General features: G+C 63.5%; 46 protein-coding genes and 2 pseudogenes (1 of these 48 only partly in view). 25 read left to right on the plus strand and 23 right to left on the minus strand.

Annotation, left to right across the window (positions count from 1 at the left end; genetic code table 11):
* From bamA to accA, 9 genes are all read left to right on the plus strand, one after another.
* Window positions 1-1826, plus strand: partial view of an outer membrane protein assembly factor BamA gene (gene bamA, locus PG887_RS01090; RefSeq protein WP_182935961.1) — the 3' portion only. It extends 598 nt beyond the left edge of the window; 1826 of the gene's 2424 nt are visible here — the last part of the coding sequence; the start codon falls outside the window, past its left edge; the stop codon is at window positions 1824-1826.
* Between the two features lie 147 nt (window positions 1827-1973).
* Window positions 1974-2486 carry an OmpH family outer membrane protein gene (locus PG887_RS01095; protein WP_029313943.1) on the plus strand — a complete coding sequence of 171 codons (513 nt, stop codon included), beginning with the start codon at window positions 1974-1976 and terminating at the stop codon, window positions 2484-2486.
* Between the two features lie 3 nt (window positions 2487-2489).
* Entirely contained in the window at window positions 2490-3509 is a 1020-nt protein-coding gene (gene lpxD, locus PG887_RS01100) for a UDP-3-O-(3-hydroxymyristoyl)glucosamine N-acyltransferase (RefSeq protein WP_039039449.1), read from the plus strand.
* Window positions 3510-3533: 24 nt separating this feature from the next.
* On the plus strand, window positions 3534-3995 hold the full coding sequence (gene fabZ, locus PG887_RS01105; RefSeq protein ID WP_010673414.1) for a 3-hydroxyacyl-ACP dehydratase FabZ: 462 nt from the start codon (window positions 3534-3536) through the stop codon (window positions 3993-3995).
* Window positions 3996-3997: 2 nt separating this feature from the next.
* Window positions 3998-4789 (plus strand): acyl-ACP--UDP-N-acetylglucosamine O-acyltransferase, encoded by a 792-nt coding sequence (lpxA, locus tag PG887_RS01110; RefSeq protein WP_010673415.1) that lies wholly within the window; start codon window positions 3998-4000, stop codon window positions 4787-4789.
* Window positions 4782-5921 carry a lipid-A-disaccharide synthase gene (lpxB, locus tag PG887_RS01115; RefSeq protein ID WP_039039432.1) on the plus strand — a complete coding sequence of 380 codons (1140 nt, stop codon included), beginning with the start codon at window positions 4782-4784 and terminating at the stop codon, window positions 5919-5921. The genes lpxA and lpxB overlap by 8 nt, the downstream gene beginning before the upstream one ends.
* Window positions 5922-5999: 78 nt before the next feature.
* Window positions 6000-6590, plus strand: coding sequence for a ribonuclease HII (gene rnhB / locus PG887_RS01120; protein WP_039039433.1), 591 nt, complete (start codon window positions 6000-6002; stop codon window positions 6588-6590).
* Window positions 6591-6643: 53 nt separating this feature from the next.
* The gene (dnaE, locus tag PG887_RS01125; RefSeq protein WP_039039451.1) at window positions 6644-10123 is read left to right on the plus strand and encodes a DNA polymerase III subunit alpha; all 3480 of its coding nucleotides are present in this window, start codon (window positions 6644-6646) and stop codon (window positions 10121-10123) included.
* A 16-nt stretch (window positions 10124-10139) separates the two neighbouring features.
* Window positions 10140-11090 carry an acetyl-CoA carboxylase carboxyl transferase subunit alpha gene (gene accA, locus PG887_RS01130; protein WP_010673419.1) on the plus strand — a complete coding sequence of 317 codons (951 nt, stop codon included), beginning with the start codon at window positions 10140-10142 and terminating at the stop codon, window positions 11088-11090.
* An 81-nt stretch (window positions 11091-11171) separates the two neighbouring features.
* On the opposite strand, the gene PG887_RS01135 is transcribed toward accA, so the two are convergent.
* Window positions 11172-12563, minus strand: a complete 1392-nt coding sequence (locus tag PG887_RS01135) for an MATE family efflux transporter (RefSeq protein ID WP_270821026.1) — start codon at window positions 12561-12563, stop codon at window positions 11172-11174.
* A 106-nt stretch (window positions 12564-12669) separates the two neighbouring features.
* Window positions 12670-13575 carry a LysR family transcriptional regulator gene (locus tag PG887_RS01140; protein ID WP_270821027.1) on the minus strand — a complete coding sequence of 302 codons (906 nt, stop codon included), beginning with the start codon at window positions 13573-13575 and terminating at the stop codon, window positions 12670-12672.
* Window positions 13576-14070: 495 nt separating this feature from the next.
* On the opposite strand from PG887_RS01140, the gene PG887_RS01145 reads away from it, so the two are divergent.
* The gene (locus PG887_RS01145; protein ID WP_039039437.1) at window positions 14071-15363 is read left to right on the plus strand and encodes an HAAAP family serine/threonine permease; all 1293 of its coding nucleotides are present in this window, start codon (window positions 14071-14073) and stop codon (window positions 15361-15363) included.
* 125 nt (window positions 15364-15488) lie between these two features.
* Window positions 15489-16769, plus strand: coding sequence for an L-methionine/branched-chain amino acid transporter (gene yjeH / locus PG887_RS01150; protein WP_042015548.1), 1281 nt, complete (start codon window positions 15489-15491; stop codon window positions 16767-16769).
* A 43-nt stretch (window positions 16770-16812) separates the two neighbouring features.
* Here the strand turns inward: yjeH and PG887_RS01155 are convergent, their stop codons facing one another.
* The 4 genes from PG887_RS01155 to PG887_RS01170 form a co-directional block, all read right to left on the minus strand.
* Window positions 16813-17349: a GNAT family N-acetyltransferase gene (locus PG887_RS01155; RefSeq protein WP_270821028.1), complete on the minus strand. Its 537-nt coding sequence runs from the start codon at window positions 17347-17349 to the stop codon at window positions 16813-16815.
* Window positions 17350-17421: 72 nt separating this feature from the next.
* On the minus strand, window positions 17422-19149 hold the full coding sequence (locus PG887_RS01160; protein WP_104454576.1) for an ABC-F family ATP-binding cassette domain-containing protein: 1728 nt from the start codon (window positions 19147-19149) through the stop codon (window positions 17422-17424).
* A 280-nt stretch (window positions 19150-19429) separates the two neighbouring features.
* Window positions 19430-19867, minus strand: a complete 438-nt coding sequence (locus PG887_RS01165) for a PliI family lysozyme inhibitor of I-type lysozyme (RefSeq protein ID WP_270821029.1) — start codon at window positions 19865-19867, stop codon at window positions 19430-19432.
* A gap of 79 nt (window positions 19868-19946) precedes the next feature.
* Window positions 19947-21977, minus strand: coding sequence for a M13 family metallopeptidase (locus PG887_RS01170; protein ID WP_270821030.1), 2031 nt, complete (start codon window positions 21975-21977; stop codon window positions 19947-19949).
* A 129-nt stretch (window positions 21978-22106) separates the two neighbouring features.
* Here PG887_RS01170 and tilS point away from each other — a divergent pair, with 129 nt between their 5' ends.
* Complete coding sequence (gene tilS, locus PG887_RS01175; RefSeq protein ID WP_270821031.1) at window positions 22107-23441, plus strand: tRNA lysidine(34) synthetase TilS; 1335 nt, start codon at window positions 22107-22109, stop codon at window positions 23439-23441.
* A 42-nt stretch (window positions 23442-23483) separates the two neighbouring features.
* Here the strand turns inward: tilS and PG887_RS01180 are convergent, their stop codons facing one another.
* A complete protein-coding gene (locus PG887_RS01180) occupies window positions 23484-24410 on the minus strand; it encodes a GGDEF domain-containing protein (protein WP_039039444.1) in 927 nt (308 codons plus the stop codon).
* 187 nt (window positions 24411-24597) lie between these two features.
* Here PG887_RS01180 and PG887_RS01185 point away from each other — a divergent pair.
* Window positions 24598-26550: pseudogene (locus PG887_RS01185) on the plus strand (cation:proton antiporter domain-containing protein).
* 27 nt (window positions 26551-26577) lie between these two features.
* On the opposite strand, the gene PG887_RS01190 reads toward PG887_RS01185, so the two are convergent.
* From PG887_RS01190 to PG887_RS01205, 4 genes are all read right to left on the minus strand, one after another.
* Window positions 26578-27738, minus strand: coding sequence for a patatin-like phospholipase family protein (locus PG887_RS01190; protein WP_010673432.1), 1161 nt, complete (start codon window positions 27736-27738; stop codon window positions 26578-26580).
* 117 nt (window positions 27739-27855) lie between these two features.
* Window positions 27856-28713, minus strand: coding sequence for an alpha/beta hydrolase (locus PG887_RS01195; protein WP_048208776.1), 858 nt, complete (start codon window positions 28711-28713; stop codon window positions 27856-27858).
* A gap of 72 nt (window positions 28714-28785) precedes the next feature.
* Window positions 28786-29367 (minus strand): TetR/AcrR family transcriptional regulator, encoded by a 582-nt coding sequence (locus tag PG887_RS01200; protein WP_104454572.1) that lies wholly within the window; start codon window positions 29365-29367, stop codon window positions 28786-28788.
* A 382-nt stretch (window positions 29368-29749) separates the two neighbouring features.
* Complete coding sequence (locus PG887_RS01205) at window positions 29750-30394, minus strand: response regulator transcription factor (protein WP_041214700.1); 645 nt, start codon at window positions 30392-30394, stop codon at window positions 29750-29752.
* A 158-nt stretch (window positions 30395-30552) separates the two neighbouring features.
* Here PG887_RS01205 and PG887_RS01210 point away from each other — a divergent pair, with 158 nt between their 5' ends.
* Window positions 30553-31179: a glutathione S-transferase gene (locus tag PG887_RS01210; protein ID WP_104454571.1), complete on the plus strand. Its 627-nt coding sequence runs from the start codon at window positions 30553-30555 to the stop codon at window positions 31177-31179.
* A gap of 64 nt (window positions 31180-31243) precedes the next feature.
* On the opposite strand, the gene PG887_RS01215 is transcribed toward PG887_RS01210, so the two are convergent.
* The 5 genes from PG887_RS01215 to PG887_RS01235 all read right to left on the minus strand — a co-directional run bounded on the left by PG887_RS01215 (window position 31244) and on the right by PG887_RS01235 (window position 36770).
* Window positions 31244-33367 (minus strand): alpha-amylase, encoded by a 2124-nt coding sequence (locus PG887_RS01215; protein ID WP_183149563.1) that lies wholly within the window; start codon window positions 33365-33367, stop codon window positions 31244-31246.
* A 207-nt stretch (window positions 33368-33574) separates the two neighbouring features.
* Complete coding sequence (locus tag PG887_RS01220; RefSeq protein WP_029313951.1) at window positions 33575-34741, minus strand: membrane protein; 1167 nt, start codon at window positions 34739-34741, stop codon at window positions 33575-33577.
* On the minus strand, window positions 34741-35112 hold the full coding sequence (locus tag PG887_RS01225; protein ID WP_010673439.1) for a GtrA family protein: 372 nt from the start codon (window positions 35110-35112) through the stop codon (window positions 34741-34743). Before PG887_RS01225 ends, PG887_RS01220 begins: the two co-directional genes overlap by 1 nt.
* Entirely contained in the window at window positions 35109-36167 is a 1059-nt protein-coding gene (locus tag PG887_RS01230; protein ID WP_041213382.1) for a glycosyltransferase family 2 protein, read from the minus strand. Before PG887_RS01230 ends, PG887_RS01225 begins: the two co-directional genes overlap by 4 nt.
* Before the next feature lie 57 nt (window positions 36168-36224).
* Entirely contained in the window at window positions 36225-36770 is a 546-nt protein-coding gene (locus PG887_RS01235; protein ID WP_104454569.1) for a hypothetical protein, read from the minus strand.
* Window positions 36771-37079: 309 nt separating this feature from the next.
* Here PG887_RS01235 and PG887_RS01240 point away from each other — a divergent pair, with 309 nt between their 5' ends.
* The 4 genes from PG887_RS01240 (at window position 37080) to PG887_RS01255 (ending at window position 40469) form a co-directional block, all read left to right on the plus strand.
* Window positions 37080-37847, plus strand: a complete 768-nt coding sequence (locus PG887_RS01240) for a substrate-binding periplasmic protein (RefSeq protein ID WP_052814336.1) — start codon at window positions 37080-37082, stop codon at window positions 37845-37847.
* A 91-nt stretch (window positions 37848-37938) separates the two neighbouring features.
* Complete coding sequence (locus tag PG887_RS01245; protein WP_052814335.1) at window positions 37939-39420, plus strand: L,D-transpeptidase family protein; 1482 nt, start codon at window positions 37939-37941, stop codon at window positions 39418-39420.
* A 148-nt stretch (window positions 39421-39568) separates the two neighbouring features.
* Window positions 39569-40114, plus strand: a complete 546-nt coding sequence (locus PG887_RS01250; protein WP_010673444.1) for a DUF882 domain-containing protein — start codon at window positions 39569-39571, stop codon at window positions 40112-40114.
* 103 nt (window positions 40115-40217) lie between these two features.
* The gene (locus tag PG887_RS01255) at window positions 40218-40469 is read left to right on the plus strand and encodes a hypothetical protein (RefSeq protein WP_010673445.1); all 252 of its coding nucleotides are present in this window, start codon (window positions 40218-40220) and stop codon (window positions 40467-40469) included.
* A gap of 94 nt (window positions 40470-40563) precedes the next feature.
* Here PG887_RS01255 and PG887_RS01260 read toward each other — a convergent pair whose 3' ends face one another.
* Window positions 40564-41178 (minus strand): trimeric intracellular cation channel family protein, encoded by a 615-nt coding sequence (locus PG887_RS01260; protein WP_139736839.1) that lies wholly within the window; start codon window positions 41176-41178, stop codon window positions 40564-40566.
* Window positions 41179-41312: 134 nt separating this feature from the next.
* A complete protein-coding gene (gene cysZ / locus PG887_RS01265) occupies window positions 41313-42077 on the minus strand; it encodes a sulfate transporter CysZ (RefSeq protein WP_010673447.1) in 765 nt (254 codons plus the stop codon).
* Between the two features lie 110 nt (window positions 42078-42187).
* Here cysZ and PG887_RS01270 point away from each other — a divergent pair, with 110 nt between their 5' ends.
* The 3 genes from PG887_RS01270 to ligA all read left to right on the plus strand — a co-directional run bounded on the left by PG887_RS01270 (window position 42188) and on the right by ligA (window position 48814).
* On the plus strand, window positions 42188-45562 hold the full coding sequence (locus tag PG887_RS01270; RefSeq protein WP_270821032.1) for an AAA family ATPase: 3375 nt from the start codon (window positions 42188-42190) through the stop codon (window positions 45560-45562).
* Window positions 45563-45577: 15 nt separating this feature from the next.
* Window positions 45578-46708 (plus strand): cell division protein ZipA, encoded by a 1131-nt coding sequence (zipA, locus tag PG887_RS01275; protein ID WP_039039273.1) that lies wholly within the window; start codon window positions 45578-45580, stop codon window positions 46706-46708.
* Between the two features lie 99 nt (window positions 46709-46807).
* The gene (gene ligA / locus PG887_RS01280; RefSeq protein ID WP_270821033.1) at window positions 46808-48814 is read left to right on the plus strand and encodes an NAD-dependent DNA ligase LigA; all 2007 of its coding nucleotides are present in this window, start codon (window positions 46808-46810) and stop codon (window positions 48812-48814) included.
* A 57-nt stretch (window positions 48815-48871) separates the two neighbouring features.
* On the opposite strand, the pseudogene PG887_RS01285 reads toward ligA, so the two are convergent.
* Window positions 48872-49839 (minus strand): annotated as a pseudogene (locus PG887_RS01285) (ABC transporter substrate-binding protein).
* A gap of 440 nt (window positions 49840-50279) precedes the next feature.
* Between PG887_RS01285 and nrdD the strand changes: the two are divergent.
* The 4 genes from nrdD to PG887_RS01305 all read left to right on the plus strand — a co-directional run bounded on the left by nrdD (window position 50280) and on the right by PG887_RS01305 (window position 53775).
* Entirely contained in the window at window positions 50280-52397 is a 2118-nt protein-coding gene (nrdD, locus tag PG887_RS01290; RefSeq protein ID WP_113069842.1) for an anaerobic ribonucleoside-triphosphate reductase, read from the plus strand.
* A 113-nt stretch (window positions 52398-52510) separates the two neighbouring features.
* Window positions 52511-53020, plus strand: a complete 510-nt coding sequence (gene nrdG, locus PG887_RS01295) for an anaerobic ribonucleoside-triphosphate reductase-activating protein (RefSeq protein WP_270821034.1) — start codon at window positions 52511-52513, stop codon at window positions 53018-53020.
* Between the two features lie 57 nt (window positions 53021-53077).
* Window positions 53078-53248, plus strand: coding sequence for a YqaE/Pmp3 family membrane protein (locus tag PG887_RS01300; protein WP_010673454.1), 171 nt, complete (start codon window positions 53078-53080; stop codon window positions 53246-53248).
* 146 nt (window positions 53249-53394) lie between these two features.
* On the plus strand, window positions 53395-53775 hold the full coding sequence (locus PG887_RS01305) for an energy transducer TonB (RefSeq protein ID WP_270821035.1): 381 nt from the start codon (window positions 53395-53397) through the stop codon (window positions 53773-53775).
* 58 nt (window positions 53776-53833) lie between these two features.
* Here PG887_RS01305 and PG887_RS01310 read toward each other — a convergent pair whose 3' ends face one another.
* The 4 genes from PG887_RS01310 to slyA all read right to left on the minus strand — a co-directional run bounded on the left by PG887_RS01310 (window position 53834) and on the right by slyA (window position 56946).
* Complete coding sequence (locus tag PG887_RS01310; protein WP_010673456.1) at window positions 53834-54193, minus strand: MliC family protein; 360 nt, start codon at window positions 54191-54193, stop codon at window positions 53834-53836.
* Window positions 54194-54376: 183 nt separating this feature from the next.
* Window positions 54377-55405: a DUF2955 domain-containing protein gene (locus PG887_RS01315; RefSeq protein WP_010673457.1), complete on the minus strand. Its 1029-nt coding sequence runs from the start codon at window positions 55403-55405 to the stop codon at window positions 54377-54379.
* A gap of 10 nt (window positions 55406-55415) precedes the next feature.
* On the minus strand, window positions 55416-56471 hold the full coding sequence (locus PG887_RS01320) for an HlyD family secretion protein (RefSeq protein WP_270821036.1): 1056 nt from the start codon (window positions 56469-56471) through the stop codon (window positions 55416-55418).
* A gap of 1 nt (window position 56472) precedes the next feature.
* Complete coding sequence (gene slyA / locus PG887_RS01325) at window positions 56473-56946, minus strand: transcriptional regulator SlyA (RefSeq protein ID WP_010673459.1); 474 nt, start codon at window positions 56944-56946, stop codon at window positions 56473-56475.
* Between the last annotated feature and the right edge of the window lie 108 nt (window positions 56947-57054).

Consider the following 57054-nt stretch of genomic DNA (forward strand, 5'->3'; position numbering starts at 1 on the left):
CCCTCAAGGACGACGTGCCCTGGTGGAACTTCACCGGCGATCAGCGCTACCAGAAGCAGAAGCTGGCCGGTGACATCGAAGTGCTGCGCTCCTATTACATGGACCGCGGCTACATCCGCTTCACCCAGGAGTCCACCCAGGTCTCCATGACCCCGGACAAGAAAGGGGTCTATGTCACCCTCAACGTCAAGGAAGGGGAGCAGTACAAGGTTTCCGGCATCCAGCTCAAGGGTGACCTCATCGACCGCGGCGGCGAGATGAAGGGCCTCATCCCCATCGAGGCGGGCAGCGTCTACTCCGCCAGCCAGGTAACCCATACCGAAGAGGTGCTCTCCAAGTTCCTCGGCCGTTACGGCTACGCCTATCCGAAAGTGGTCACCTTCCCCCAGATCAACGACCAGACCAAGGAAGTGGAGCTCATCGTCAACGTGGAGCCGGGTCCCCGGGTCTATGTGCGCAACATCAACTTCAGCGGCAACGTCACCACCAAGGACGAAGTGCTGCGTCGCGAGATGCGCCAGATGGAGGGCACCTGGCTCTCCTCCGACAACGTCGAGCAGTCCAAGACCCGTCTAAACCGCCTCGGCTTCTTCGAGACCGCGGAAGTGGACACCAAGCGGGTGCCGGGCAGCGATGACCAGGTCGATCTGGACTTCAAGGTCAAGGAGCAGCCGGCGGGGTCCATCAACGCCGGTATCGGCTACGGCACCGAGTCGGGTCTGAGCCTGCAGGCGGGTCTGCAGCAGGACAACTTCATGGGGACCGGCAAGAAGATCGGCATCAACGCCAGCACCAACGACTACTCCAAGAGCGTCGACCTGAGCTATAACGACCCCTACTTCACCGTGGACGGGGTGAGCCTGGGCGGCCGTCTCTACTACAACAAGTTCAGTGCGGCCGACGCCAACATCGTGGACTACGAGAACACCACCGTCGGTTTCCGTCTCTCCAGCGGCTTCCCGGTCAACGAGAACAACCGTCTCGACTTCAGCCTGGGCTACGAGAACAACAAGCTCTCCCAGCCCAACCCCTATGTACAGGTGGACGAGTTCTGGAAGGTCTACAGCGGCAATCTGGATGGCGACAACCGCATGGTGTTCAACACCGTGGACGTCACCGCCGGCTGGACCCGCTCCACCCTCAACAAGGGTCAGTTCCCGACCTCCGGTGATCGCCAGCGGGTGAACGCCAAGGTGACGGTGCCCGGCATGGATCTGCAGTACTTCAAGCTCAACGCCGAAGATGCTCACTACTTCCCGTTTGATGCCGACCACAAGTGGGTCATGCTGGCCAAGGCCCGCGCCTCCTACGGCGACGGCTACGGCAGCAATGGCGACTACGAGCACGTCCTGCCGTTCTTCGAGAACTACTACGCCGGCGGCTTCGACACCCTGCGTGGCTTCAAGAGCAACACCGTGGGTCCGAAGGCGCTCTACTACTATAACCTGGGCGGCAACGACGTCATCCAGGGCACCGACAGCTCGGTCGGGGGCAACGCCCTGGCGGTGGCCTCGCTGGAAATGATCGTGCCGACGCCCTTTGCCTCCGAGACCTATCAGCCCCAGCTGCGGACCAGCTTCTTCATCGATGCCGGTTCCGTGTGGGATACCCACTTCGACTACAGCCAGTATCAGAACCGTTGCTTCAGTGGTTGCAACTATCTGATGGACTACTCCGATCCGAGCAACATCCGGATGTCGACCGGCCTGTCGCTGCAGTGGCTCTCTCCCATGGGCCCGCTGGTGTTCGTGCTGGCAAGACCAATCAAGAAATACGAAGGGGACGACACCGAAGTCTTCTCCTTCAACATCGGCCGTACCTTCTAAGGGGAGCGGACGCCCCCCCGCCATGGCGGGGGGAAGCATGATGGGTCGCGCGTTTGCGTGCCTCACCAGGTAACAAGACGATCTCGTGGATCGCTTGCACAATCAGGTAAATCAGGTAGCCCTCGACCGAGGGACCAAGGAGTAAGTGTGAATAAAGCGTTGAAAGTAGCTGGTTTGAGCTTTGCACTGATGGCTGCCGGCATGGGTTCTGCCTTCGCTGAGACCAAGATTGCCGTGGTCGACATGGGCGAAGTCTTCCAAAAGCTGCCCCAGCGTGAAGCCGTTGCCAAGAAGCTGAAGGGCGAGTTCGAGCCGCGCATGCGTGAACTGCAGAAGCTGGAGTCTGACGGTCAGGCACTGGTCGAGAAGTTCAAGAAGGACGAAGCCTTCATGAGCGCCGAGCAGAAGAAGCAGAGCCAGGAGAAGCTGGCCAAGCTGCAGATGGAATTCAACCAGAAGCGTCAGGCGTTTGAACAGGACAACGGTCGCCGTCAGTCCGAAGAGCGCAACAAGATCCTGACCAAGGTGCAGGCTGCCATCGACGCCATCGCCAAGAGCAATGGCTACGATCTGGTGCTGGAGCGCAACGCCGCCCCTTATGCAGCCAGCAAGCTGGACATCTCCGGCCAGGTTATTTCTCAGGTTAGCAAGAGCAACTAATTGATGGCATTCACTCTCGCACAGCTGGCCCAGCAACTGGGGGCCGAGGTCCATGGGGATGGGACCCGGGAAATTCGCAAGGTCGCGACACTGGAAAAAGCCGGGGAGGGGGAGATAGCCTTCCTGTCCAACAAGAAATACCGGCATTTTCTGGAGCAGAGCAAGGCCACGGCCGTGCTCATCACCGAGGCAGACCTGCCGTTTTGCCCCACCAACGCCCTGGTGCTCAAGGACCCCTACGTGGGCTTTGCACGGGTTGCCCAACTGCTGGACACCACCCCGCAGCCGGCCATGGATATCCATCCGAGCGCCGTCATCGCGGCGGACGTGCAACTGGGCGAGAGAGTGGCCATCGGTGCCAATGCGGTGATCGAATCCGGCGTCGTGCTGGGTGACGATGTGCGCATCGGCCCGGGCTGTTTCGTTGGCAAGGATACCCGACTGGGAGCGCGCTCCCGGTTGTGGGCCAACGTCACCCTCTATCACAACGTGACCCTGGGCACGGACTGTCTGGTACAGGCCGGCACCGTGATCGGGGCAGACGGTTTCGGTTATGCCAACGAGCGCGGCGAGTGGATCAAGATCCCCCAGCTCGGTGGCGTGACCATTGGCAACCGGGTCGAGATCGGTGCCTGCACCACCATCGACCGCGGTGCGCTGGAAGATACCCGCATCGCTGACAACGTCATCATCGACAACCAGTGCCAGATCGCCCACAACGTCGAGATCGGCTACGGCACTGCCGTGGCGGGCTCCACCGTGATGGCCGGTAGTCTCAAGGTCGGCAAATACTGTATCATTGGTGGTGCCTCCGTCTTTAACGGGCACATGGAGATCTGCGACCAGGCCACCGTCACCGGCATGGCCATGGTGATGCGTCCCATCACCGAGCCCGGTATCTACTCTTCCGGCATCCCCCTGCAAACCAATAAAGAGTGGCGCAAGACCGCCGCCCGGGTGATGCGTATCGAAGAGATGCACAAGCGGTTGAGCAAGCTTGAGAAAAAGCTGGATCAAGAATAATCACGATTGGTATAGGGTACTGTTTTGACTACTGAAAAGAAGAGCCTGGGCATCCAGGAAATCATGGATCTGCTGCCCCACCGTTATCCGTTCCTGATGGTGGACAAGGTGGAAAACTACGAGATCAGCGATGAGCGCAAGACCCTGCGCGCCATCAAGAACGTCTCGTTCAACGAGCCGATCTTCCAGGGCCACTTCCCGGCCAAGCCGGTCTTCCCCGGCGTGCTGATCCTGGAAGCCATGGCCCAGGCCACCGGTATCCTGGCCTTCACCATGGTGGGCAAGCCGTCACCCAACGAGCTTTATTACTTTGCCTCCATCGACAATGCCCGCTTCAAGCGCCCGGTGGGACCCGGCGATCAGCTGGTGCTGGATGTGGAGTTCCTGAAGGAGCGTCGCGGCATCGCCAAGTTCACCGGTGTCGCCACCGTCGACGGTGAAGTGGTCTGTACTGCCGAACTGATGTGCGCCAAGCGCGAGGTATAACCGTGATCGATCAGACTGCCATCATCCACGACACCGCCATCGTCCATGAGTCTGCCGTCATCGGCAAAGGGGTTGAAATCGGCCCCTTCACCGTCATCGGTGCCGAGGTGGAAATCGGTGACAACACCTGGGTGAGCTCCCACGTGGTGATCAAGGGCCCGACCAAGATCGGTCGCGGCAACAAGATCTTCCAGCACACCTCCATCGGTGAGGATTGCCAGGACAAGAAGTACGCCGGTGAGCGCACCTTCCTCGAGATCGGCGACAACAACGTGTTTCGCGAGAACTGCACCGTGCACCGCGGCACCACCCAGGACCAGAGCCTGACCAAGGTGGGTAGCGGCAACCTGTTCATGGTCAACGTTCACGTGGCCCACGACTGCATCATCGGTGACAACTGCATCTTCGCCAACAACGCCACCCTGGCGGGCCATGTGCACATCGGTGACTTCGTGATCTTCGGCGGTCTGTCTGCCATTCACCAGTTCGGCCGCGTCGGCTCCCACGCCTTCGTCGGCGGCTGCGCTGCCCTGAACAAGGACGTGCCGCCCTACGTGATGGCCGCCGGCAACTACGCCAAGCCGTTCGGGGTCAACTCCGAAGGCCTGCGTCGTCGTGGCTTCAGCGCCGAGGCGATCTCTGCCGTCAAGCGCGCCTACAAGGAGATCTTCCGCTCCGGCAAGACCATTGAAGAGGTGTTGCCCGTGCTGAGCGAGATGGCCCAGAGCGAACCGGCCATCCAGCTCTATGTGGATTTCCTCAAGGACAACGAGCGCGGGATCATCCGTGCCTGATCCCATTCGCATCGGCATCGTCGCCGGAGAGACCTCCGGCGACATCCTGGCCGCAGGGCTGGTGCGCGAACTGCAAGCCCGCTACCCGGATGCGCAGTTCGAAGGGATCGCCGGGCCGCGGATGCAGGCTCTCGGCGTGAAGGCGCTGTTCGAGATGGAGGAGCTCTCCGTCATGGGCATCACCGAGGTGCTGGGCCGTCTGCCCCGCATCCTCCAGGTGCGCCGCGAACTGCTGCGCCACTTCATCGCCAATCCCCCCGACATCTTCGTCGGTGTGGATGCACCGGATTTCAATATCGGGGTGGAGCTGAAACTGCGCCGCGCCGGTATCAAGACGGTCCACTATGTCAGCCCCTCCGTCTGGGCCTGGCGTCAGGGCCGCATTCACAAGATCAAGGCGGCCACCGACATGGTGCTCGCCTTCCTGCCGTTCGAGAAAGCCTTCTACGACCGTTTCGATGCCCCCTGTCGCTTCGTCGGCCACACCATGGCGGACGACATTCCGCTGGTGCCGGATCAAGGGGCGGTGCGCGAGGCCCTCGGCATCGATCCCGCCCGTCGCTGGCTGGCGGTACTGCCGGGGAGTCGCACGGCGGAAGTGGGCTTCATGGCGCCGGTCTTCCTCGAGGCGTGCAAGCACCTGACGGTGCACAACCCGGATCTCGGTTTCATCGTGCCTCTGGTCAACCAGAAACGGCGCGAGCAGTTCCTCGCCATCAAGGCTGAGGTGGCCCCGGAGCTCGACATGGTGCTGCTGGACGGTCAGGGCCGCGAGGCCATGATTGCCGCCGACGTGGTGATGCTCGCCTCCGGCACCGCGGCCCTCGAGGCCATGCTGGTGAAAAAGCCCATGGTGGTGGGTTACAAGCTCAAACCCTTCAGCTACTTGCTGGCCCAGTGGCTGGTGAAGACGGATTATGTCTCCCTGCCGAACCTGCTGGCGGACAAGATGCTGGTGCCCGAGCTCATCCAGCACGAGTGCACCCCGGCCAACCTGGTGGAAGAGGTGAGCAAGCTGCTGGACCATGACAACAGCGAGCTCATCGCCACCTTCACCCGGTTGCACGAGAAGATCCGCTGCAATGCGGATGTGCAGGCAGCGGAAGCGGTTGCCGCGCTGCTGGAACGCTAGTGGGCTCTGCCTGTGTGTCAGGCGTGATGTTGTGCTGATACTGGCCCTGCGGGGCCGGTTTTGATTCAAGGCTATGAGATGACGATCGATATTCCCGAAGACAAGCTGATTGCCGGAGTGGACGAGGTGGGTCGCGGCCCCCTGGTGGGTGACGTGGTCACCGCCGCGGTGATCCTGGATCCTGCCAATCCCATCCTTGGCCTCGCCGACTCCAAGAAGCTCTCCGAGAAGAAGCGGCTCGCCCTGTTTGGCGAGATCAAAGAGAAGGCGCTGGCCTATGCCATCGGCCGCGCCAGCCCGGCGGAAATCGACGAGCTCAACATCCTGCACGCCACCATGCTGGCGATGCAGCGCGCCGTGGCGGGGCTCAAGGTGACGCCCGAGTTGGTCTTCATCGACGGCAACCGCTGCCCCAGATTGCCGATGGAGGCCCGCGCCGTGGTCAAGGGTGACAGCCTGGTGGCCGCCATCAGCGCCGCCTCCATCCTCGCCAAGGTGACCCGGGACGCCGAGATGACCGAGCTGGACAGCCGCCATCCCGAGTACGGTTTCGCCCGCCACAAGGGCTACCCGACGGCGGAGCACCTCGCCATTCTGGCCGAACGGGGCCCGCTGCCCGAATACCGGCAGAGCTTCAAGCCGGTGCGCCGCGCCCTGGGGATCGAATAACCGATGCCGATCTGTCTGAACGATTTCTGCTTGCGCAATGAGAGGGCGTGACCATGGCTGATCCCCGTTTCATCCACCTGAGGGTGCACTCCGACTTCTCCATGGTCGACGGCCTGCAGAAGATCGGTCCCATCGTCTCCGCTGCCGCCGCCAACAACATGCCGGCCCTGGCCCTGACCGACCAGATGAACATGTGCGGCCTGGTGCGCTTCTACGGCTCTGCCCACGGCAAGGGGATCAAGCCCCTGGTCGGGGCGGATTTCTGGGTGCAGAGCGACGAGCTTGGGGACGAGCAGTTTCGCCTCACCCTGCTCGCCATGGACAACGACGGCTACCAGAACATCACCCTGCTCATCTCCCGCGGCTATCAGCGCGGTCATGTGCAGGGGCGTCCGGTCATCGACAAGGCCTGGCTTGGCGAACATGCCAAGGGGGTGATCGTCCTCTCCGGCGGTCGCGAGGGGGATGTGGGCAAGTTCCTGCTCAAGGGCAACCGCCAGATGGTGGAGCATTGCCTCGCCTTCTACCAGACCCACTTCCCGGATGCCTACTACCTGGAGCTGCTGCGTACCGGCCGCCCGGACGAGGAGGTCTACCTGCACATGGCGGTGGCCATTGCCACCGAGTTCGAACTGCCGGTCGTGGCCACCAACGAGGTGGTGTTCCTCACCGCCGATGACTTCGATGCCCACGAGATCCGGGTCGCCATCCACGACGGCTACACCCTGATGGACAAGCGCCGACCGCGCCGCTACAGCCCCCAGCAGTACCTGCGCAGTCAGGAGGAGATGGCGGAGCTGTTTGCCGACATCCCGGAAGCCCTGGAAAACACGGTGGAGATCGCCAAGCGCTGCAACGTGACGGTGCGCCTCGGCGAGTATTTCCTGCCCAACTTCCCCACCGGTGACATGACCACCGAAGACTTCCTGGTCATGAAATCGAAGGAAGGGCTGGAGGAGCGGCTCGAATTCCTGTTCCCGGATCCGGCGGTGCGGGCCGAGCGCCGTCCCGAGTATGACGAGCGTCTCGACATCGAGCTCAAAGTGATCAACCAGATGGGCTTCCCGGGTTACTTCCTCATCGTGATGGAGTTTATCCAGTGGTCCAAGGACAACGGCATCCCCGTCGGTCCGGGCCGGGGCTCGGGGGCGGGGTCGCTGGTGGCCTATGCCCTCAAGATCACCGACCTGGATCCGCTGGAATTTGACCTGCTGTTCGAACGTTTCCTGAACCCCGAGCGGGTCTCCATGCCCGACTTCGACGTCGACTTCTGCATGGACAGGCGCGACGAGGTGATCGATCACGTCTCCGAGATGTATGGCCGGGAGGCGGTATCCCAGATCATCACCTTCGGCAGCATGGCGGCCAAGGCGGTGGTACGGGACGTGGGCCGGGTGCTGGGCCACGCCTACGGCTTTGTCGATCGCATATCCAAGCTGATCCCGCCCGACCCCGGCATGACCCTGGCCAAGGCGTTCGAAGCCGAGCCCAAGTTGCCGGAGCTCTACGAGCAAGACGAGGAGGTCAAGGACCTCATCGACATGGCCCGCCGCCTGGAAGGGGTGGTGCGCAACGCCGGCAAGCACGCCGGTGGCGTGGTGATCGCGCCCACCAAGATCACCGACTTCGCGCCGCTCTATTGCGACGACGAAGGGCATCACCCGGTCACCCAGTTCGACAAGAACGACGTGGAGTACGCGGGCCTGGTGAAGTTCGACTTCCTGGGGCTGCGCACCCTCACCATCATCGATTGGGCCCTTGGCATGATAAACCCCCGTCTTGCCAAAGAGGGCAAGCCGCCGGTGGACATCGCCGCCATCCCCATCGACGACAAGAAGTCGTTCGCCCTCTTGCAGCGCTTCGAGACCACGGCGGTGTTCCAGCTCGAATCCCGCGGCATGAAGGATCTCATCAAGCGGCTGCAGCCCGACTGCTTCGAAGACATGATCGCGCTGGTGGCCCTGTTCCGCCCGGGCCCGCTCCAGTCGGGCATGGTGGACAACTTCATCGAGCGCAAACACGGCAAGGAGGCCATCTCCTACCCGGACGAGAAGTGGCAGCACGAAAGCCTCAAACCCATACTCGAGCCCACCTACGGCATCATCCTCTACCAGGAGCAGGTGATGCAGATCGCCCAGACCCTGGCGGGGTATACCCTGGGTGGCGCGGACATGCTGCGCCGGGCCATGGGCAAGAAAAAACCCGAAGAGATGGCCAAGCAGCGGGCGGGCTTCGAGGAGGGGGCGGTCAAGAACGGCGTCGACGGCGAACTGGCGATGAAGATCTTCGATCTGGTGGAGAAGTTTGCGGGCTACGGCTTCAACAAGTCCCACTCCGCTGCCTATGCGCTGGTCTCTTACCAGACCCTCTGGCTCAAGACCCACTTCCCGGCGGAGTTCATGGCGGCGGTGATGACCGCGGACATGGACAACACCGACAAGATAGTGACCCTGGTGGACGAGTGTCAGCGCATGGGGCTGACCGTGATCCCGCCGGACGTCAACACCGGCCGCTACCGCTTCAGCGTCAACGAGGACGGCCACATCGTCTACGGCATCGGCGCGGTGAAGGGGGTAGGGGAAGGGCCGATCGAGGCGATCCTGGACGCGCGGGATCGGGACGGTCCATTCCGCGACCTGTTCGATTTCTGCAACCGGGTCGACATCAAGAAGCTCAACAAACGGGTGATGGAGAAGCTCATCCTCTCCGGCGCCATGGACAGGCTCGGCCCCCACCGCGCCGCCCTGATGGCGACCCTGGAGGAGGCGATGCGCGCCGCCGAGCAGCACGCCAAGGCCCAGGCGGTGGGGCAGGTCGACATGTTCGGCGTGCTCACGGAGGAGATCGACGACGTCAAGAAGGCGTTCGCCAACGTGCCGCACTGGCCCGACAAGGTGTGGCTGGAAGGGGAGCGCGAGACCCTCGGGCTCTACCTCACCGGTCACCCCATCAACCAGTACAGCAGCGAGCTGCGGCGCTACACCTCGGGCCGACTGTGCGATCTGCATCCCACCTCCCGGGATACGGTGACCACGGCGGCGGGGTTGGTGATTGCGGCGCGCAGCATGGTGACCAAGCGCGGCAACAAGATGGGGATCTTCACCCTGGACGACAGATCCGGCCGTCTGGATGTGACCCTTTTCAGTGAAGCGCTGGAAAAATACGAAGAATTGATGCAAAAAGACCGTATTTTAGTGGTTTCTGGACAGGTCAGCTTTGATGACTTCTCCGGTGGCCTTAAAATGTCGGCCCGCGAGTTGCTGGATATCAACGATGCGAGGGAGCGTTTTGCCAGGGCAATCCGCATCTCCCTCGATGAACAACGCATTGACGAGCGCTTTTTCCCGCGTTTGTGCGAGATTTTGGAGCCCGCCCGTGCCGGAGTCTGTCCGGTTCAGGTAAACTATCGTCGCCCCGGTTCCCGGGTGCGATTGACGCTCGGTACCGAGTGGCGGGTGACGCCCACCGATCAACTGATAGATGACTTGCGAGTCCTGCTTGGACGAGAGCGGGTTGAATTGGTTTTTGATTAGAGGATCTATTGTCCCTATGAGTCTTTTTCTGGATTTTGAACAGCCGATCGCCGAGTTGCAGGCACAGATCGATGAACTGCGCCATGTGAGCGAGCACAACAGTGCCGTGGATCTCAGCGAAGACATTCGCCGGCTGGAGAAGAAAAACGAAGAGCTGACCAAGAAGATCTTCGGCGATCTGGGTGCCTGGCAGGTATCCCAGATGGCACGTCATCCCCAGCGCCCCTACACCCTCGACTACATCGAGCAGATCTTCACCGATTTCGACGAGCTGGCCGGGGATCGCGCCTATGCCGATGACAAGGCCATCGTCGGCGGCATCGCCCGTCTCGACGGCGAGCCCGTGATGATCATCGGTCACCAGAAGGGGCGCGAGACCAAGGAGAAGATCAAGCGCAACTTCGGCATGCCGCGTCCGGAAGGGTACCGCAAGGCCCTGCGCCTGATGGAGATGGCCGAGCGCTTCAAGATGCCGATCATCACCTTCATCGACACCCCGGGTGCCTACCCCGGCGTGGGTGCCGAGGAACGTGGCCAGTCCGAAGCCATCGCCCGCAACCTGAAAGTCATGGCCGGCCTGACCGTGCCGGTGGTCTGCACCGTGATCGGTGAAGGCGGTTCCGGCGGCGCTCTCGCCATCGGCGTCGGCGATCGGGTCAACATGCTGCAGTACTCCACCTACTCCGTCATCTCCCCGGAAGGGTGCGCCTCCATCCTGTGGAAGAGCGCCGAGAAGGCCTCAGTGGCGGCGGATGCCATGGGCATCACCGCCCAGCGCCTGAAGGAGCTGAAGCTCATCGACAACATCGTCGAGGAGCCCCTCGGCGGTGCCCACCGCGACGTGGAGAAGATGGCCAAGCACCTGAAAGCGCGCATCAAGCAGGATCTGGATGCCCTGCGCCCCCTCGACAGCGAGCAGCTGCTGGAGCAGCGCTACCAGCGTCTGCTGGGTTACGGCTACTGCTGATCTGCCGTTTCCAATAAAAAGTCCCCGCATGCGGGGACTTTTTTTATGGGCGACGTTTGTGGGTGGGCGCCGGGGCGGGCCTCAGGGGGCGGTCAGCGCCCGTTGCATACGGACGGAAGTACGCCCTCCGGCAGGGCTCAGGGCCCGCCACTCCCGCCACAGCAGCCAGCACAGGGGGGGCGTCAGCAGCAGCACGGTGGCGGGCTGTGCCATCAAGACTCCGTCGCGCCCCCACCAGAGGGGCAGCAGGAAGATGAGGGGCAGCAGCAGCACCGTCTTGGCCACGGAGATGACGAGGGCCTGGCGGGTGCGGGCCATGGCCTGCAACAGCACGATGCCGAACATGACGATCCCCTCCAGGGGCAGGGCAGCGAGGTTGAGGGTCAGGCTGCTGATGGCGGCGGCGAGCAGCTCTGCGTCCTGATCACCGGTGTAGAGCATGGCGACCGGCTGCGGCAGCAGCTGGACAATCAGCCAGACCCCCAGGCCATAGACCAGGGTGATCTTGAGCCCCATCGCCATCAGGAACTGGAGGTCGCGATGGCGCCCGGCTCCCGCTGCCTGGCTCACCAGGGGCTGGATGCCAAACGCCAGTCCCTGCAGGATGACGATGAAGACCGCCTCCGTGTACCCCGCCACGGTGAAGCCCGCCAGATCCTTGACCGTGCCGTGCACCATCAGCTGGCTGTTGTGCAGCAGCAACAGCAGCCCCAGATTGAACTGGGCGATGAGGCTCGGCAGCCCGGTGAAGAGCAGGCCGGGCATGGCCGGGAAGCGTGGCACCAGCTGGCACCAGGTCAGCCGCAACCGGGCGTGGCGGGTGAAGAAGTACCCCAGGCCGAGCAGGCTGACCATGGCCTCCGAGAGGAGGGTGGCCTGGGCCGTGCCGGTGAGGCCGAGCCCCAGCCGGCCCACCATGATGTAGTTGAGCAGGATGTTGAGGAGGGCGCCGCCGCTCACCAGTACCATGGCGAGGCGAGGGCGGCCGTCGTTGCGAAGCAGGTAGGGCACCGCCAGGTTGCTGGCGAGCAGCAGGGTGCCACCGCCAATCCAGGTGAGGTAGTCGCTGGCCTGCTGCCAGGTGTCGGTGCCGGGGGCCATTCCCAGGGCCTGCAGGATATCGGTGTGCCAGTGGTGCAGCAGCAGCGGCGCTACCGTGCCCAGGATCAGCAGCAGCCAGAGGGCGCTGACCAGAGCCTGGCGGGCCAGAGCGAGGTTCCTGGCGCCCTGCTGGAAGGAGATGGCGGTGGCGGCCCCCATGGCGATCATGGCGGCGAGGCCGATGAGCACCATGATGACCGGATAGACCAGGTTGATGCCGGCAAGGCCGGCGGCCCCCACGTAGTGGCCGACGAAGATGCCGTCCACCAGGTAGTAGGCGCCGGAGACCAGCATGGCCATGACGGAGGGGAGGGCATAGCCCCAGAAACGGCGGGCCATGGCCCGTTGACGCAGGCGGAAGTAGGCGGACATATCTGTACTCGGGAAAAGGGCCGGAATCGAGCAGACAGTCTAGTTTCTTATGGTTTAATTGATAATCAGGCTATTATTTGATGTATTACTGAATACAACTCATCAATCAACGGATCCTGTGATACTCCTTCAGCATGTCGATCAGGGCTCGCAGCCCTTGCCCCAGCTGTTGCCGGCTCGGATAGAAGAGGTTGAACCCGGCAAAGCTAGGGCTCCAGTCATCCAGCACGCTCACCAGCCGCCCCGATGCCAGGGCGTCGAACACCTCCCCTTCATGGCAGTAGGCGAGCCCGAGCCCCGCCTCGGCCGCCCCCAGGTAGAGCGCGGGCGTGCTGGTGGTGAGCGGGCCCGTCACTTCGATCTCAAGCAGTTCCCCCTCGGCGGCAAAGGCCCAGCGATAGTGGTGATGGGGCGTGAGCCGGTAGCCGATGCAGTCGTGCTGGCGCAGATCCGAGGGGTGGCGAGGGGTGCCACGCCGTGCCAGATAGTCGGGGGAGCCCACCACCAGATAGCGCTGCTGCGGGCCCAGGGGAACCGAGATCATCTCCTGGGGCAGCAGGTCGCCGTAGAAGAGGGCGGCGTCGTAGCCATCCTCGATGAGGCGGGGCATCAGCTCCAGCTCCTCCACCTCCACCTGCATGCGCGGGTAGCGCACCAGATAGTCGATGAGCACCGGGGCCAGCACCTCCTGGATGGCGGCTCGGGGGGCACAGAGCCTGAGCCTGCCCACGGGCTCGCCCGCGTGGCGCGTCAGCTCCGCCAGCGCCGCCTCCAGTTGCCCCAGGGTCGGCAGTACCTGGGCCAGCAGCCGTTCGCCCGCCTCGGTCGGCACCACGGCCCGGGTGCTGCGATTGAGCAGCCTGACGGCCAGGCGACTCTCCAGCCCTTTGAGGGCATGACTCAGGGCCGAGGCGGAGACCCCGAGCTCGAGGGCGGCCTTGCTGAAACTGCGGTGACGGGCGACGGCGGCAAACACGGCCAGCTCGGCGAGATCGGTGCGGGAGAGGGTCATGGTCGGTACGCAGAAAAGGGGCGGACACAAAGGGTACGCCATGGGGCGACGGGAGACAATCGGGGGGCAATGAGGGGGTTGTGACAAAATTGTTGCGCGCCTCAAGGTGAGGTGGATCACACCAAAAAGTTTATATGTTAAAAAAAAATCGCAATATGGCGATTCAAGTGTGATCTGAAGCGACGGAAAGGCGATTACAATCAAACTTTGGTTGATTAATTCAAAAAAACGATGTGATTAATAGTGCCTTTTAACTAGAGTCATCTCATCGGATGAGGTGAGCGTTATCCCGTTGTTAACGAGCGAGCACGATCCCCTCTGTATTACGACTCCCCGCCCGTGTTTGTTGCAATCAGGTTGCCACAGGGAGTGGCGACCGGATGGCCGGGGCGGAGGAACAAACAGGACGAATAGCTGGAGTTCCAGGGAAAGGAACCGGGCCCAGGCCCACTGACAAGTTAAGATCCCACTTTCCTTGATGACAGGAACACCCCTATGTCTGACATGAACATTGCAGTTGAAGGCAGCTTGAGCAAAGCCTCCTCCCGTGGCATCAACAAGGCCGACGTGGTCTGGATGCTGGGTCTGTACGGTACCGCCATCGGCGCCGGTGTCCTCTTCCTGCCGATCAATGCCGGTGTCGGTGGCCTGTGGCCGCTGGTCGCCATGCTGATCCTGGCCCTGCCGCTGACCTTCTTCGCCCACCGTGGCCTGACCCGCTTCGTGCTGTCCGGCTCCACCCGTGACGGCGACATCACCGAGGTGGTGGAAGAGCACTTCGGCAAGACCGCAGGCAAGTTCATCACCCTGCTCTACTTCTTCGCCATCTACCCCATCCTGCTGATGTACTCCGTGGCCATCACCAACACCGTCGAGAGCCTGATGGTGCACCAGCTGGGCATGACGGCACCTCCCCGTGCCATCCTCTCCCTGGTGCTGATCCTGGGTCTGATGGCGATCGTTCGCCTGGGCGGCCAGGTCATCGTCAAGGCGATGAGCGTGCTGGTCTTCCCGTTCGTGGTCACCCTGATGGGCCTGGCGGTCTACCTGATCCCGCACTGGAACGGTGCCATCATCACCGAAGCCCCTGCGCTGGGTGAGGCCTTCAACGGCGACTTCATCAAGACCCTGTGGCTGGCCATCCCGGTGATGGTGTTCTCCTTCAACCACTCCCCGATCATCTCCTCCTTCGCGGTGGACAACAAAGGCCGCTACGGCGCCAACGCCGAGAAGAAGTGCAGCAACATCCTGCTGGGCGCCCACGTCATGATGGTGATGACGGTAATGTTCTTCGTGTTCAGCTGCGTGCTGAGCCTCTCCCCGGCTGACCTGGCGGCGGCCAAGGAGCAGAACATCTCCATCCTCTCCTACCTGGCCAACCACTTCGACAACCCGGTGATCGCCACCGTGGCACCGCTCATCGCCATGGTTGCCATCAGCAAGTCCTTCCTGGGTCACTACCTGGGTGCGCAAGAGGGCATGAACGGCCTGATGGCCAAGTCCCTGCGCGAGAAGGGCAAGAACGTCGACGTCAAGCAGCTGAACAAGGTGACCGCGGTCTTCATGATCCTGACCACCTGGGCCGTGGCCACCATCAACCCGAGCATCCTCGGCATGATCGAAGATCTGGGCGGCCCCATCATCGCCATGCTGCTCTTCCTGATGCCGATGTACGCCATCGCCAAGGTACCGGCCATGCGCAAATATGCCGGCAACCTCAGCAACGGCTTCGTCACCCTCATCGGCCTCATCGCCATGTCTGGCATCATCTACAAGCTGATTGCCTGATGACAGCGTTCATCCCTGTGAGAAAGCCGCCCCCCGGAGCGGTTTTTTTATGGGCACAAATGCTTAACAAAGCGGTGATGGCGGCCTAACATGGCGGGATGTTTTTCTAGACGGGACAACAGGATATGTCTGGGTTGAAAAAGGATCTCGGGCTCTGGCAGGGGATGGGGCTGCTCGCCACCTCCCTGCTCGGTACCGGGATCTTCGTGGTACCGGCCACCGCCGCCTCGCTGGCGGGAGGGGCGTCGCTGTGGGCCTGGTTGCTGCTGATTGCCCTGGTGCTGCCCATCGCCTTTACCTTCGCCCGCCTCGGGCGGCGTTATCCCCACGCGGGGGGCGCCCCCCATCTGATTGGCCTCGCCTTTGGCAACGGTGCCGAGCGCTTCTCCGCTTTCCTCTTTCTGGCGGTGCTGCCGGTGGGCCTGCCTGCCGCCCTCACCATCGCCGCCGGTTTCTGGCACGCCCTGTTCGACATGGGGGAGTGGACCCTCTGGGGCATCCAGCTGCTCACCCTGCTCGGGGTCTTTCTGCTGGGGCTGCGGGGAGCGCGCTCCTCCGGCAACCTGCAACTGCTGATCGCCCTGGCCATTCTCGGGCTCACCCTGCTTATCTGGGTCAAGGGGGATCTCAGCTGGCGCGATGCCGCCCAGCCTCTGCCAACGGCGAGCGAATGGCCCGCCATGGGCTCGGCGCTGGCGGTGATGTTCTGGTGTTTCGTGGGGCTCGAGGCCTTCGCCCATATGGGAGAGGAGTTCAAGCGGCCAGAGCGGGACTACCCCCTTGCACTGCTGGGGGGCGTGCTGCTGGCGGGGCTCATCTACTGGGTGCACTCGCTGGTGGTGCTCAAATATGACCTCTACGGGGACGAGGCGACCAATGCCACCGCCATTCCGGCCCTGCTCTCCCTGCTGTTCGGCCCCACCGCCAAGTGGCTGGTGGCGGTGCTGGGCTATCTCTCCTGCTTCGCCAGCATCAACATCTACCTGCAAGGTTTTGCGCGCCTTATCTGGAGCATGGCGCGGGAGGGCAAACTGCCGGTCTCCCTCTCTCGCCTCTCGGCCCGGGGCGCTCCCCTGCATGCCCTTGCCTGGGTGCTCGCCATCTGTTTCGTCTCCATCACCCTGATCCTCTGGCTGCGTCTGCCCCTCGATGCGCTGATCCGCTACGCCAACGGCAACTTCGTGCTGGTCTATCTGCTCTGCATGGCGGCGGGCTGGCGCTTGTTGTCGGGGACCGGCAAGGGGCTGGCGGGCCTCAGCGTGCTGCTCTGTGCCCTGGTGCTGCTGGCCCTCGCCACCCAGGTGCTCTATGCCGTCGTGCTGAGCCTGGGGTATGGCGGCTTCTCCCTGTGGCGGCGCAGACGCCGCCGCTCGGCGTCCGATGAGGGTGTCTGCGCCATCAAGTAACTCCCGAAAAAAAGCCCCGCAGTGCGGGGCTTTTTGTTGCTGGTCACAGGCTGGCGGGCAGGTCGCTGCGCAAGATGGCGTAGTGGCGCAGGGAGATGAAGCCATCCCCCTTGCGCTCGCACTCCCGCGCGGTGCCCTCGTAGTGAAAACCGGCCCGCTCCAGCAGGCAGGCGGAGGGGTGATTGGGCTCCTCCACCACTGCCATAAGGCGGTGCAGGTCGGTGGTGCGGTAAGTGAGCGGTAGCCACAGCCGCAGCGCCACGCTCATCACCCCCTTGCCCCAGTGTTCGGGATAGAGCCAGTAGCCCAGCTCGGCACACCGGTGAGTCGGGTCGGCATCGTTGTAGCCGATGGCCCCCAGCGGTTCGCCCGTGTGCCGGTCGCGAATGAGGTGCCAGGCGCCACGGCCGGTGCGGGTCAGCTCGGCATACCAATCCATCTGTGCCCGGCATGCCGCCAGGCTGTCGTAGCTGACGCCGTAGTAGGCGACGACCCGGGGATCGGAGAGGCCGCGATAGATGTGAGGCAGGTCGGTGTCGGTGACGGGATCCAGCCTGATGTGGGGTGGTGCTGATGTCATGATGACTCCTTGCGGCCAGCCGTGGCTGGCCGCGTGTGTTGCGTAACAAGAGATGGATGATCCGGGCTGGCGTCAGGCAAACCCGAGCCGCTCGGCCAGGCGCGTCAGCTCGTCACGCCACTGCTGCTGCAGGCGCGGGGTCTGGTGCCTGGGCTTGCGGGCCAGATCGGCGGCGAGCAGGGCATCGAGCTCATACCAGCGCGCCAGTAGCGCCTCTTCGTCATCCCCCGTGGCGGCCGCGGTCTGCGGGTCACCTGATCGAGCCGGGCTGCCCGCCTGCGGCAAGGGGGCATCGCCCAGCAGCTCGGCATAGGCCCGCTCGGCGCTGTGAGCCTCCTGGATGCGCCCGTCCTGTATCAGCCAGAAGCGGTTGCAACTGCGCTCGATCAGCTCCCGGTCGTGGGAGACCAGCAGCACGCCCCCGGGGAAGGCCGCAATGGCATCGGCCAGCTCCTCCTTACCCGCCAGATCCAGGTGATTGGTGGGTTCGTCGAGCCAGAGCATGTGGTGGCTGCCGAGGGACAGGGCGAGAAACAGCAGCCGTGCCCGCTCGCCCCCGCTCAGGGTGTGCACCTGCTGGCCGTGGCGGACATAGGGGAAGCCCGCCCGGATCAGCGCCTGTCGCCGCGTCACCTCAGGCAGAGGGGCCAGGGGGTACAGCGCGTCGCTCAGGGTGGTATCGTCAGCCAGCTGCTGCAGGGACTGATCGTAATAGGCGATGCTCGCGCCGGGGTGGCAGTACCAGCCCGCCTGCGGACTCTGCATGGTCAGTTCGCGCCAGCACTGGCGCAGCAGGGAGGACTTGCCGGTGCCGTTGGCACCGAGCAGGGCGACCCTGTCCCCCGCTCGCAGCCAGAGCCCCTCGGCACGCAGCAGCGGCGGCAGTGCCGGTGCCGGCGATACGTCGAGGGCCTCCAGTCGCAGCAGGGTGTCGGCGGGCAGGCTCACTCCGCGCAGCTCGAGCCGCCAGGGGGCCAGCGCCGCCACCTGGCTCTGCTCCTCCTGCAGGCGGGCGATGCGTTTTTCCATGGACTTGGCCTGGCGCACCAGCTTCTCATTGTCATGCTCCCGCCCCCAGATGGCGAGGCGTTTGCTGCTGGCGCTCAGGCGGTCTATCTCCTTTTGCTCGTCGGCCCGGCGCAGGCGGGCCTGCTCATCCTCGGCAGCCAGCGCCGCCCGCGCCTGGCTGCAGGGCAGGGCGAAGCGGTGCAACTGGCCGTCTCGCAGGATCAGGGTCTGATCCGTGACGCTGTCCAGCAGGCGACCGTCGTGGGAAACCAGCACGAAGGCGCCGCGCCAGCCCAGCAGAAACTGCTCGAGCCAGAGCAGGGCGGGCAAGTCCAGGTGGTTGCTGGGCTCATCGAGCAGTAGCAGGTTGGGTTGGCGCAGCAGGGCGCGGCCTATCTGCAGCCGGCTGTGCTGGCCACCGCTCAGTGCACTGACCGGCAACGTGGCCTGGGCCTCCAGCTGCAGTTCGGCCAGCAGCTTGTCCACCTGCCATTCGGCGGCGGGGTCGTTGCCCAGGGCATCCAGCAGCACGGCGCGGGTGCTGAGGGTGGAAAGCCCGGCGGGCAGTTGCTGGGCCACGAACTCGCAGCGGCAGGCGGCGGCCTGCACGACCCGGCCGGCCTGGGGCGTGCGCTCGCCCGCCAGCAGCGCGAGCAATGTGCTCTTGCCGCAGCCGTTGGCGCCAATCAGGCCGAGTCGGTCGCCTGCGCGAATGCCGAGTTCGAGGTGATCAAATAAGGGAAGGTGCCCCGCACTCATCTGCAGGGAATGGGTACTCTTCAGGGTTGTCATGCTCTTGCTCTCTTAAATCGCGGGATATGAAATCCCTGTCATCAGGAGCGCTGGCGACAACGGCAGAGTCGAGAAAGGTCTCGGTATGGAAGGGAGTCGGCTTTGCTCGAACCCGCTATCGCAGCGCGATGGTATGCAGGCAAGAGCACTTGAATGTGCCGAACAGGCGAGCCGAGAACATCGGACACGCTTGGATAACCATTTCGCCCTGTGGGGGGCCGTGAGCACCGCATCGGGAGGCGCGGGGTAAAAAACGCCCCGTGATACGGGGCGTGGGGGGTCAGTCGCGGGGAGTCTTGAGGGCCTCAATCACATCGTCACTGGGGGCCAGTCCCTCCACGTGGTTGAAGCTCTCCACCCCCTCCTGGGGATTGATGGTGAGGGCGTCAGCGCTCAGGTAGCTGCCGCTGCCGGCGCTCTCCACCACGACGATGACTTCAGGCTGCTTGTCGCCGTTGAGATCCAGCAGCTTGATTTCCTTGATGCTGCCATCGCGCGGCAGCACCTTGCCGTCGATGAACTGATCCAGCGGAAACTGGGGGTTGGTACCGGAGTAGAGGCGCACGTCGTAGCTGCCGGTGGAGGCGGGCTCGCCGCGCCCTTCGCTGACGGTCACCACCTGGCCGGAGGGGAGTGTCAGCTGTTTGAAGAAGCTGTCCGCCGCCTGGCTGGCGAGGGGCAGGGTGAGCAGGCCGAGAGTAAGGAATAAGGCTTTCATGAAGAGGACCCTTGTTGCTGCTTGTGTGTCTGTGACGGGCAGGGGGCCGCTGGTCGGCCGCCCCCTGCCCGGGTTGTCATCACCATATCTTGACCCGTTTGGCCGGGTCCAGATAGAGCTTGTCGTCGGGCTGGATCTTGAATGCCTCGTAGAAGGCGGGGATGTTCGGTACCACGCCGTTGACCCGGTATTCCGGCGGCGAGTGGGGATCCGAGGCGAGCAGCATCTGCATCAGCTCGGGGCGATACATGCCCTTCCACACCTGGGCCCAGCCGAGGAAGAAGCGCTGCTCGCCGGTAAAACCGTCCAGCACCGGGGCCTCCTTGCCATCCAGAGAGAGCAGGTAGGCCTTGTGGGCGATGGTGAGGCCGCCGAGATCGCCGATGTTCTCCCCCAGGGTAAACTGGCCGTTGACGTACTGCCCCTTGATGGGCTCGAAGCGGTTGTACTGGGCCACCAGCCGGCTGGTGCGAAAGCGAAACTCCTTGAGATCCGCCGGCGTCCACCAGTCGCGCATCACGCCGTCACCGTCGGATTTGGCCCCCTGATCATCAAAACCGTGGCCCATCTCGTGGCCGATCACCCCGCCGATGGCGCCGTAGTTGACCGCATCGTCCGCCGTCATGTCGAAGAAGGGGGGCTGCAAAATGGCGGCCGGGAAGACGATCTCGTTGTTGCTCGGGTTGTAGTAGGCGTTCACCGTCTGGGGCGACATGTGCCACTCGTCCCGATCGACCGGCTTGCCGAGGCGAGCCAGGTTGTCGGCGTATTCGAAGGCGCGGGCCCGCTGCAGGTTGCCCACCAGATCGTCGGGGCGAATGGTGATGGCGCTGTAGTCCTTCCACTTGTCCGGGTAGCCGATCTTGGGTCTGAACTTGGCGAGCTTCTCGAGGGCCTGGGTCTTGGTGGCCGGGGACATCCAGTCCAGCTCCTGGATGCTCTGGCCGTAGGCGGTGCGCAGGTTCTCCACCAGCTGCTCCATACGGGCCTTGGCCGCTGGCGGGAAGTAGCGCTCGACATAGAGCTTGCCCACCGCCTCCCCCAGGTTGTTGTCCAGCACCCCGAGGGCCCGCTCCCAGGGGGCGCGCTGCTTGGGCGTGCCGCTAAGAGCGGTGCCGAAGAAGGCAAAATTCTGGGCATCGGTCTGGCTGTCGAGGTAGGGGGCGTAATCGGTGATGAGCTGCCACTTGAGGTAGGCCTGCCAGTCAGCGACCGGGGTCTGCTGCATCACCTCGTTCAGGGCCGAGAGGTAGGTGGGCTGGCCGATGACCAGGCTCTGTTGCCCCGCAAGGCCGGCCTGGGCCAGGTAGGTGTCCCAGTCGATGGCGGGGGCGAGGCGCCCCAGCTCGCTCACCGGGCCCTTGTTGTAGTTCTTCTCTCTGTCTCGCAGGGCCACGTTGTCCCACTGGATCTGGGCGAGCCTGGTCTCGAGGGCCAGGATGCGTTTCGCCTTGCCCTGGGCATCCGTCTCACCGAAGCGGGTCAGCATGGCGGCGATGTGCTGCTCGTACTTGTGCAGCAGCGCCTGGCTGTTGGGGTCGCGCTTGAGGTAGTAGTCCCGATCCGGCAGGCCGAGGCCGGCCTGGTAGAGGTAGACGGCATAGCTGTCAGGGGCCTTGGCGTCGGCGTCAATCCAGAAACCGAAGGGGGAGCCGCCACCGGTGCGGGCGCTCTGGGCGAAGGCGCGGGCGAGATCCTGCGGCGTGCTGATCTGCTCTATCTCGCTCAGCATCGGCAGCAGGGGCGTGGTGCCCTTGGCGTTGCGGGCGGCCTGATCCAGATAGCTCTGGTAGAGGTCGTGGATCTGCTGGGCCGGGGTGCCGGTGGCGGCTTTGCCATCCAGCCCCTCCACCAGCACTCGCACGTCCGCCAGGGATTTGTCCCGCAGCAGGTAGAAGGCGCCGTCGGCGGGCCTGTCATCGGGGATCTTGGCCGTGGCGAGCCAGTGGCCGTTCACGTAGCGGAAGAAGTCGTCACCAGGCTTGACGCTGGTGTCCATGTTGGCCAGCGCAAGGCCGGAGTGTTTGTCCGGTTGGCTCGGTGCCTGACTGCAACCGGCCAGCAGGGCCAGCCCGACGAGGGTGGCCAGGATGTGTTTCTTGTTGTTCATTATGGTTTTATTCCAATTCGGGTTATATGGCTTCCTTGCCCACGCAGGGAGCGATTCACTCTAGCAGCCGGGTTAGCGCTTGATAAGCCCGACTCTGCTAAGATCGGCCTGGTCGTATTGGGGAAGCCTATGATTTCTCGTATTTATTCTCGTTTTTGTCAGACCCTGCCCGCGCCGGAAGGTTCCCGCGGTCTGCTGGTGGCTTTCAGCGGCGGGCTCGACTCCACCGTCTTGCTGGTGCTGGCGGCCCGTTTTGCCCGCGCCCACGGCCTCGCCCTGAACGCCCTGCACGTTCATCATGGCCTGAGCCCACATGCCGACGACTGGGTGGCTCACTGCGAAGGGGTGTGCCGGCAACTGGCGGTGCCCCTCATCGTGGAGCGGGTGCAGCTCTGTCGAGGCAACGGGGAGAGCCTGGAGGCCCAGGCGCGGGCGGCGCGTTATGAGCGACTCGCCGCCCACCTGGGGGAAGGGGAGTGGCTGCTCACTGCTCACCATCAGGATGATCAGCTGGAGACCCTGCTGCTGGCGCTCAAGCGGGGTGCCGGTCTGCGCGGACTGGCGGGCATGGTGGCGAGCCAGCCTTTTGCCGCAGGCCATCTGTTGCGCCCCTTGCTCGACATGAGCCGGGCCGAGCTGGCGCAAGCCGCGCAGTCACTTCCTTATGGCTGGGTTGAGGATGAGAGCAACGAAGACCCGAGCTATGACCGCAACTTCCTGCGCCAGCAGATCATCCCCCTGCTCAAGGACCGCTGGCCCGCCATGGCCCGGACGACGGCGCGCACCATGGCCCTGTGCGCCGAGCAGGAGGCGCTCATCGGCGAGCTGGCCGAGGCGGACTGGCAGGCGGTGGGTGAGGGAGAAGGGCTGCGCATTGACGGACTCCTCTCCCTCTCCCCCGTGCGGCGCAACAACCTGCTGCGCCACTGGATCCGCCGTCAGGGGGGAGAGATGCCCTCCCGCGAGCTGCTGGGCCTGCTGTGGCAGGAGGTGGCGCTGGCGCGCGATGACGCCAACCCCAGGCTGAGCCTGCAAGGGTTGGCGTGCCGCCGCTATCAGGGGCGCTTGTACCTGATAGCGCCGGATCTCGCCCCCCGCGAGGAGGTGCTGCCCATCCGGATGGAAGAGACGCTCACTCTGCCGGACGGGCTTGGGCAGTTCAGGCTCTGGAGAACGGATGGCGAAGGGTTGCGGACACCGAGGGGGGACGAGCCGCTCTCGGTGCGTTTTCAGGTCGCCCCGGGCGTCATGCTGAAACCGGTGGGGCGGGTGGGCAGCCGGCGGCTCAAGAAGCTGCTGCAAGAGTACGGGGTGCCCTCCTGGCAGCGGGGGCGCATTCCCATCCTCTACTACGGTGAACAGGTGGCACTGGTGGCCGGGCTCTTTGTCTGCGACGGATTTCTGGCGCCAGAAAAGGGGGTGGCGTGGGAGTGGCGGCCCCCCGTCACCCCGGATGCGGATTGACATCGCAGAGTGACAGGGGGCCGGGAGGGGAAGGGTGATGCCCTATTCGGGCAGGCCGGAGCCCCCGGCTTTCTTGCGGGCGTAAAGATGAGTATCGGCCGTCTCGTAGAGGCGCTGCACATCCATGCCCGACTGCCAGCTGGCGGCTCCCAGGCTGCACCCCACCGAGAAGGCGCTGAGCTCCTTGTGGCTGTGGAGCACATGTTGCAACCGCAGCCAGACCGGGCGCCAGGCCTCGGGGTCCGCGGGTTGCAGCAGCAGGGCAAACTCGTCCCCGCCGAGGCGAAACGCCTGATCCGTCCCGCGAATGCACCCCTGCAGCAACTGGGCGAAGCGGCTTAGCACCAGGTCGCCCACCGGGTGGCCCCAGGTGTCGTTCACCTGCTTGAATCTGTCGAGATCCAGCAGCACCAGCACCAGGCCGTGGGGTTCCCGGCTGTGTTGCTCCACCGCCCGGCCGATGGCCTCGTCGAAGTAGGCGCGATTGCCAAGCCCGGTCAGGTGGTCGAGCCGCACCTGCTGCTCCAGCCGATCCAGCCGCAGATAGAGGGGCAGGGGGAGGCTGAACAGCTGATGATATTGCTCAAGCAACCGCCTCTGGCCGTCGCTCAGGGGGTGCTCCAGCTCGTAGTGCAACTGGCCGAGCAACTGCTCGTGTCGTCCCCGCAGCTCGAAGCGATAGGCATGCAGGGTCAGCCTGGCCTGGGGCGGGTGCGAGATGAGGGGATGGGGCTGGCCACAGTCGAACTGGAGCGAGTGGATCCGGACAATGTTTGCCACCCGCTCGGCAAAGATTGCCAGCAGGGCGTCAAGATCCCGTTGCCCCAGCAACTGCTCTATCTGCTGATAGCGGTCCTGCCCGGTCAACGGCGCAAGCCGCTCCATCTGCTGTACCCACTGCTCTATGCCATGTCCGAAGCCGTTCAATGACGATGTGTTTTCCACGTTACAGCCCTTACACCTCTCCATTCATTGCGCAGGCTCTTGCAAGCCCTGTGCCTAAAATATGTCCGATGAAAAACAAGGGTGCTGGCTAGGCTTAACGGGATGAAACGGGAGGGGAAATCCCTGCCGCTGAGCGAGTGGCGTGCCATATGGGGAGCGGGCGCTGTGCTTGCAGGGAAGAGGGTGCCGGGCAGATGAAGGAGAGGGATGGGTGTACGCCGATGTGTTGATCCTGCTGATCTTCGCCGTTGTGCTGGTGGCCATTTTCCGGCGCCTCGGCCAGCCGGTGATCCTTGCCTATCTGTTTGCCGGCATGCTGCTCGGCCCCCATGGCGTGGCCATCGTCACGGGTCAGGCCATGATGCAGACCATAGGGGAGCTTGGCATCGTGTTCCTGATGTTCTCCCTCGGGCTCGAGTTCTCCCTGCCGCGTCTGCTCGCCATGCGCAAGCTGGTGCTGGGGGTCGGCAGCCTGCAGGTGCTGCTCACCTCACTGCTGTTTTTCGGGCTCGGCTGGTGGTGGGGGCTGAGTCTGGCCCAGGCGCTGGTGGTGTCAGGCACCCTGGCGCTCTCCTCCACCGCCGTGGTGATCAAGCAGCTCGGAGAGCTCAAGCAGCTCCATACCCGGCGAGCCCAGCTCGGGGTGAGCGTGCTGCTGTTCCAGGATCTTGCCGTGGTGCCCCTGCTGGTGATGATCCCCATCCTGGCCCAGCCCGAGGTGCAGGGCAGCGCCCTGCTGGCGGAGGTCGCCTGGGCCTCCCTCAAGGGGTTGTTTGCGCTCTTCGTGCTGCTGGCGGTGGGGAAGTGGCTGCTGCCCATGCTGTTTTTCGAGGTGGCGCGCGCACGTTCAGATGAACTCTTCGTACTGAGTGCCCTGCTGGTGGCATTGCTGGCGGCCTCCCTGACCCAGTGGATGGGGCTCTCCATGGCGCTCGGTGCCTTTCTGGCGGGCATGATGCTGGGGGAGTCCCACTATCGTCATCAGCTCGAGGTGGACATCAAGCCGTTTCGCGACGTGTTGATGGGGCTCTTCTTCATTACCATCGGCATGACCATGGACTGGGCGCTGGTGGCGGACGCCTGGTGGCAGGTGCTGGCCTGTGTGACGGGGCTCATCCTGTGCAAGTCGCTGCTCATATTGCTGGCGGGCCGCCTGATGGGGGAGCGCAAGCGCGACGCCATGGCCGCCGGCATCATGTTGAGCCAGGTCGGGGAGTTCGGTTTTGTGCTGCTGGCGCTGGCGAGTCATCACGGCTTGCTGGATCACCAGCTGGTCTCTCTGCTCATCGGCATCGGTGTCATCTCCATCGCCCTCACCCCCTGGCTGGTGTTGCGGGCGCTGGGGCTTGCCCACTCCCTCACCGACAGTGCCCTGCTCTCTCGCGCCGAGGTGGCTCAGTCGGGCCTGAGCAAACACTAGCACGTCATCATCGCCGGGTTCGGACGCACCGGCCAAACCTGTGCCCGCTTTCTCAAGTTCGAAGAGATCCCCTTCCTGGCCCTGGATCTCGATCCCGAGCGGGTGAGCGAGGCCAAGCTGGCGGGGGAACAGGTGGCGTTCGGCGATGCCAGTCGGCGCGACATCCTGCTGGCGGCCGGTCTGCTGCGGGCGCGGCTGGTGATCATCACCTTCGACGATCGCAAGCGGGTCGATGCCATGCTGATGCTGATCCGGGAGCTGGCGGGGGAGATCAAGGTGCTGGTGCGTACCCGGGATGACAGTTTCCTCGAACACTACAAGCAGGCCGGCGCCTTCGAGGTGATCCCCGAATCCCAGGAGGGAGCCCTGATGCTGGTCTCCCACCTGCTGCTCAACTGCGACATTCCCATCGGCCGGGTGATCCGGCGCATGGAGCACGAGCGCAGCAGCCAGTATCGCTTTCTGCACGGTTTCTACTGGGGCGGCAAGAGTGCGGGCAATCTGGAGACGGATCAACTGCTCGAGCGGCTGCATCCCGTGCTGCTGCACGACCAGGCCTGGGCGGTGGGACACAGGGTACGGGATCTCGCCCTGGGAGAGGTGCGCATCAAGGCGATTCATCGCGGGGAGCGCAGCTTGGATCCCAGGCGCGAGCTGGTGCTGGCGGCGGGAGATACCCTGGTACTTTTCGGCACGGCCGTGGCCATGGAACAGGCCGAGCAGCGCCTGCTGGAGGGACGCTAGGATCTCCTTGCCATGGGATAAGGCCCCTCAGGCCTCTTCGCGAAACTGCTGCTGCCTCCCGCTGCCCGGCAGGTCGAGGAAGGCCTCGATGCGTTGGCGGTGATCCAGCGCGTCCTGGTATCCCAGCTTGATGAGCCGCTGGCAATAGCCGGGGTCAAACATCAGGAAGCTGGCCAGGCTGCTGCTCTCTTCGCCGTTGACCCCGAGCACTCGCAGCAGACGGCGCAGCTGGGTCGGCAACCGTGGGAGGTATTCGAGGGCGATGAGGTCGAGATCCTGGCTGGGGCGGATCACGCAGGTCTCCACCTGGCGCAGTTTCAGCCGACTGCGCTCCCGTGCCGGAATGAGGGAAAGGGTCTGGTTGATGCGCCCGAGCCGCTCCAGATCCGAATTGAGGGTGTCGGAGAAGACGGTGTTGAGCAGATGGCTCGCGATGTTGGAGCTGGTCAGGTGCCCCTGGCGGGGAGTCGGGTTCTCCCTGTGAGGGGAGTCCAGGGTCACCAGCAGGATCCGCTCCGCCCCCAGGTGGATGGCGGGACTGAGCGGGCTCAGCTGGTGGATGGAGCCATCCCCGTAGACGCGATCGCCGATGGGGGTGGCGGGAAAGACAAAGGGCAGCGCCGACGAGGCCAGCAGATGATCCGAGGTGAGCAGGGTACGCAGGCCACGTCGTCTGGCGCGCTCCCAGGGCTGATGTTCGGCCCGCCCCTGGAAGAAGGTAGTGGAGAGGCCGTCATCGTAGTCGGAGGCCGTGATGGCGATGGCCTCCAGGCTGCCGTAGAGGATGTTGTCATCGATGCGGTGATAGTCGATGAGCTGATCCAGCAGACGGCGCAGGGGGGCGTTGTCAAACAGGTGAAAGGCGCGGTTGCTCTGGGGGGTGATGAGGCCGGCCGAGCCCTGATAGAGGGTGCGCCACAGCAGTTGGCAGGGGTGGAAGTCGAAGATGTGGTGGGTCTCGAAACGTCGCCAGACCCACTCCAGCTTGCGCACCCCCAGATGGAAACAGGAGGCGTAGCACGCCAGCGCCGTGATGTTGAGAGCCCCCGCCGAGGTGCCGCACAAAATGGGGAAGGGGATGCCGATGTTGCGGGGGTAGAGTTCGGCCACCGCCTTGAGTGCGCCGACCTGATAGGCGGCGCGGGCACCACCACCAGTCAGCAGAAGAGCAGTATTGGGTCTGGCCATGAGGGTGCGCCTTATCGTGATCGCCAGGGCGGGTTGCCACCGCGCAATTCAACTATAAGACGTTGTATACCGGATAAAAATGGGCCGCACGCTCAATTTTTGCGGCCCGTTTCATTTTCAGTTTGCCAAAGGCGTCTGGCTCAGTTGATCGAAGGCGGCGAAGGCTGGAGGGCTTGCCAGAATACGGCCATGGCCGAGCCCCCGGGTGCTCACCAGCCGGGTGCGGCCATCCTGGGCCGCGCGCAGGGAGTCCCGGTGGGGGGCGAAGCGGTCTTCCTCATCGTGAACGATGAGGGCGGCGCCGCTGCGCCGGGCTAGCCGGCCAAGGGGGTCAACCGTGCTGAGCGGGTGCTGGTATTCGTGTTCTATCTCCTTGACCACCGCATCGAACAGCCGGATGGAGTAGCCGGAGCGCGCCACCATGCCGTAGAGCTGGGGCACGTAGTCGAGCACCGGGGAGATGAGCAGCAGCGGCAGCGCATCCATGGCAGGGTGACGGCTGCTGAGGGTGACGGCGCCCCCCATGCTGTGGGTGACGACGCCCTGGACGGGGCCGACCCGCTCGAGGATCTCGTCGAAAGCGCGCACGAAGCGGGGCAGGTGGCCCCTGTTCCCTTCACTCCGGCCGTGGGCGGGGTGATCGTAGGCGAGGGCCGTATAGCCCTGGGCGGCGATGTGGCTCATCAGCGGATAGAACTGGCTGGCACTGCCTGACCAGCCGTGCATCAGCAGCCAGACCGGCCCCTGGCCGAGCCGGTAGCTCATCAGGGTCCCTTCACTGGTGTGGATGGCCTGCTCGACCAGGCCGGCCGGGGCTGCGACGTCCCGGGTCGCCCGCTGCGGGGTGAGCAGCAGCTTGCTGGCGGTGCGCTTGGCGTGGGTGGGCGCGAGCACGTGATGCAGGCGGGTGCCGAGGCCCAGCAGCAACTTGCTCGGGCTGAAGCGGCGTGTGTTGAAGTAGATCTTGCTGCTCATGGTCATCCTGTGTCTTTTGTGTGCGAACGGTCGTGCTTTTTTGCGAGTTTTTAAAAGGAAGAGCCCGTCGGGTCAGCGCCAGCTGGTCAGCAATTGTTCCACCTCGGGCCAGAAGTGGCGGGCCGGATCCTCGCTGAGCCCCAGGGCATGGAACACCTGATCCCCGAGATAGAGGCCGTAGAGGCGATAGACGGCGCGCCAAGGGTCGAGATCGCTGCGCCACTCCCCTCTGGCCTGCCCCTGCACTACCTGGCGTGTAAGGTAGTCGAGCCAGAAACGGACCAGCTCGCGTGCCGCCTGCTGGACCTCACCCTCCTGGGCGGAGGTCCAGGCATCGAGGAACATGCAGCGGCCGGCAAAACTCTGGTTCCAGGCCAGCCAGGCCTGCAACAGGGCGAGTAGTTTCTCCTGCTGGGTGGCGTGTCCCTGTTGGCGCACCGGCTGGATCACCCGCTCACGAAATACCTTGGCGGAATGGGTGAGTACGGCGATCTGTAGGTTGTCACGGGACTGGAAGTGGGCGAACAGACCGCTTTTTGACATCTCGCAGGCCGTTGCGAGGGAGCCTATGGTGAGGCTCTCCAGCCCCTGCTGGCTCGCCTGCTCGAATGCAGTCTGCAAAATGGTGTCGCGGGTCAGACGTCCCTTGCTCATCCGGCTCTCCTCTCTCTGGGCTGGCAGCATAAAGTACGACCGTGCTAATTGTCGAGCCGCAAATGGTGCAGGGAGGCCGTTTCCGGCTGCCACGGGGGGGCCAGAGAGTCTTTTGGGGGGCGGTTGTGGCTGGCTCGATACGAGCCAGCCGGGGACGAGCTCAGTCGTCCTTGATGCCCATTTGCTGCAGGGCGATGACTGCCTGGGTGCGGTGCTTGACCCCGAGTTTGCGGAAGGCGGAGTGATATGGGCTCTGATGGTGGCAAGGGGCTCAACTGTCCTTGATATCCATCTGCTGGAGGGCGATGACCTCCTGGGTGCGGTTTTTGACCCCAAGTTTGCGGAAGGCGGAGTGATATGGGCTCTGATGGTGACAAGGGGCTCAACTGTCCTTGATATCCATCTGCTGGAGGGCGATGACCGCCTGGGTGCGGTTCTTGACCCCGAGTTTGCGGAAAATCGCGGTGATATGGGCCTTGATGGTCGCCTCGGAAACGTTGAGCTCCCAGGCGATCTGTTTGTTGAGGCTGCCATCCCGCAACATGATGAGCACCTTGTATTGCTGGGGGGTGAGGCTGGCCAGCTTGGTGGCGAAATCGGGCCCTTCGCCGGGCTCGGGATGGAGGGAGATCCCCTCGGGCACCCAGTTGTCCCCCCCGATCACCGTATTGAGGGCGCTGACCAGCTCTTTCATGGGAACGGATTTGGGAATGAAGCCGAGCGCGCCCAGGCGCAGCACCTGCTGGATGATGGCGGGATCCTCGGAGGCCGAGACCACGACGATGGGGAGATCCGGGTGATGTCCGCGCAGATAGGCCAGCCCTTCGAAGCCGTTGGCCCCCGGCATCTTGAGATCCAGCAGCAGCAGGTCGACGTCGGGATGTTCATCGAGCAGGTGGCTCAGGCTGTCGATGGAGTCAGCCTCCAGCAATCTGGCGTCGTCGATGGCCATGTGCACCGCTTGATAGAGGGCGCCCCGAAACAGGGGGTGGTCATCTGCGATGACGATGGTAAATTGGCTGTCCATAGCTCACATTGTTGCTAACTGATTGTTTTGAAAAATCAAACTAGCACTGCTACCCAAGTGGGTCAAACCCGCCAGTACGCAAATGTGAGGTGGTCATCGGATGTCGTGCCACGGGGCCGGCGGGATGGCCAGTAAACAACCCATGCAGGAGGCAATCGATGGGATCCCTGGTTTTGACGGTGGGCACGGGCTCCACCTGGGCAATGAGAACGGCGCTGGTGCTGGCCATGAGCGGGCTCAAGTGGCAGGAGCAGGTCTTCGATCTGGAAGATGCCAAGGAGCTGCAACGGCTCAAGCGCACGGCCCCCGCCGGCCTGGTGCCCTGGCTCGACGACGGTGAGCTGCGTATTCACGACTCGCTGGCCATCGCCGAATATCTCCACGAGTGCTGCCCGGAGCGCCACCTTTATCCGGTGGACAAGGCCGAACGGGCCCTGGCCCGCAGCCTGTGCGCCGAGCTGCACGCCGGTTTTCGCCAGATCCGCACCCTGCTGCCCTTCTTCCTGGGGGCGCCCACCCAGAGTGAACCGCCGGTGGAGGTCATCGACGAGCTGGCCCGGTTGCAGACCCTCTGGTCCCAGGCGCGGGGGCCCTTCTATTTCGACGAGGCGAGCATTCTGGATGCCTTCTATGCGGTGATGGCCTATCGACTGGCAAGCTATGGCATTTCGCTGCCCGGTCAGGCTGGCGCCTATCAGCAGGCCTTGCTGGCCTGGCCCCTGTGGCAGGAAACCCTGCTCAGGGCGAGGTTGCAGTGGCCAAAGGCGGCCCGCCAGCCTGATTGATGCGGGCGTCGGCAAGACAAAAAAGGGGAGCCATCGGCTCCCCCTTTTTATTCAGGCCAGGTCGCTATTTCTGCCGACCCGCGAAGACCACGACCACTTTGTCTTCTCCTTTCTCCCGCACGAAGCCGTAGGGGGCATCGGAAATCTTCTTGTGGCTGCCCGCCGCGATGGCAGGGTGGGCGGCACGGAATTGGCCGAGCCGTTGCCAGTGCTTGACCAGCTCCGCCTTCTCGCCACTCGCCAGCTCCTGCCAGTTCATGTCCGAGCGCACGCTCTGATCGAACACGCCGCCATCCTTGGCCAGCCCCCGACCGGACTCGTCGCCATAGTAGATCTGGATGCCCCCCGGCAGCAGCATGAAGCTGTTGGCCACCCGCCGTTGCAGCGCCACGTCCTGGTAGTCGCCGAAGAAGAGCTTGGTGTCGTGGGAGCTGATGTAGCTCAGCACGTTGAACTCGGGATCCTGGTTGATGCGGCTGGCATAGCTCGCATAGGTGGGCTCTGCCCCTGCCATGCACTGGGCCTGGGGCAGGGCGAATTCACGCTGGTAGTCGAAGTTGATCAGGGAATCGAAGCCGTGCTGGTACCAGAAGTCCTTGGCGACCCCGTGATCCCACACCTCGCCCACCATGTAGAAGGGAAGGTCATCGAGGGCCTTGCCCGGGTTGGCGGCCTTCCACTCCTTGAGCGCGTCGGTGCCCGCCTGCTTGAGCCTGGCCCAGACCGCGGGCTCCAGGTGCTTGACGGTGTCGGCACGGAAGCCGTCGATGCCGAAGCGGCGCACCCAGTCGGTGTGCCAGGCAATGAGGTAATCGCTCACGGTGGCGTTGGGCAGGGCCTTGGCCCTGGTGTCTTTTTTGGCAGCGAGCAGCGGTGGCAGCCCCACCGATCTGGTGGATTCGGTCAGGAAGTCCGGCAGTCCCGCCACCGAGCCGGTGACGTCGTCGGTGCCGGGTTGCGGGTAGCCGGGCAGGCCTGCGCGCACCCAGTCAGGGCCCCACCACTTGTCCCAGTGGGATGACTGGTAGTCGATGAACTGGTTGTAGCCATGCCAGTTGAGGCCGCCGCTTGGGCGCCATTCGTTCCAGCGACTCGGCAGCTTGCCGGTGTTCTGGGTGAGATCGGTGAGCCCCAGATCCTGCAAGTCGGCGAGGGTGGCGTAGCCTGCGTGGTTCATCACCACGTCGAGGATGATCCGCATGCCGCGCTTGTGGGCCTCGTCCACCAGGGTTTTCAGGCTCTCTTCGTCGCCGTAGTTGGGGTCGATTTTGGTGAAGTCGAGCGCCCAGTAGCCGTGGTAGGCGTAGAAGGGGAAGTTCCCCTGTTCGCCACCGCCGATGAAGCCGTGGACCTGTTCCACCATGGGGGTGATCCAGATGGCGTTGATGCCGAGTTGCTTGATGTAGTCGAGCTTCTCGGTCAGCCCCTTGAAGTCACCGCCATGCCAGGTGGCCACTTCGTCCTGACCATCCTTCTGACGACCGAAGCTGTGATCATTGGCAGGATCGCCGTTGTGGAAGCGGTCGGTCAGCAGAAAATAGACGCTCGCCTGATCCCAGCTGAAGGGAGCAGGCTTGGCGGCCTTGACCGGCTCGAGCAGCAGCAGGCCGCCGCTCTCCTTGCTCGGTGTCAGGGTGATCTTGCCGCCCTTGACCACGGCTTCCTGTCCCGAGTAGGCATCCCGCAACCGTGTGCCGTCGGGCCAGACTCCCTTGAGTGATGTCGTGACCGGGCCGCCATCCCAGCTGATGCAGGGCTCTTCCGGAGGCTGGCGTTTGAACTCGCTCTTTTTGGTTGCCCGCAACACCTTGAGGCTGGGGGTATCGGGGTTGAAGGTGAACTCGTAGTCCCCCGCCAGCATCACCCTCAGATTGAAGTCTGTCCCCTTGCTGCACTTGTCCATGGGCTGGGCGGTGCCGAAGGGAAGGGGCTTGGCCTCGGTTGGCCCGAAGCTGGTGCCGCAGCTGTTGCCCGCATCGCTGATGCGGATCTGGTGGCTCCCCTTGTCCAGTCTGTGGGTCAGGGTGACGGTGCCCTTGTCCAGCGTCAGCGCCTCGGCTACCGGTTTGCCATCCACATGGAGATAGACCTCGGGGGCGGCCATCGCCTGACCGATGAACAGCGGTGTGGCGAGCACGGCCAGCCACAGGGGTGATGGGCGAAGAGCGGGGCGCGAAGAGAGACGCATAAGCCATTCCTTGAGCAGAGTGTGAGGAGCAGGATCCGTTGAGGCACTCATTCTAGGGCGCGCTGGGGCAGGCTTGGACCGGTAAAATACCGATTTGTGACGTCAGTTCAAATGGTTACGTTTTCAAGAATGGAAAAGTGTGAACCGGGTGTCGCGGCCATGAAAAAAGCCGGTCAGTTGACCGGCTTGTAGGCATTCGGGGTGGCGTCACACGGTGAAGAACTTGAAGTTGACGAAGGCCACCGCGATGAAGGAGGCAACCATGCCGCTGATGCAGAGCACCGCAGGGCGGATGGCAGGCCAGCGATGGGCCAGCAGCACGATGGCCAGCAGGGTCGGATAGAGGCCGAACATGTAGCGGGGCATGGCGTTGAGTCCGGTCATCAGGGGGATGGTGCAGCAGATGAACATCAGGGTTGCTTCGGCCCAGCGTTTCTGGCTGAACAGGTAGCCATTCAGGCACCAGCCGAAGATCACCATGATGGAGAGATAGGCCTTGCGCCCCCCCAGCTCGAAGCCGCTCAGCCACCAGTCCAGGGGGCTGTCCATATAGCGGCCCCAGGCCACCTGGATGTGCTTGAAGGCCAGGGCATCCCCGGTGAGGTGATAGAGATAGACCATGTAGGAGAAGAGGCCGAGGGGAATGAGCCAGAGGGTGAACACCACCTTGAAGGCCCGCTCGGTGAAGCGGAAGAACTCGCGCCAGCCGTAGGCCTGCAGGGCCAGGATCAGCACCGGGAACACCATCATCACCCCCAGGTTGCGGGTGGCGGAGATGAAGATGCCGAGGAAGGCGACCATGAGCCACTGTTCGCGGTAGGCGAACAGGAACATTCCCAGCATCAGCGCCATGAACATGGGCTCGGTATAGCCGGAGACGAAATAGGCGGAGAAGGGGGAGAAGGCCAGCAGCCAGACCCCGAAGCGGGCTGTGTCGTCCCCCAGCTTGAGCTGGCGCAGCACCAGCAGCATCAGGGGCAAGCTGATGAAGAAGGCGATGTTGGCCACCAGCATCAGGCCGATGAGGCTCTCCATGTCAAACAGGCTGGAGAGACCGCCGGCCAGCATGGGATAGAGGGGCATGAAGGCCCAGTTCGCCGCATTGCCCTTGCTCAACCAGCGTGGATAGAGGTCGTAGCCATTCTCGATGATGCGCTGGAACCAGACGCAGTCGAACTGGCAGTAGGCTTGCAGCGGCCCGATGTCGGTGGCGCCATAGAGCTGGACGCCGAAATAGCCCATGCCATAGAGCGCCACCCGGCTCAGCACGAAGGCGGCGACGATCATCAGCCAGTCGCGGCCGCTGATGCGCAGTGACGGGCGATAGGGGAGTGCAGCCCCGGTTGACGGGGCGGTATTGGTCATATCATTCATCAGGCAAAAACCCAGATACGGGAGAGAACGTAGGTGAGCACGGTGACGGTCAGGGTGGCGATCACCACCGGCAACAGGCCGGAGAGACCGGCAAACAGCAAACCGCTCAGGATGAGGTTACGCACCGCCAGCGAGAAGAGGGCAACCAGCAGGAACTTGCTGGCGGCACCTTGTTTCTGGAAGGTGATGTAGCGATGGCCGAAGAACGAGAACCAGAACGCCACGGCAAAGGCCAGGGTCGTGACCAGGTGCTCGGAGATGGCCGGCCAGGTATGAAACAGGGCGATGGAGGTACCCAGATCGACGAGGGTGGCCCCCCCGCCGACAAAACCGAAGCGAACCAGCCGCCAGAATTCCTCGCGGGAGATCATTGAGACGCCTGCTCCTGCTGATCATCAGCGGCTTTCGCGGCGGCCTTCTTGCCAGCGCTCTTCTTGCTGGCGGTGGGCACTTCCTGCTTCTGCTCTTCATCCTGTTTGGCGTACTGGCCGTAGACCCCTTCGATGAGGTAGACGGGGCGCTGTTTCACCTCGACGAACATGCGGCCGATGTACTCGCCGATGATGCCCAGCGACAGCAGCTGGATGCCGCCGAGGAACAGCATGACCGACATCAGGGAGGCGTAACCGGGCACGTCGATGCCGAAGAAGAGCACCTGGGTGATGATCTTGAGGATATAGAGGAAGGCGATGAAGGAGACACCGACCCCGATGTAGCTCCACACCCGCAGCGGCCAGCTGGAGAAGCTCATCAGGCCGTCAAGGGCGAAGTTCCACAGCTTCCAGTAGTTGAACTTGGTTTCGCCGGCATGGCGGGCCGGGCGCTCGTAGGGAACGCCGACGGCGCGAAAACCGGCCCAGGCGAACAGCCCCTTCATGAAGCGGTTGCGCTCCGGCAACTGCTTGATGGCCTCGACCACCTTGCGATCGATGAGGCGGAAGTCACCGGCGTTCTCCGGCAGCTTGGTGCTGGTGGAGAGGGCGTTGAAGAAGCGGTAGAAGCCACCGGCAGTCAGGCGTTTCATCGGGGTATCGGCGCTGCGATCCACCCGGATGCCGTAGACGGTGTCATAGTCGCCGGTCTGCCACAGCTTGACGAACTCCAGAATGAGAGAGGGGGGATCCTGCAGGTCCACGTCCATGGGGACGATGGCGTCGCCCTTGGCCTGGTGCAGGCCGGCGGTCATGGCCGCTTCCTTGCCGAAGTTGCGGGCCAGGTTGACCAGGGTCACACGGGGATCCCGGGCGATGGCCTGCTCGACCACCTCACGGGTGCGGTCACGGCTGCCATCGTTGACGAACACGATTTCAAGCTGGTCTTTGAGCGGGGCCAGTTCGGTATCTATCGCGCTGATGAAGGCGTCTATGCTCTCTTCCTCGTTGTAAACGGGAACGACCAGAGAGAGTCGAAAATCGGCACGGGACATGGGAACTTCCTTATTGAAAGAATTATTTTACGGAACAGATACTTGGGGCATTCCGCTTCACTGAGCCACGGTCAGTCGCACGGACTGGACGTTGAGCGGTGTCGGGGCGGAGAGCGCCAGGAAGTTGGGACGCTTGGGATCGGCGGTCAGGGAGTCGCCCGGCAGGCTGAGGCGGATCTCGTTGATGCCCGCCTTGGCCAGCTTGACCGTGGTGGTGAAATCATGACCCAGCGCCACCTTGAGCAGGGTGCCAGCCTGAGGGCTGTTGATCCTGGCCTGGATGGTGAGCTGCTCCGGCTGGGCCTGCTGCTTGGGCAGCACGAAATAGAGACCGCCCTGACCGCTCAGCTCGGTGCCTTGCTCGCTGGGCTTCTTGGCCCAGCCTTCGCTTGAGAGGAAGCGGCTCGGCTTGGTCAGGTTGAGTTCGTTGCCAGGCTGGAGGGTCATGCTGGAGTTGTGCTCCCAGAAACGGGTCTTGCCTTCCAGGTAATAGAGCTTGTAAGCCAGGCTCACGTTGGGGTGAGCGGCCAGATAGAGGGTATAAAGGTAGAAACCGCTCAGTGCCAGGATGGCAGCCAGAAAACCGAACTTTTTGTAGGTCATATTACTCACTCGACGCCCGACAGATTGATAGGCAGATTTCGCGCATATGCTAATCCAATTGCAAAAAAAGCATAGTGGATCACAAAAATATATTTGCTCACATATTAACCCTCAATCACCCTGCTTACCAAGGGGCTTTGGGGTCGTTTGCTTCCTCTTCTTGATTGTGGCTTTTTCGGCGCCAACCTGTCTGCCGCCACCTGGGGCGCATCAGGCAAACGGCTGATATTGTGCTTTGTTGTGGCAGGATCTGTCGCCATTTCACCCGGGCAGAATTAAGATGGCCTGTCCCGTTGTCAAGGATGACCCATGAGACTCTTCTCTCTGTGTGTGCTCTGCTGTCTGCCCCTCCAACCGTTGTGGGCGCAATCGTTCTGCTCCTCCCCCCTTCGCGTCGGTTTCGATGACTGGCCCCCATACCACTATTACCAGCAAGAGGGAGCACGTCGGGAACTGCGTGGATTTGCGGTCGACTACCTCAATGCCGTGTCGAATCGGCTGGGTTGTCATCTGGTCTATGTGGAGCGTCCCTGGAAGCGGGGGTTGCACGATCTTGAGCGGGGTCGGCTGGACATCGTGATGGAGGCGTATTTTGCCGATGACAGGGCGCGTTATGCCTGGTTCTCCATCCCCTACAACCCGGGCCGGACATCGCTCTGGGTACGCAAATCCGGTACCGGGGAGGAGTCGGATCTGGCGAGCTGGCTGGCCCACGGGCATCGCCTCGGTGTGACCAGGGACTACTATTACGGCCCGGAAATCACCAAGGTTCTGCAGCGATACCGCAACCAGGTGAGCGAGGTCAACGATGTGCAAAACTATCGCAAGCTGCTGCTTGGGCGGATAGACGGTTTTCTCGGGGATAGTCTGGCCACGCCCTGGGGTCTGAAGAGAGAGGGGCTGTCGGATGCGGTCGTCCCCCACACCATGGCGATCCATGAGACGCCCACCTTTTTCATGTTGAGCAAGAAGACCCTGTCCGGGGAATTCGTAGCGCGGTTCAACGAGGCGATAGTGGCCGTCGGCGACAGCGGGGAGCAGGAACTCATCTGGCGTCGTTACACCTCCGTCCGCTAGCAAAGTCGTCGGCATTCACGCATCATGGGGTCCTGACCGTCGCGCCTGACAGGCCGAAATGAACCGATTTGAGGCAAGCGTGGTAAGAAGCATGGGTAAGAAGTATTGGTTGGCATTGGCGAATCTCATCTGGCTGGGCTGCTGGCCGGCCAGCATGGTTCATGCCAGCACGGAACAGGCGGTAGTGGCCAGTCCCAGCATCCAGCATGACTGGTATCAGAACGAGGTGGCCGAGCAGGCTCGTCATGAGCTTGAACAGCAGTTGCAGGAAGCGGTGTTGGCCCAGCTGCATCCGGATTTCTACCGCCTCTGGCAGCAGTTGCAAAAGACCCCGGCGGATCGGCGCGGTGCCCTCTACGATGAGGCCTTTGGCAAGCTGGCCCGGTTCCAGCAGGCCTGGCGAGGGATGGATCTGGTCGCGCGCGAACAGATGCAGACCCTCAAGCTGGATCTGAACCGCCCCCTGGCCCATGCTCCCCAGGGAGACAATCTGCTGGAGCAGGTCAGGCAACTCAGGCCACAGGTGGCGGAATACGACGCCGTGCGCGAAGAAGTGCGCAAGCTGCTGGCCATGCCCATGGCCAAGCACTGGCCCATCCTCTCCATGCCGACCCTGAGGGCGGGGGAGAGCTCGACCGAGCTCGGCCAGATCCGCTCCATCCTGAACGAACTGGGGGACAGTGCCCCGACTCACCAGGACAGCCTCTACGATCCCGAGACCGAACAGGCCATCAAGCAGTTCCAGCGCCGCCACGGCCTGACCGCCGACGGCATCATCGGCCGTCAGACCCGCAGCTGGCTCAATACCGGCCCCGAGGTGCGCGCCAGCCTGCTGGTTCGCAACCTGTGGCGCCGTGATCTGGTGGATCACCTTGCCGGTCGCTATGTGCTGGTCAACATTCCGGACTACCGCCTGAGCGTGGTGGAGTCGGGCAGCGAGGTCTTCACTAGTCGGGTCATCGTCGGCAAGGAGCAGCGGGCAACCCCCATCCTCGCCAGCGAGATCCGCTCCATCGTGCTGAACCCGGCCTGGCACGTGCCGCGCTCCATCCTGAGCAAGGACATTCTGCCCAAGCTCGGGCGCGATCCTGCCTACCTGGATCGCGAACAGTTCGAGGTGATCGACGGCGAGGGCAATCCGGTGCAGTTCAGCGAAGATGGCTGGCACCATGCGCTGGCCTCCGGTTTCCCTTACCGGTTGCGGCAAAAGCCGGGGGATCACAATGCCCTGGGTCGCTACAAGTTCTATCTGCCCAACAACGATGCCATCTATCTCCATTCCACCCCGCGCAAGGCGCTGTTCGAGCAGGGGGCCCGTGCCTTCAGCTCGGGTTGCATCCGGGTGGAACACGCCGACGATCTGGCGGAGCTGCTGCTGGCGGACTCCCGCTATCAGCCGGACAAGGTGGCCAGCATCCTGAAAGAGACCCAGACCAAGTGGCTGCCCCTGAGCAACCCTATCCCGGTGTTTACCGTCTACTGGAGCAGCTGGATTGATGAAGAGGGACGTCAGCAACTGCGCAACGATATCTACGGATTCGACAGAGTCAGCTATCAAAGCCGCTTGCTGTGATCCTCGCCACAGAGTGAAAAGCCCGGCCCGTGCCGGGCTTTTTCATGGATGAATGGGGTTTGACAGCGCTTTTTCTGGCAGGTAGTTTCGGCCCTTGTATCAAATTCATTCACCTGTGTGACTTCACCATGAGATGGACGGACAACGGATGCTGGGACAAGGGATAAGCCGACGCCGTCTGCTGCTGGGGGCGGGTTGCCTGATGGGGACCAGCCTGCTGTCGTTCCCTGCGCTGGCGAGCCGCAGCACTTCGGGACGGGAACTGAGTTTCTTCAACCTCAATACCGGCGAGCGGGTACGCGCCAGTTATTGGGAAGATGGCCACTATCTGAGCGACGGGCTGGCGGAGCTCAACCATATTTTCCGTGACTACCGTCGCAACGAAGTGTTCAACATCGACAGAAAGCTGTTCGATCAGCTCTTTCTGCTGCAACACAAGTTGGGACGCCACGGCGAAATCCAGCTCATCTCGGGTTATCGCTCCCCGGCCACCAATCAGCAGAAGCGGCGCAAGAGTCGCGGCGTCGCCAAGCACAGCTACCACACCCTGGGGCAGGCGGTTGACGTGCGCATCCCCGGCGTGCAGCTGGCGCACCTGCGCAAGGCCGCCCTGAACCTCAAGGTGGGCGGTGTGGGTTATTACCCTTCCGACAACTTCGTGCACCTGGACACAGGCCCCGTTCGCAGCTGGTGAGTCGGGATTTCCTCAAGGGCTGAGTGCCGATTGTGTCTTTTTGCCGCTGGCATTGAGGGGGACCAAGCTGCTAGGCTCTGGACTCCAGCCAGAGGAGAGAAAGATGAAGCAGATTGTGATCGGGGGGCTCATCGCCCTGTTGTTGACTGGTTGCGGCAAGCTCAACCGCGAGAGCTACGACAAGCTGAAAGTCGGGATGAGCTATGCCGAAGCGAGTGCCATCCTCGGCAAGGCCGAGCGTTGCGACGATGCTCTCGGCACCACGAGCTGTGTCTGGGGAGGGGAAGGCAAGAACATCAAGGTGCGTTTCATCGCCGACAAGGCGACCTTCTTCAGCTCGGAAGGGATCAACTGACCCTTTCCTCTCTTGCCGATGCTCAACAAAAAAGCGCCGTATGGCGCTTTTTTGTTGCTCGTTATCCGTGCGATATGGCCAGGAACTGGCGTGTTCAATGGGTGGCGTACTGATAGTTGAAGGTGGGCAGTCCCCACTTGAAGCGTACCGCCAGGAGCCGCAGCACGAAACCGATGCCGATGGCACCGAAAGCGGCCCAGTCGTTGGGCAGCCCATGGTGCAGCGCAAAGCAGTAGAGCGCGGCGGTGATCAGCGAGATGGCGGCATAAAGCTCGCGCTTGAACACCAGCGGGATACGCTGGCACAGCAAGTCCCGCAGTACCCCCCCGAACACACCGGTCACCACGGCCATGATGCAGGCGATGCCGGCCCCGTGGCCCATCTCGAGCGCCCGGGCAGCCCCGAAGATGGAGAAGACCACGAGCCCCAGGGCATCGAGCGCCAGGAACAGCTTGCCAAGGTAGCGCATCAGCGGGGCCGAGATGACCCCGGCCATGGCGGCGCCCGCCACCAGCAGCACGTATTCGGGGTGCTCGACCCAGAGCAGGGGATAGTGGCCCAGCAGCACATCCCGAATGGTACCGCCACCGATGGCCGTCGCCGAGGCGATGATCACGACGCCAAACAGATCCATCCGTCGCCGACCCGCTGCCAGCGCGCCAGTCATCCCTTCGGCCACCAGGCCGAGCAAGAAGAGTGCATGTAACATGAGATATCCCAGGGTGCGAGAAAGGCCCGCATCCTAACAACCCTGCGCTGGGGCGACAAGCTATCTTGGTTATGCATTATATTAAGTAATGAAAAGGGGGCTTTCGCCCCCTCTTTTGATCATGATGACGCGGTTCAGCGTCCAAGTTGCTCGCTGCGGTATTGGTCCACCCACATGGCGGTGGCGCCACAGATGGCCACCGGCATCACGAAGAGATTCACCACCGGGATGGCGGAGAAGAGGGTCACTAGGGCGCCGAAGCTCAGGCACTTTCCACGCCGCTGCTTGAGGGCGTCGCGCATGGTGATGAAGCCGATCTTGTGGTTGTCGAACGGATAATCGACATATTGGATCGCCATCATCCAGGCGCTGAGCAGGAACCAGAGCACGGGTGCCAGGGTCTGGCCCACTACCGGGATCAGGAAGAGGATCAGGCAGCCGATGGCCTTGGGCAGATAGTATTTCAGCTTGGTCCATTCGCGGCCGAAGGTACGGGGCACATCTTTCACCACATCCAGCATGCCGGTGTCATTCATGGCTTCACCGGTGAGGATCTGTTCCACCTTCTCTGCCAGCAGGCCGTTGAAAGGGGCAGCTATCCAGTTGGCCACCGAGCTGAAGATGAAGGAGAAGACCACCAGTATGGTGATGAGGGCGATGGGCCAGAGCAGGTAATCAAGCCAGGAGAGCCAGCTCGGGATCTGCTGGTGCAGCCAGGCGAACAGGCCGTCCAGTTGTAGCAACAGGGCGTAGAAGGCACCGGCAAAGAGCACGAAGTTGACCAGCAGGGGGATCAGCACGAAGGTGCGGATGCCGGGCTGGCGGATGAGTGAGAAGCCGCGCAGGAAGTAGTCTGCACCGCTGACCGAATCTTTGACCATGTGGGGTGATTGGCTCATGTGAGCTCCATCAGTGAATGGGGAAAGTGCCAGCATATTACAAACAAGCCTTTGATTTGGTAAAGTCGCCTGCCCGCCTCCTCTTTATTTCGTTACCCACATAGGCCGCCATGCGTCTGAAATTGATCAAACTCGCCGGTTTCAAGTCGTTTGTCGAGCCGACCCGCATCGAACTCAACGCCGACATGACCGCCGTGGTGGGCCCCAACGGCTGCGGCAAATCCAACGTCATCGACGCCGTGCGCTGGGTGCTGGGGGAGAGCTCCGCCCGCCATCTGCGCGGCGAGAACATGACCGACGTCATCTTCAACGGCTCCATCAACCGCAGCGCCCATGGCCGCGCCTCGGTGGAGCTGGTGTTCGACAATCCCCACAACCGGGTACCCGGCGAGTTCGGCCGCTTTACCGAGATCTCGGTGCGCCGCGAAGTGCTGCGCGACGGCTCCAATCACTACCAGATCAACGGCCAGAAGTGCCGCCGCAAGGACGTGACCGACCTCTTCCTCGGCACCGGCCTTGGGCCCCGCAGTTACGCCATCATCGAACAGGGCACCGTCAGCCGGCTGGTGGAGTCCCGCCCCGCCGATCTCAAGCTGTTCATGGAAGAGGCCGCCGGGGTCTCCCGCTACAAGGAGCGGCGCCGGGAGACCGAGCAGCGCATACGCCATACCCAGGAGAACCTGGAACGCCTCGGCGATATCCGCGGCGAACTGGGCTCACGCCTCGAGCATCTCAAGGCCCAGGCCGAGACCGCCGAGCGCTACAAGCAGCTCAAGAGTCGATCACGTGCCGCTCGTGCGGAGCTGATCGGCTCGGAACTGTGGGCGCTGGAGACACGTCTTGGCGAAGCCAAGACCGAACTGGCCCAGACCGAGCAGGCGCTGGCGGCACTCGATGCCAAGCGCACCGCCGACGAGGGGCGTCACGTCACCCTGTCGGTGGCCCGCCAGGAGGCCCAGGCCGAGCAGGCGAGCCGCCAGCAGCAGATTTTCCTCGGCGGGCAAGCCATCGCCCGCCTCGAGCAGCAGCAACTGCACCAGAGCGAGCTTGGCCGCGACTGGCAGGCGAGGCGGCAGTCCCTCGGCGAGCGTATCGACGGCCTCAAGGCCCAGCTGGCCGGCCAGCTGGAACAGCTGAGCGACAGCACGTTGCAGGGGGAGGTGGCGTCGGCGCGCCTCGAGCAGTGTGAGCAGTTGCTTACCGACCAGCAGAGCGTGCGGGCGGCAGCGGGCGATCGGCTCGAGCAGGCGCGCCAGCGTCAGCAGCAGTGGCAGCAGCAGCTGGGCCAGTTGCAGGGGCGGCTCAACCAGACCCGCGCCGAGGTGAATGGCCTGCAGGAGCTGCAGGCCAAGACCCGGCTTGCCCGCCTCAAGCTGGAAGACGAACAGGCCGGGCCCCTTGGCGGGGAGGGGGAGAACCTGCAACCGGCCCTCGATGCCCTGGCGGCGGAACTCTCGCTCTCCCGCGCCCGCCATGAGGAAGCCGATGCGGCGTGGCAGGCCGGTGTGTCGCGCCATGAAGCACTCAAGGCAGAGCAGGGTCGCCAGCAGGGCCTGCTGCGCGAGCTGGAGGCGCGCCTCGCCACCCTGGATCAGATCCTGGGGGAGCAGATGGCGGGCGCCACCCTGGTGGATCGGCTGCAGGTGCCCCCCGAGTGGGCCCGGGGGCTGGACAAGGTGCTCGGCCGCTGGCTCACCGCAATCCCGGCGGACGAGTGCAACCTGGCGCAACCCGGACTCTGGATTGGCCCGGCCCAGCCAGCCAGGGCCGGTACCCTGGCGGCGCAACTGGGGGGCGAGCACATTCCGGCTTTCCTCAATGCCATCTGGCTGGCAGAGAGCAGGGAGGAGGCGCTGTCCCGCCTGCACAGCCTCTCTGCCGGTGAGTCGCTGCTCACTCCCGCCGGCGACTGGTTCGGCCCCAACTGGGCGGATCTGGGGGAGGGCATGGCCCTCGGTACGCTGGCGCTGCTCGGGGAGCGTGAGCGGCTGCACACCGAGCTGGCCGCGGGCCGGGAGGCGCTGCACAGACTCGACGAGCAGCTTGTCGCCGCCGATGCAGCGCGGGCCCAGCAGCATGGAGCGCATGAGCTGGCTCAGCGCACCCTGCGCGAGCAGGAGCAGCGGTGGCAACAACTGCGCGAAGCCTGGAGTCTGCGCGAGGGGCAGCGCCAGGAGCGCTTGCAGCGCCTGGGCCAGCTGGGGGAAGAGCTGGCCCGGCTCGATAAAGAGCAGGCTGAGGAGGCGCAGCGGCTGGCGTCGGCCGGGGAGCGGCTTGAGCAGGATGAAGCGGCCCTTGGCGAGCAGCAGGAGCAGGGGGAGGTACTCGCCGAGGCGCTGCTGCTTGCCCAGGAGCAGGTAAGCGGGGCGGAGCGGGCGCTGGAAGAGGCGCGCCTTCGCCGGGAGCAGCAGCAGGCGGCCTGCCAGCGGTTGCAACTGGAGCAGCAGAACCAGCGCCAGCTCATCACGCTGCGCGAGCAGGAGCTGGCCCGTCTCGGCCTGGAGCTGGCGGAACTCAAGGAGCCAGGGGCCGCTCCGAGTCAGGATCTGTCGCCCCTGCTGGTCGAGCAGCGCAATCTTGAGGCGCAGCAACTGGCCTGTCACCAACGGCTCGCAGAGCTGGATCGTCAGCTGACCGAGCTGGAGCAGGCCAGAAGCACCGATCACAAGCAACTGGTGAAAATTCAGGAGAAGCTGGCGACCCTGCGGCTCGAGCGCGAACGCAACCTGACGCGCCGGCAGGGACTGCACGAGCAGTTCGAAGAGCTGGGCGTGCGCCTGGTGGACCTCGATCAGGCGGTGCTGATTGCCGCTGATCGCGGCAAGCTGCGCCAGGAGATCCAGACGCTGGAGGCGCAGGTGGAGGCGCTTGGCGCCATCAACCTGGCGGCACTGGAGGAGTATGAGGAGGCGAAAACCCGCGCAAGCTACCTGGAAAATCAGTGCCAGGATCTGGAGCAGGCCCTCGACACCTTGAGCCAAGCCATTAAAAGAATTGATAAAGAAACACAAATACGCTTCCGCGACACTTTCGATAAGGTCAATGAAGATTTAAAATCCCTGTTCCCAAAAGTGTTCGGGGGGGGCAGTGCCTGGCTTGAGCTGACCTCGGATGATCTTTTGGAGGCCGGAGTGAGCATCATGGCAAGACCTCCGGGCAAGAAGAATGCTACCATTGCCCTGCTTTCCGGGGGGGAGAAGGCGTTAACCGCCCTTGCGCTGGTTTTCGCCATCTTCAGACTCAATCCAGCACCATTTTGTCTGCTGGATGAGGTGGATGCACCGCTCGATGAAGTGAACGTCGGTCGCTTCTGTTCTCTTGTCAAAGAGATGTCGAGCACAGTACAGTTCGTTTACATCAGTCATAATAAGGTCTCCATGGAGATGGCCGAGCAGCTGGTTGGCGTCACGATGCAAGAGCCCGGGGTTTCGCGCATAGTGTCGGTCGATATCGGTGAAGCCGTCGCTTTGGCTGAGCAAAACTAGAAAGAGAAGCAGCTAATGCAGGAATTGCGTTACATCTTGGTTGCCCTGGGCGGTATTGCCATCGCGGCATTGCTCATTCACGGGTTGTGGAGCAACAGAAAGAATCGTCAGGCACCGATCAAGGAGAAACCTCTGGGTCGGATGGAGTCCAAGTCCCGTGAGCGTGACAACGACGCCTTCGACAGCGATGGCATCGGTCAGGTGCGTGTGGTGAGCGGTGGCCGTCGTGCCGAGCCCAAACTGCGCAGCGACGAGGCCCGTCAGCCCGAACCCCGCCGTGTCGCCCCCGTTCCCGCCTTCGATGATGAAGATGACGACGCCGATCTGCCGCCTCCCGTGGTGCGCAAGCCTGCCGCTCGCCCTGTCCCCCCTCAGCCTGTGTATGAGGAAGAAGAGGACTATGACGAGCCGGTTGCCGCCCCTGTTGAAGAGGCCCCTGCCGCGCCGGTGCGCAAACCTGCACAGGTGATCCGCCGTACGCCGGTACACCGTTCCCGCCCGCAGCGCGAACCCATGATGCAGCCGCTGGACGAAGAGCCGCTGGTGGAGCCGGCCTATGCCCAGGCGCCGACCTTCGGTGCACGCGAGCCGGCACCGGTTGCCCAGCAGGCTCCCCGCTACGCCCAGCCGGCTTATGAAGAACCCGCTTACGATGACGAGCCAGCCTATGAAGAGCCGGTTCACGCAGCTGAGCCAGAACCCGCCCCGGCCCCGGTCGAGAAGATCTGGCAGGATGTCTATGTCATCAACCTGATGGCCCGTCCCGGCCACGATCTGCAAGGGGCGACCCTGCTCTCTTCCCTGCTGGCGCTGGGCTTCAAGTTTGGCGAGATGGACATCTTCCACCGTCACGAAGATCTGGGCGGCAAGGGGGAGGTGCTCTTCTCCATGATCAACATGGTCAAGCCGGGTACCTTCAACCCCTATCGCATGGAGCAGTTCAGCACCCCGGGTGTGTCCCTCTTCATGCAACTGCCCCTTCGCAGCAATGCCGCCTTCGCCTTCGAGCACATGTTGCAGGCTGCGGATCAGCTGGCGAGCGATCTCGATGCCATGCTGACCGACGCCTCGCGCAGTCCCCTCAGCGACGACGACATCGCCCGCTACCGTCACGAGCTGGCGGCCTACGAGGCCAGCCGCGACTGATGCGCCATGGGGCTTGAACAATGAAAAGTGCGGTACCCCGGTGCCGCATTTTTGTTTCTGCCCCAGACTGAATGTTCCATCACACTTCGAGACTTTTTCATGAGCGATATCCTCTCCCGCCACCGTCAACTGTGTGAGCTGCTGACCGAGTACGGCCATCAGTACTATGTGCTGGACAACCCCACGGTGCCGGACGCCGAATACGATCGCCTGATGCGCGAGCTGATTGCGCTGGAGGCCGAGCATCCCGAGCTGAAAACCCCGGCCTCGCCGAGCGTGCGGGTGGGAGGCCAGCCGCTGACCGCCTTCAAGCAGGTACGCCACGAGATCCCCATGCTGAGTCTGGACAACGTCTTCAGCAGCGAGGAGTTGCAGGCGTTCGAGCAACGCATTAGTGATCGCCTCAAGCGGGAGGTGAATTTCACCTTCTGTTGCGAACCCAAGCTCGACGGTCTGGCGGTGAGCCTGCTCTACGTGGCTGGCCAGCTGGTACAGGCCGCCACTCGCGGGGACGGCACCACGGGGGAGGAGATCACGGAGAACGTGCGCACCATCAAGGCCATTCCCCTGACCCTGCGCGGCCAGGGGTGGCCTGCGCGGCTGGAGGTGCGTGGGGAGGTCTTCATGCCCAAGGCGGGGTTCGAGGCGATGAACCGCGATGCGCTGGCGGCGGGGGAGAAGGTGTTCGTCAACCCGCGCAACGCCGCTGCCGGCAGCCTACGCCAGCTCGATTCACGCATCACCGCCAGCCGCCCCCTCAGCTTCTATGCCTACGGCGTGGGAGTCGGTGGCGACGAGCTGGGGGAGTCCCACTTCGGTCGCCTCAATCAGCTCAAGGCCTGGGGTCTGCCGCTCAGCCCGGAAGTGAAGCTCAAGGAGGGGGCCGCCGGTTGCCAGGCGTTCCACGACGACATCCTGGCCCGCCGTGGGGATCTCCCTTACGAGATCGATGGCGTGGTCTACAAGGTCGACGACATCGCGCTGCAACAGGAGCTCGGCTTCGTGGCGCGGGCCCCGCGCTGGGCCACCGCCCACAAGTTCCCGGCACAGGAGGAGATGACCCTGCTCGAGAACGTCGAGTTCCAGGTGGGCCGCACCGGCGCCGTGACCCCGGTGGCCAAGCTCAAACCCGTGTTCGTCGGCGGCGTCACCGTCTCCAATGCCACCCTGCACAATGCCGACGAGATTGAACGGCTCGGCGTGATGATCGGCGACACCGTGATCGTGCGCCGGGCGGGGGACGTGATCCCGCAGATAGTGGCCGTGGTGGAGGCCCAGCGCCCGGCGGATGCCCGCGAGATCCTCTTCCCGACCGAGTGCCCGGTGTGCGGCTCGGCGGTGGAGCGGCTGGAAGGGGAGGCCGTGGCCCGCTGTTCCGGCGGTCTCTTCTGCGAGGCCCAGCGGGCGGCCGCCATCAAGCACTTCGCGGCGCGTCGCGCCATGGATGTGGATGGCCTTGGCGACAAGATAGTGGAGCAACTGGTGGACAAGGGGCTGGTGAAGACCCCGGCGGACCTGTTCAGTCTCAACGCCATCCAGCTGGCCGGTCTCGAGCGGATGGGGCAAAAATCGGCCCTCAACCTGGTGGCGGCCATCGATGCCGCCCGCAGCACCACGCTGCCCCGCTTCCTGTTTGCCCTGGGGATCCGCGAAGTAGGGGAGGCGACCGCCTTGAACCTCGCCAACCACTTCCTTACCCTGGATGCCCTGCGCGCCGCCTCGGTGGAGCAGTTGCTGGAAGTGGCCGACGTGGGGGACATAGTGGCCAAGCACGTCTACTACTTCCTGCGTCAGCCCCACAACATCGAGGTGCTCGACGCCCTGCTGGCCGCCGGCATCCACTGGCCGGTCATCGAGAAGAAAGAGGCAAGCGATCAGCCCTTTGCCGGCAAGACCTTCGTGCTGACCGGCACCCTCACCGCCTTGTCCCGCAACGATGCCAAGGCGGCGCTGCAGGCCCTGGGGGCCAAGGTGGCGGGCTCCGTGTCGGCCAAGACCGACGTGCTGGTAGCGGGGGAGGCGGCAGGCTCCAAGCTCGCCAAGGCCCAGGAGCTGGGGATCACCATCTGGACCGAGGCCGAGTTGCAGGCGGCCATTCAGCCCTGAGAATGCACGTTTGAGCAGACAAACCCGGCCCACTGGCCGGGTTTGTCGTTGGGGGGCTCACTCGACGTAGCTCACCTTGTCCTGCCAGGCATCGGGAGCCGTCAGGTGCCAGCGTGCCAGTTCGCTCTTGCTGAACAGATATTCCCCGCGGGATGCGGCGCGGGGGAGAGGGCGCCGGGCGCCGTGCCCGAGAGGATGGCATTGGCCAGTTCGGCGGCTCTCTCTCCCTGGCTGTGGCCGTCGAGCACCAGACCGCCGATGGCGGCTCCCCTGCCCACCGCAAAGGCCCAGAAGCAGAACAGTGGCACCGGGCTGTTGGCGCTGGTCCATGCCAGTACCTGTTGCTCGCTTACATGCTGGCCCTGAGTGTCGGTGAGAGTGTGGTAGAGGCCGAGGAAGAGCGCCTGATAGCCGTTTTCCCGGCTGGCGAGCACTGCCTCCTGCCAATGTCCATAGTCGGTGAACTGGCGGCTGCTGACCCGGGTCTGACCGATCGTCAGCTCGCCTCGCCCCTTGAACTCGTGGGCGACGGCGGTGCGGGACACCTCGCTTTCGTCAAACAGCACCAGGGCACGCTCCAGCCCTCCCATCAACTGACTCATCTCGCTGATGCTGCGCTTGAGCAGGGGGCGTTCCAGTACGCCGGTGATCAGGGGGTGGCCGACCAGCCCCTTGGGGCGCGGATTCTCGTTCATCCCGAGAAACACCACGGGCGTTCCCCGGGCGGCGATGGGTCGGGCGAGGGCGTTGATGGCGTTGTCATCCCCCAGGATCACCAGCGCTGGCTGGTGGGTCCGGTAGGCGGCCATTCCCTTGGCGAGCAGTTCGTCACGGGTCTGGCCGGGCTGGCGCTTGGTGTCCAGATAGAGATAGCCGAGGTGATGCGCCTGCTTGAGGTGTTGCTCGAGGCCGGCACTGTAGCTCTGATCCCACTGGTTGCTCTGGTGATAGCTGCTGATCACCAGGATCTCGGCGGCCAGCAGCGGGAGGGAGAGGAGGGAGAGCAGGAGCAAGACCTTGGTCACGTGTGTTTTCCGCAAGGGACAGACTGTTCCCCAGTATGTGCTCTCCCGCTCTCTGGCGCCTCGGTCAATTGTTGTCGGAAGGCGTGCCCCTCTCTTTTTATCCCTTGCCGGGCGGGAGCCCGCATCCCGTCTGGGGTGAGCAAAAAAGAGCGCCTTTTGGAGCTGGTCGTGAACTGCCCCACTCCTTCCAAAACCTGTTCTGGATCAAGAAACAGGGTACCGCTTTGGTGCCTAATAGACCCCACATATAGGGGTAAGCATAAAAAAAACACCCATATATAGTGTCATAAAGCTGTGCATAAGTGGTCGCCCTCTCAGTGTCAGCCCAGGTGTTTCAAGCCTTGGCTGACCTTGTTTGCGCCGGGGACGGGCGTGGAGAAGGGGACTCAACTAGGGTGAGCCGAGGGTGGCCACCAGGTCTTTCAATACGGGGAAAATCGATGAAACCGGTAGTGATCAAACGCGATGGATGTCGTGCACCATTCAATGGCCAACTGATCCGCGATGCGGTCAGCCGAGCGGCGGCAGCGGTCAATCAGGCCAGTCCGGCGCTGGCAGAGCGCATTGCCGCCGCTGTCAGCCAGGAGCTGGAGGGGCGAGGGGAGGTAGACATCCACGAGATCCAGAACCGGGTCGAGAACCACCTGATGGCCTCCGACGACAAGGCCATCGCCCGTGCCTACATCGAATACCGTCACGACCGGGATCAGGCCCGCGAGGCCAGGGGTCGCCTGGCCCAGGAGATCCGCGGCCTGGTGGAGCAGACCAACGCGGCCCTGCTCAACGAGAACGCCAACAAGGACTCCAAGGTGATCCCGACCCAGCGTGACCTGCTGGCGGGCATCGTCGCCAAGCATTACGCCATCAGTCACATGCTGCCCCGTGACGTGGTGCAGGCCCACGAGAGCGGCGACCTGCACTTCCACGATCTCGACTACTCCCCCTTCTTCCCCATGTTCAACTGCATGCTGATCGATCTGCAGGGGATGCTGACCCACGGCTTCAAGATGGGCAACGCGGAGATAGATACCCCAAAATCCATCAGCACCGCCACCGCGGTGACCGCCCAGATCATCGCCCAGGTGGCGAGCCATATCTATGGCGGCACCACCATCAACCGCATCGACGAAGTGCTGGCACCCTATGTGACCATCAGCTGGCACAAGCACCGGGAGGTGGCCGAGGAGTGGGGGATCCAGGATGTGGACGCCTACGCCATGGCTCGCACCGAGAAGGAGTGCCACGACGCCTTCCAGTCCCTCGAATACGAGGTCAATACCCTGCACACCGCCAACGGTCAGACGCCGTTCGTCACCTTCGGCTTTGGCCTGGGGGACAGTTGGGAATCGCGCCTCATCCAGCGCGCCATCCTAGGCAACCGCATCGCCGGCCTTGGCAAGAACAGGAAGACCGCCGTGTTCCCGAAACTGGTGTTCGCCATCAAGGATGGCCTGAACCACAAACCGGGGGATCCCAACTACGACATCAAGCAGCTGGCGCTGGAGTGCGCCTCCAAGCGGATGTACCCGGACATCCTCAACCACGACCAGGTGGTCAAAGTGACAGGCTCCTTCAAGACCCCCATGGGGTGCCGCTCCTTCCTCGGTGCCTACGAAGAGAATGGCGAGCTGGTCCACGAGGGGCGCAACAACTTGGGGGTCGTGAGCCTCAATTTGCCGCGCATTGCCCTGAAATCCCGCGATGAAGCGGACTTCTGGGACAAACTGGATGCCGCCCTGCGGGTGGCCAAGACAGCGCTCATGTACCGCATCAAGCGCCTGGACGGGGTCAAGGCCCGGGTCGCCCCCATCCTCTACATGGAGGGGGCCTGCGGGGTGCGCCTCAAGGCCGATGACAACATCAGCGAGATCTTCAAACATGGCCGCGCCTCCATTTCGCTGGGTTACATCGGGGTACACGAGACCATCAACGCCCTCTATGGCACAGACGTCCACCTGTTCGACAGCGAGACCCTGCGCCAGAAGGCCATCGCCATCATCGCGCGGCTCAAGGCGGCCACCGACGAGTGGAAGGAGGAGACCGGCTACGGCTTCAGCCTCTACTCCACCCCGAGCGAGAACCTCTGCACCCGTTTCTGCCGCATCGACGCCAAGGAGTTTGGCGTGGTGGCAGGGGTGACCGACAAGGGCTACTACACCAACAGCTTCCACCTGGACGTGGAGAAGCAGGTGAACCCCTACGACAAGCTGGACTTCGAGGCGCCCTATCCGCCCATCGCCAGCGGCGGCTTCATCTGCTACGGCGAGTACCCCAACATCCAGCACAACCTGGAGGCGCTGGAGAATGTCTGGGACTACAGCTATGACAAGGTGCCCTACTACGGCACCAACACCCCCATCGACGAGTGCTACGACTGCGGTTTCACCGGCGAGTTCGAGTGCACCTCCAAGGGCTTCACCTGCCCGCGCTGCGGCAACCACGACCCGGCCAAGGTGTCGGTGACCCGCCGGGTGTGCGGCTATCTCGGCAGCCCGGATGCGCGCCCCTTCAACGCGGGCAAGCAGGAAGAGGTCAAACGCCGGGTCAAGCATATGTAAGCGAGCAGACCCCACCCCAGCCCTCCCCTTGGCAGGGGAGGGGGCAAAGAAGCTCCTCCCCCTTTCGAAGGGGGAGGTTGGGAGGGGGTTGGCCGTTAACCCAGAGAACTCGAATGCACTACCACCAGTACTACCCGGTCGATGTGATCAACGGCCCAGGCACCCGCGCCACCTTGTTCGTGTCGGGTTGCGAGCACCAGTGCCCCGGTTGCTACAACCAGAGCACCTGGCGGCTCGATGGGGGCAAGCCGTTCGATGAGGCGATGAGCGATCGCATCATTCACGATCTCAACGACAGCCGCATCAAGCGGCGCGGACTGTCGCTCTCCGGCGGCGATCCGCTCCACCCCGCCAACGTGCCGCATGTGCTGGCGCTGGTGAAGCGGGTGCGAACCGAGTGCCCCGGCAAGGACATCTGGTGCTGGACCGGCTATCTGTTGGCCGATCTCAGCCCGGCCCAGCGGGAGCTGGTGGCCTTGCTGGACGTGCTGGTGGATGGCAGGTTCGAGAAGGCCCTGGCGGATCCCGGTCTGCTCTGGCGTGGCAGCAGCAACCAGATGGTTCACGACCTCAACGCCTGGCGGAAAGGAGGAGAGCAGATCCCCTGTCTGGTTTGCAGTTGAGGCCTTGGGTGTTTATGGTTAGGCCAACCCCAAGCGCTGTTTACACGAGGAATCCCGATGAACAATCTGCTCAAGATCCTGCTGGCCATCTTTCTCCCCCCGGTCTGCGCCTTTATCCAGGTAGGCTTCAGCCTCCATTTCCTCATCAACATAGTGCTGACCCTGCTGGGCGGTCTGCCCGGCATGGTTCATGCCCTCTGGCTGGTGGTAAGCGACAAGCGCGCCTGAGCCGTGAGAGATCACAAGGCCAACCCTCCGGGGTTGGCTTTTTTTTGCCTGCCAGATGGGGGCTTCCCGGATGAGCCCCTTTGCCTGACACTGGCGCGTCGCTCATGGAGTCGAGCGATACAACGACGAGGGAATGTCGAGTGCGAGTGAAAGGGTTGTTGCTGTGGGTCGCCCTGGCCCTGCTCGGAGGCTGTGCCAGCCCCACCGCCAAGCTGAATCAACCTCCGGTGGATGTCACCTGGGAAACGCTGCCCGAATACTGGGTGCTGGTGGGGGATGCCATCACTTTTAACCCGGTCGGGGGGCTGCCGGCGAAGAGGCCGGTCAAGGGGTATGTGACCCTTCGCTACCTCATCGATTCCAATGGCACGCTGTTCAGCCCAGAGGTACTGGAGTCCCAGCCCCCCGGCGTGCTGGATCTCATCGCCATCTCCGGGCTGGCGCAGCTGCGCTACCGGCCATCGGAGCAGAATCTGCAAGCCATTCCGGCTCGGGTTGTGGCCCGATTTGAAGTGGAAGTGAAATGACAAACACCCCGGCCAGGCCGGGGTGTTTCGTGTGGGCTCTGTGCCATGACGGCGCGGCTCACTGCTCCTTGCAGTCGTTGTAGCGGCTCTGCCACTCCCCGGCGTCATCACGCATCTCGACGAACCCCTCCTTGCCCTTGTTCCACCAGACCACCTCGTGATCGTCGGTATAGCGGGCGCCGGAGGCGGAGACCGCCTGAGGCAGGGTGTAATCCTTGCCATCGGGGAGGGAGAGCTTGACGAAGTTCAGGCTCTCGTCCGAGAGGGAGAAGTAGCGAACCTGCACTTTCTGGTTCTGTTCACACAGATAGGTGACGGGATCGCCGCCGGTCACTCCCAGCTTGCCGCTGCCCAGATCGCAGCCGCCGAGCAGGGTGATGGCGCCCGCCCCCAGTAGAAAGAGCTTGGCGTGTTTCATGTTTGATCCTCACAACGGTGTCATATGGCCTTGAGCCTAACAGGATGAGGCACAACTGCAACCTCATGGCAGGAGCCCTGCGTCGGGATGCGTCCGTCTCCCTCTGGTCCGTGGGGCAGGCAAAAAAACGCCCCGGCAGGCAAGCGGGGCGAAAGGGAGCCATCCAATGGCTGCAGAAAAGGGTCAGTGGCCGAACCGTGTCGCCTCGAAGCGATTGAGCAGCCGGTGGATGAGGTAGCAGGCGAGCAGGGTGACCACGATGGCAAAGAGGATGCTGCTCACCCGATAGAGGGCGCTGAACACCAGGTCGTTGCCCGGGGTCAGGTACTGGCCGAACAGGATGCCGAGGGTGGTGAGGGCACCGAAGCCGACTCCGGAGCCGCTCGCCTCCTTCACATGGGCATAGCTGAACAGCATGGCGCCGAGCCAGAGCACCGGGGTCACCAGCAGCAGCAAGCCGGACCAGTCATAGAGCACCAGCTGCCCCAGGATGCCGAAACTCACCCCCAGCAGGGTACCCATGGCCCGCTTGCGGGCATAGTCCAGGGCGCCGTTCCAGTGCATGGGGAAGAGCAGCAGCAGGGTGGTGGCCTGGGCAGACATGGAGTCGCGTAGATCGAAGATCTGGAACACCAGGAACGAGAGGGTCGCGATGGACGCCCCCAGCAGGGCTTCGTGGCGCATCCGGTGCGGCGCCTTGGGGGAGGGGGCCGGCCTGGGGCGCTCCTCCACGTCCGGAATGAGGGCCGTCATCAGATAGGCGATGAGCACCGACAGGACGCTGGCCCAGAGATTGCTGAAGATGAGGTCGTTCAGATCAATCCCGGGGTAGCTGGCAAAGTGCAGCATGATGCTGAGGCTGAGCACCCCGTTGGCACCGAACAGGAACAGGCTGCCCCGGGACATGGCGGCGAAACGGTACAGGAAGAGCAAAAAGACCAGGGGGGTCATGAGCCCCGGGTGGCCGCCGAACAGGCCGCCGAGCAGCCCCACTTCCAGACCGCACATGGCGGCGGAGGCGATGAGCTGGCGGGCGGCGTGACCGTTCATCACCGGCACCAGGCCGAGCAGCAGCACCGGGGTGACGGTGAAGAAGACCCCGTTGCTCCAGCCGAAGATCTTGCACAGCACAAACCCCAGGGTACAGCCAAAGGCGATGCGCAGACACTGGCGCAGTTCGTTGGGGGTGAGGGGTCTGTGCCACAGGTTCATGGTCGTCATCTCAATAGATGTAGTGCAGCAGGCTGAGCAGACGGATCTGGCTGCGGGCCAGCAGCCCGGTCAGGGTGTTGTCCGGCAGCAGTTGCACCGTGGCGCGGGCCCCGGCCGGCAGGTGGGCGGGCAGTTGCTCCAGGGTCAGGTGCAGGCGCAGGCGCTGGGCATCCCGCACCCAGCGATCGGACTCGACGGGGTTTGCAAGCTGGCCGTTGGCGTCAAACTGGCCGGCGCTGACCCCGGCATCCAGGCTGGCGACGCGGGCAGGATAGAGACGACCGGGCTCGCCGTCGAAGGCGACGAGGGCCTGACTGCCGGCGCTGACGTGGCGCAGGCTCTTCTCGCGAAAATCGGCGATCACGTCCACCTGCTCGGAGACCAGGGCCAGCAGGGGGGAGCCCGCATTGGCCACGCTGCCAGGCTTGAGCTGCAAGTTGGTGATGATGCCGTCCTGGCTCGCATGAACCCGGCTGTAGGCGAGGTTGAGCTCGGCCTGGGCGAGGCGGTTGCGGGCCTGGCGCAGCAGCAGGTTGTCTTCCCCTGGCAAGCCGCGGTTGACGCGGGCCTGCTCTACCCGGGCCTGGCTGCCGAGCAGGTTGGCACGGGCGGTGCGGGCGGCGCTGTCGGCGTCATCTTTCTGCTGTTCAGAGACCATGTGACGGCGGTAGAGGGCGTCGATGCGCGCCGCTTCCCGCTGTTTCTGGTCGGCCTGGGTGCGCAGCGAGCTGTACTCCGCCTCGTAGGCGGTCAGGGTCGCGTCCAGCTGGCGGTTCTGCTGCCTGGCCTGATCCAGGGCGAGCCTGGCCTGATCCACGGCGAGCTGGAAGGGTTCCGGGTCGAGGGCGAACAGCAGATCCCCCTGCTTGACGTGCTGGTTGTTGGCGACGGCGACTTCGACCACCTTACCGCTGACCTGGGGGGCCATCCGGGTGACGACCCGGGTGGCCATGGCCTGGGGGGTCAGGGGCATCTTGATGTCGGCCAGCAGAAAGTAGCCAAACACCAGGACGAAGCAGACGATGGCCCACTTTATCCAGCGCTTGAATTGTTGATCCGGTGTCATCTTATTCTCTCTCTTCATGCTGTGCGGCTATCTTGCCAAGGGCGTTGGCGGAGATGCGGTGCACAATGTCTTCAAACTGGGCCAGCTCCTGCTGGCTGATGCCGGTGAGCAGCTCCCGGCGCACGGCGATGATGCGGCCCTCGATCTGATCGAGCAGCGCCTTGCCCGCCGGGGTCAGGGTGACGATGCGGGCCCGCTTGTCCTGGCTGCAGCAATGGCGCTCGATCAGCCCCTGCTCCTCGAGCTGACCCAGGGTCCGCATCAGGGAGGGGAGCTCTATCTCCAGGGCCTCGGCCAGGGTCTTCTGGCTGAGGTGGCCGCCGAGGCGGCTGAGTTTCCACAGGGCGGTCCAGCGGGGATGGGTGAGCCCCAGAGGTGCCAGCTCGAGATCGGCCACGGTGCGCCAGAGCCGGTGCAATCGCCCCAGCTGCTCGGCGAGGGAGAGTTCTCGCAACATCTCCAGATCCTTTTTCATGACGGGCACCTCAATTACTTAGCTTGCGAAGCATTATATTTATTTCGCAGGCTAAGTAAATAGTGTGATACAGCTCACGTTCAGGTTTTTTGCCCGGGCCGTGGTGTT

It is taken from the genome of Aeromonas sp. QDB14 (assembly GCF_027707845.1).
Lineage (GTDB): Bacteria > Pseudomonadota > Gammaproteobacteria > Enterobacterales > Aeromonadaceae > Aeromonas > Aeromonas caviae.

What these genes read in the sequence shown, in the direction of transcription:
- lpxD (WP_039039449.1), top strand. Translation starts at nt 2,490, where the DNA reads ATGGCATTCACTCTCGCACAGCTGGCCCAGCAACTGGGGGCCGAGGTC.
- rnhB (WP_039039433.1), top strand. Translation starts at nt 6,000, where the DNA reads ATGACGATCGATATTCCCGAAGACAAGCTGATTGCCGGAGTGGACGAG.
- dnaE (WP_039039451.1), top strand. Translation starts at nt 6,644, where the DNA reads ATGGCTGATCCCCGTTTCATCCACCTGAGGGTGCACTCCGACTTCTCC.
- accA (WP_010673419.1), top strand. Translation starts at nt 10,140, where the DNA reads ATGAGTCTTTTTCTGGATTTTGAACAGCCGATCGCCGAGTTGCAGGCA.
- PG887_RS01135 (WP_270821026.1), bottom strand. Translation starts at nt 12,563, where the DNA reads ATGTCCGCCTACTTCCGCCTGCGTCAACGGGCCATGGCCCGCCGTTTC.
- PG887_RS01140 (WP_270821027.1), bottom strand. Translation starts at nt 13,575, where the DNA reads ATGACCCTCTCCCGCACCGATCTCGCCGAGCTGGCCGTGTTTGCCGCC.
- PG887_RS01145 (WP_039039437.1), top strand. Translation starts at nt 14,071, where the DNA reads ATGTCTGACATGAACATTGCAGTTGAAGGCAGCTTGAGCAAAGCCTCC.
- yjeH (WP_042015548.1), top strand. Translation starts at nt 15,489, where the DNA reads ATGTCTGGGTTGAAAAAGGATCTCGGGCTCTGGCAGGGGATGGGGCTG.
- PG887_RS01155 (WP_270821028.1), bottom strand. Translation starts at nt 17,349, where the DNA reads ATGACATCAGCACCACCCCACATCAGGCTGGATCCCGTCACCGACACC.
- PG887_RS01160 (WP_104454576.1), bottom strand. Translation starts at nt 19,149, where the DNA reads ATGACAACCCTGAAGAGTACCCATTCCCTGCAGATGAGTGCGGGGCAC.
- PG887_RS01165 (WP_270821029.1), bottom strand. Translation starts at nt 19,867, where the DNA reads ATGAAAGCCTTATTCCTTACTCTCGGCCTGCTCACCCTGCCCCTCGCC.
- PG887_RS01170 (WP_270821030.1), bottom strand. Translation starts at nt 21,977, where the DNA reads ATGAACAACAAGAAACACATCCTGGCCACCCTCGTCGGGCTGGCCCTG.
- tilS (WP_270821031.1), top strand. Translation starts at nt 22,107, where the DNA reads ATGATTTCTCGTATTTATTCTCGTTTTTGTCAGACCCTGCCCGCGCCG.
- PG887_RS01180 (WP_039039444.1), bottom strand. Translation starts at nt 24,410, where the DNA reads ATGGAGAGGTGTAAGGGCTGTAACGTGGAAAACACATCGTCATTGAAC.
- PG887_RS01190 (WP_010673432.1), bottom strand. Translation starts at nt 27,738, where the DNA reads ATGGCCAGACCCAATACTGCTCTTCTGCTGACTGGTGGTGGTGCCCGC.
- PG887_RS01195 (WP_048208776.1), bottom strand. Translation starts at nt 28,713, where the DNA reads ATGAGCAGCAAGATCTACTTCAACACACGCCGCTTCAGCCCGAGCAAG.
- PG887_RS01200 (WP_104454572.1), bottom strand. Translation starts at nt 29,367, where the DNA reads ATGAGCAAGGGACGTCTGACCCGCGACACCATTTTGCAGACTGCATTC.
- PG887_RS01205 (WP_041214700.1), bottom strand. Translation starts at nt 30,394, where the DNA reads ATGGACAGCCAATTTACCATCGTCATCGCAGATGACCACCCCCTGTTT.
- PG887_RS01210 (WP_104454571.1), top strand. Translation starts at nt 30,553, where the DNA reads ATGGGATCCCTGGTTTTGACGGTGGGCACGGGCTCCACCTGGGCAATG.
- PG887_RS01215 (WP_183149563.1), bottom strand. Translation starts at nt 33,367, where the DNA reads ATGCGTCTCTCTTCGCGCCCCGCTCTTCGCCCATCACCCCTGTGGCTG.
- PG887_RS01220 (WP_029313951.1), bottom strand. Translation starts at nt 34,741, where the DNA reads ATGAATGATATGACCAATACCGCCCCGTCAACCGGGGCTGCACTCCCC.
- PG887_RS01225 (WP_010673439.1), bottom strand. Translation starts at nt 35,112, where the DNA reads ATGATCTCCCGCGAGGAATTCTGGCGGCTGGTTCGCTTCGGTTTTGTC.
- PG887_RS01230 (WP_041213382.1), bottom strand. Translation starts at nt 36,167, where the DNA reads ATGTCCCGTGCCGATTTTCGACTCTCTCTGGTCGTTCCCGTTTACAAC.
- PG887_RS01235 (WP_104454569.1), bottom strand. Translation starts at nt 36,770, where the DNA reads ATGACCTACAAAAAGTTCGGTTTTCTGGCTGCCATCCTGGCACTGAGC.
- PG887_RS01240 (WP_052814336.1), top strand. Translation starts at nt 37,080, where the DNA reads ATGAGACTCTTCTCTCTGTGTGTGCTCTGCTGTCTGCCCCTCCAACCG.
- PG887_RS01245 (WP_052814335.1), top strand. Translation starts at nt 37,939, where the DNA reads ATGGGTAAGAAGTATTGGTTGGCATTGGCGAATCTCATCTGGCTGGGC.
- PG887_RS01250 (WP_010673444.1), top strand. Translation starts at nt 39,569, where the DNA reads ATGCTGGGACAAGGGATAAGCCGACGCCGTCTGCTGCTGGGGGCGGGT.
- PG887_RS01255 (WP_010673445.1), top strand. Translation starts at nt 40,218, where the DNA reads ATGAAGCAGATTGTGATCGGGGGGCTCATCGCCCTGTTGTTGACTGGT.
- PG887_RS01260 (WP_139736839.1), bottom strand. Translation starts at nt 41,178, where the DNA reads ATGTTACATGCACTCTTCTTGCTCGGCCTGGTGGCCGAAGGGATGACT.
- cysZ (WP_010673447.1), bottom strand. Translation starts at nt 42,077, where the DNA reads ATGAGCCAATCACCCCACATGGTCAAAGATTCGGTCAGCGGTGCAGAC.
- PG887_RS01270 (WP_270821032.1), top strand. Translation starts at nt 42,188, where the DNA reads ATGCGTCTGAAATTGATCAAACTCGCCGGTTTCAAGTCGTTTGTCGAG.
- zipA (WP_039039273.1), top strand. Translation starts at nt 45,578, where the DNA reads ATGCAGGAATTGCGTTACATCTTGGTTGCCCTGGGCGGTATTGCCATC.
- ligA (WP_270821033.1), top strand. Translation starts at nt 46,808, where the DNA reads ATGAGCGATATCCTCTCCCGCCACCGTCAACTGTGTGAGCTGCTGACC.
- nrdD (WP_113069842.1), top strand. Translation starts at nt 50,280, where the DNA reads ATGAAACCGGTAGTGATCAAACGCGATGGATGTCGTGCACCATTCAAT.
- nrdG (WP_270821034.1), top strand. Translation starts at nt 52,511, where the DNA reads ATGCACTACCACCAGTACTACCCGGTCGATGTGATCAACGGCCCAGGC.
- PG887_RS01300 (WP_010673454.1), top strand. Translation starts at nt 53,078, where the DNA reads ATGAACAATCTGCTCAAGATCCTGCTGGCCATCTTTCTCCCCCCGGTC.
- PG887_RS01310 (WP_010673456.1), bottom strand. Translation starts at nt 54,193, where the DNA reads ATGAAACACGCCAAGCTCTTTCTACTGGGGGCGGGCGCCATCACCCTG.
- PG887_RS01315 (WP_010673457.1), bottom strand. Translation starts at nt 55,405, where the DNA reads ATGAACCTGTGGCACAGACCCCTCACCCCCAACGAACTGCGCCAGTGT.
- PG887_RS01320 (WP_270821036.1), bottom strand. Translation starts at nt 56,471, where the DNA reads ATGACACCGGATCAACAATTCAAGCGCTGGATAAAGTGGGCCATCGTC.
- slyA (WP_010673459.1), bottom strand. Translation starts at nt 56,946, where the DNA reads ATGAAAAAGGATCTGGAGATGTTGCGAGAACTCTCCCTCGCCGAGCAG.